The organism is Catenibacterium mitsuokai, assembly GCF_025148785.1.
GTDB lineage: Bacteria > Bacillota_I > Bacilli_A > Erysipelotrichales > Coprobacillaceae > Catenibacterium > Catenibacterium mitsuoka.
The window spans coordinates 57,672-115,342 of the sequence record NZ_CP102271.1 but is presented as its reverse complement, the minus strand read 5'-3'; the positions used below and the strand labels follow the sequence as shown (position 1 = coordinate 115,342).

General features: G+C 33.9%; 60 protein-coding genes, 1 tRNA gene and 2 other annotated features (2 of these 63 cut by a window edge). Of the genes, 9 read left to right on the top strand and 52 right to left on the bottom strand.

Going from position 1 to position 57,671, the window contains the following annotated elements; all coding sequences use genetic code 11:
- A protein-coding gene (locus NQ499_RS00585) for an ABC transporter ATP-binding protein (protein ID WP_006504840.1) crosses the window boundary here: on the top strand, window positions 1–645 show its end. 1,005 nt of this gene lie to the left of the window's left edge; only the last 645 of its 1,650 coding nucleotides appear in the window; the start codon falls outside the window, past its left edge; its stop codon occupies window positions 643–645.
- 170 nt (window positions 646–815) lie between these two features.
- Here the strand turns inward: NQ499_RS00585 and NQ499_RS00580 are convergent, their stop codons facing one another.
- Window positions 816–2,108, bottom strand: a complete 1,293-nt coding sequence (locus NQ499_RS00580; RefSeq protein WP_006504659.1) for an IS110 family RNA-guided transposase — start codon at window positions 2,106–2,108, stop codon at window positions 816–818.
- A 317-nt stretch (window positions 2,109–2,425) separates the two neighbouring features.
- Here NQ499_RS00580 and NQ499_RS00575 point away from each other — a divergent pair, with 317 nt between their 5' ends.
- From NQ499_RS00575 to NQ499_RS00555, 5 genes are all read left to right on the top strand, one after another.
- Window positions 2,426–2,668 carry a hypothetical protein gene (locus tag NQ499_RS00575; protein WP_259848565.1) on the top strand — a complete coding sequence of 81 codons (243 nt, stop codon included), beginning with the start codon at window positions 2,426–2,428 and terminating at the stop codon, window positions 2,666–2,668.
- Window positions 2,669–2,806: 138 nt separating this feature from the next.
- A complete protein-coding gene (locus tag NQ499_RS00570; protein WP_006506242.1) occupies window positions 2,807–4,606 on the top strand; it encodes an ATP-binding cassette domain-containing protein in 1,800 nt (599 codons plus the stop codon).
- Between the two features lies 1 nt (window position 4,607).
- Window positions 4,608–6,713 (top strand): ATP-binding cassette domain-containing protein, encoded by a 2,106-nt coding sequence (locus tag NQ499_RS00565; protein ID WP_040390029.1) that lies wholly within the window; start codon window positions 4,608–4,610, stop codon window positions 6,711–6,713.
- A gap of 124 nt (window positions 6,714–6,837) precedes the next feature.
- Window positions 6,838–7,236: a hypothetical protein gene (locus NQ499_RS00560; RefSeq protein WP_006506240.1), complete on the top strand. Its 399-nt coding sequence runs from the start codon at window positions 6,838–6,840 to the stop codon at window positions 7,234–7,236.
- A 48-nt stretch (window positions 7,237–7,284) separates the two neighbouring features.
- Window positions 7,285–7,360: transfer RNA gene (locus NQ499_RS00555), tRNA-Glu, on the top strand.
- Between the two features lie 62 nt (window positions 7,361–7,422).
- Here NQ499_RS00555 and NQ499_RS00550 read toward each other — a convergent pair.
- The 4 genes from NQ499_RS00550 to NQ499_RS00535 all read right to left on the bottom strand — a co-directional run bounded on the left by NQ499_RS00550 (window position 7,423) and on the right by NQ499_RS00535 (window position 10,528).
- The gene (locus NQ499_RS00550) at window positions 7,423–7,971 is read right to left on the bottom strand and encodes a DJ-1 family glyoxalase III (RefSeq protein ID WP_006506239.1); all 549 of its coding nucleotides are present in this window, start codon (window positions 7,969–7,971) and stop codon (window positions 7,423–7,425) included.
- Between the two features lie 4 nt (window positions 7,972–7,975).
- The gene (locus tag NQ499_RS00545) at window positions 7,976–8,659 is read right to left on the bottom strand and encodes a tRNA threonylcarbamoyladenosine dehydratase (protein WP_006506238.1); all 684 of its coding nucleotides are present in this window, start codon (window positions 8,657–8,659) and stop codon (window positions 7,976–7,978) included.
- Window positions 8,659–9,498 carry a tRNA 2-thiocytidine biosynthesis TtcA family protein gene (locus NQ499_RS00540; RefSeq protein ID WP_040390032.1) on the bottom strand — a complete coding sequence of 280 codons (840 nt, stop codon included), beginning with the start codon at window positions 9,496–9,498 and terminating at the stop codon, window positions 8,659–8,661. Before NQ499_RS00540 ends, NQ499_RS00545 begins: the two co-directional genes overlap by 1 nt.
- A gap of 118 nt (window positions 9,499–9,616) precedes the next feature.
- Window positions 9,617–10,528, bottom strand: coding sequence for an N-acetylmuramoyl-L-alanine amidase (locus NQ499_RS00535; RefSeq protein WP_040390028.1), 912 nt, complete (start codon window positions 10,526–10,528; stop codon window positions 9,617–9,619).
- Window positions 10,529–10,754: 226 nt separating this feature from the next.
- Between NQ499_RS00535 and NQ499_RS00530 the strand changes: the two genes are divergently transcribed.
- On the top strand, window positions 10,755–12,086 hold the full coding sequence (locus NQ499_RS00530) for an ISL3 family transposase (protein WP_155812836.1): 1,332 nt from the start codon (window positions 10,755–10,757) through the stop codon (window positions 12,084–12,086).
- 166 nt (window positions 12,087–12,252) lie between these two features.
- On the opposite strand, the gene argB is transcribed toward NQ499_RS00530, so the two are convergent.
- The 6 genes from argB to NQ499_RS00500 form a co-directional block, all read right to left on the bottom strand.
- Window positions 12,253–13,107 (bottom strand): acetylglutamate kinase, encoded by an 855-nt coding sequence (gene argB / locus NQ499_RS00525; protein ID WP_006506234.1) that lies wholly within the window; start codon window positions 13,105–13,107, stop codon window positions 12,253–12,255.
- A complete protein-coding gene (gene argJ, locus NQ499_RS00520) occupies window positions 13,107–14,321 on the bottom strand; it encodes a bifunctional glutamate N-acetyltransferase/amino-acid acetyltransferase ArgJ (RefSeq protein ID WP_006506233.1) in 1,215 nt (404 codons plus the stop codon). The genes argB and argJ overlap by 1 nt, the downstream gene beginning before the upstream one ends.
- A 10-nt stretch (window positions 14,322–14,331) precedes the next feature.
- Window positions 14,332–15,360, bottom strand: coding sequence for an N-acetyl-gamma-glutamyl-phosphate reductase (gene argC, locus NQ499_RS00515; RefSeq protein ID WP_040390030.1), 1,029 nt, complete (start codon window positions 15,358–15,360; stop codon window positions 14,332–14,334).
- Window positions 15,353–16,735: an argininosuccinate lyase gene (argH, locus tag NQ499_RS00510; RefSeq protein ID WP_006506231.1), complete on the bottom strand. Its 1,383-nt coding sequence runs from the start codon at window positions 16,733–16,735 to the stop codon at window positions 15,353–15,355. Before argH ends, argC begins: the two co-directional genes overlap by 8 nt.
- An 11-nt stretch (window positions 16,736–16,746) precedes the next feature.
- Complete coding sequence (locus NQ499_RS00505; RefSeq protein WP_006506230.1) at window positions 16,747–17,970, bottom strand: argininosuccinate synthase; 1,224 nt, start codon at window positions 17,968–17,970, stop codon at window positions 16,747–16,749.
- A gap of 115 nt (window positions 17,971–18,085) precedes the next feature.
- Window positions 18,086–18,291, bottom strand: a binding site (T-box leader).
- A gap of 98 nt (window positions 18,292–18,389) precedes the next feature.
- Window positions 18,390–18,818 carry a hypothetical protein gene (locus NQ499_RS00500; RefSeq protein WP_040390027.1) on the bottom strand — a complete coding sequence of 143 codons (429 nt, stop codon included), beginning with the start codon at window positions 18,816–18,818 and terminating at the stop codon, window positions 18,390–18,392.
- Between the two features lie 242 nt (window positions 18,819–19,060).
- On the opposite strand from NQ499_RS00500, the gene NQ499_RS00495 reads away from it, so the two are divergent.
- A complete protein-coding gene (locus NQ499_RS00495) occupies window positions 19,061–19,432 on the top strand; it encodes a hypothetical protein (protein WP_006507025.1) in 372 nt (123 codons plus the stop codon).
- On the opposite strand, the gene NQ499_RS00490 is transcribed toward NQ499_RS00495, so the two are convergent.
- From NQ499_RS00490 to NQ499_RS00455, 8 genes are all read right to left on the bottom strand, one after another.
- The gene (locus tag NQ499_RS00490) at window positions 19,382–20,416 is read right to left on the bottom strand and encodes an IS3 family transposase (protein WP_006507026.1); all 1,035 of its coding nucleotides are present in this window, start codon (window positions 20,414–20,416) and stop codon (window positions 19,382–19,384) included. The two genes, NQ499_RS00495 and NQ499_RS00490, sit on opposite strands and share 51 nt — an antisense overlap.
- Before the next feature lie 14 nt (window positions 20,417–20,430).
- Window positions 20,431–20,859, bottom strand: coding sequence for an HTH domain-containing protein (locus NQ499_RS00485; RefSeq protein ID WP_259848564.1), 429 nt, complete (start codon window positions 20,857–20,859; stop codon window positions 20,431–20,433).
- A 156-nt stretch (window positions 20,860–21,015) separates the two neighbouring features.
- Window positions 21,016–21,132, bottom strand: coding sequence for a rubredoxin-like domain-containing protein (locus NQ499_RS00480; RefSeq protein ID WP_006505523.1), 117 nt, complete (start codon window positions 21,130–21,132; stop codon window positions 21,016–21,018).
- A gap of 102 nt (window positions 21,133–21,234) precedes the next feature.
- Window positions 21,235–21,426 (bottom strand): FeoB-associated Cys-rich membrane protein, encoded by a 192-nt coding sequence (locus NQ499_RS00475; protein WP_006505524.1) that lies wholly within the window; start codon window positions 21,424–21,426, stop codon window positions 21,235–21,237.
- Between the two features lie 29 nt (window positions 21,427–21,455).
- Entirely contained in the window at window positions 21,456–21,803 is a 348-nt protein-coding gene (locus tag NQ499_RS00470; RefSeq protein WP_006505525.1) for a heavy-metal-associated domain-containing protein, read from the bottom strand.
- A gap of 6 nt (window positions 21,804–21,809) precedes the next feature.
- Entirely contained in the window at window positions 21,810–23,933 is a 2,124-nt protein-coding gene (gene feoB, locus NQ499_RS00465; RefSeq protein WP_006505526.1) for a ferrous iron transport protein B, read from the bottom strand.
- Window positions 23,934–23,935: 2 nt separating this feature from the next.
- Window positions 23,936–24,157: a FeoA family protein gene (locus tag NQ499_RS00460; protein ID WP_006505527.1), complete on the bottom strand. Its 222-nt coding sequence runs from the start codon at window positions 24,155–24,157 to the stop codon at window positions 23,936–23,938.
- Between the two features lie 12 nt (window positions 24,158–24,169).
- Window positions 24,170–24,379: a FeoA family protein gene (locus NQ499_RS00455; protein WP_006505528.1), complete on the bottom strand. Its 210-nt coding sequence runs from the start codon at window positions 24,377–24,379 to the stop codon at window positions 24,170–24,172.
- 163 nt (window positions 24,380–24,542) lie between these two features.
- Between NQ499_RS00455 and NQ499_RS00450 the strand changes: the two genes are divergently transcribed.
- On the top strand, window positions 24,543–24,905 hold the full coding sequence (locus tag NQ499_RS00450; RefSeq protein WP_006505529.1) for a metal-dependent transcriptional regulator: 363 nt from the start codon (window positions 24,543–24,545) through the stop codon (window positions 24,903–24,905).
- A 182-nt stretch (window positions 24,906–25,087) separates the two neighbouring features.
- Here the strand turns inward: NQ499_RS00450 and NQ499_RS00445 are convergent, their stop codons facing one another.
- From NQ499_RS00445 to NQ499_RS00285, 33 genes are all read right to left on the bottom strand, one after another.
- Window positions 25,088–27,667 (bottom strand): cation-translocating P-type ATPase, encoded by a 2,580-nt coding sequence (locus NQ499_RS00445; RefSeq protein ID WP_040389834.1) that lies wholly within the window; start codon window positions 27,665–27,667, stop codon window positions 25,088–25,090.
- Between the two features lie 261 nt (window positions 27,668–27,928).
- The gene (locus NQ499_RS00440) at window positions 27,929–28,423 is read right to left on the bottom strand and encodes a COG2426 family protein (protein ID WP_006505531.1); all 495 of its coding nucleotides are present in this window, start codon (window positions 28,421–28,423) and stop codon (window positions 27,929–27,931) included.
- A 44-nt stretch (window positions 28,424–28,467) separates the two neighbouring features.
- Complete coding sequence (locus NQ499_RS00435) at window positions 28,468–28,944, bottom strand: DNA-deoxyinosine glycosylase (protein WP_006505532.1); 477 nt, start codon at window positions 28,942–28,944, stop codon at window positions 28,468–28,470.
- The gene (locus tag NQ499_RS00430; protein WP_006505533.1) at window positions 28,941–29,723 is read right to left on the bottom strand and encodes an SDR family NAD(P)-dependent oxidoreductase; all 783 of its coding nucleotides are present in this window, start codon (window positions 29,721–29,723) and stop codon (window positions 28,941–28,943) included. The genes NQ499_RS00435 and NQ499_RS00430 overlap by 4 nt, the downstream gene beginning before the upstream one ends.
- A 28-nt stretch (window positions 29,724–29,751) precedes the next feature.
- Entirely contained in the window at window positions 29,752–30,657 is a 906-nt protein-coding gene (locus NQ499_RS00425) for a hypothetical protein (protein ID WP_006505534.1), read from the bottom strand.
- A gap of 53 nt (window positions 30,658–30,710) precedes the next feature.
- Window positions 30,711–31,658 carry an Ig-like domain-containing protein gene (locus tag NQ499_RS00420; protein ID WP_006505535.1) on the bottom strand — a complete coding sequence of 316 codons (948 nt, stop codon included), beginning with the start codon at window positions 31,656–31,658 and terminating at the stop codon, window positions 30,711–30,713.
- Window positions 31,659–31,722: 64 nt separating this feature from the next.
- Entirely contained in the window at window positions 31,723–32,487 is a 765-nt protein-coding gene (locus NQ499_RS00415; RefSeq protein WP_006505536.1) for a ZIP family metal transporter, read from the bottom strand.
- Between the two features lie 179 nt (window positions 32,488–32,666).
- Window positions 32,667–33,107 carry a hypothetical protein gene (locus NQ499_RS00410; RefSeq protein WP_006505537.1) on the bottom strand — a complete coding sequence of 147 codons (441 nt, stop codon included), beginning with the start codon at window positions 33,105–33,107 and terminating at the stop codon, window positions 32,667–32,669.
- Between the two features lie 81 nt (window positions 33,108–33,188).
- Entirely contained in the window at window positions 33,189–35,534 is a 2,346-nt protein-coding gene (gene feoB, locus NQ499_RS00405) for a ferrous iron transport protein B (protein WP_040389837.1), read from the bottom strand.
- A 51-nt stretch (window positions 35,535–35,585) separates the two neighbouring features.
- A complete protein-coding gene (locus tag NQ499_RS00400; RefSeq protein ID WP_006505539.1) occupies window positions 35,586–36,104 on the bottom strand; it encodes an RNA 2'-phosphotransferase in 519 nt (172 codons plus the stop codon).
- Window positions 36,080–36,541 (bottom strand): GAF domain-containing protein, encoded by a 462-nt coding sequence (locus NQ499_RS00395; protein WP_006505540.1) that lies wholly within the window; start codon window positions 36,539–36,541, stop codon window positions 36,080–36,082. The genes NQ499_RS00400 and NQ499_RS00395 overlap by 25 nt, the downstream gene beginning before the upstream one ends.
- A 2-nt stretch (window positions 36,542–36,543) precedes the next feature.
- Window positions 36,544–37,071 carry a nitroreductase family protein gene (locus NQ499_RS00390; RefSeq protein ID WP_006505541.1) on the bottom strand — a complete coding sequence of 176 codons (528 nt, stop codon included), beginning with the start codon at window positions 37,069–37,071 and terminating at the stop codon, window positions 36,544–36,546.
- 84 nt (window positions 37,072–37,155) lie between these two features.
- A complete protein-coding gene (locus tag NQ499_RS00385; protein ID WP_006505542.1) occupies window positions 37,156–37,977 on the bottom strand; it encodes a MetQ/NlpA family ABC transporter substrate-binding protein in 822 nt (273 codons plus the stop codon).
- A 25-nt stretch (window positions 37,978–38,002) separates the two neighbouring features.
- Window positions 38,003–38,674 carry a methionine ABC transporter permease gene (locus NQ499_RS00380; RefSeq protein WP_006505543.1) on the bottom strand — a complete coding sequence of 224 codons (672 nt, stop codon included), beginning with the start codon at window positions 38,672–38,674 and terminating at the stop codon, window positions 38,003–38,005.
- The gene (locus tag NQ499_RS00375) at window positions 38,664–39,701 is read right to left on the bottom strand and encodes a methionine ABC transporter ATP-binding protein (RefSeq protein WP_006505544.1); all 1,038 of its coding nucleotides are present in this window, start codon (window positions 39,699–39,701) and stop codon (window positions 38,664–38,666) included. The genes NQ499_RS00380 and NQ499_RS00375 overlap by 11 nt, the downstream gene beginning before the upstream one ends.
- 42 nt (window positions 39,702–39,743) lie before the next feature.
- Window positions 39,744–39,979, bottom strand: a binding site (T-box leader).
- A gap of 146 nt (window positions 39,980–40,125) precedes the next feature.
- Entirely contained in the window at window positions 40,126–40,635 is a 510-nt protein-coding gene (locus NQ499_RS00370; protein ID WP_006505545.1) for an NUDIX domain-containing protein, read from the bottom strand.
- Window positions 40,635–41,849, bottom strand: coding sequence for an iron-containing alcohol dehydrogenase (locus NQ499_RS00365; RefSeq protein WP_006505546.1), 1,215 nt, complete (start codon window positions 41,847–41,849; stop codon window positions 40,635–40,637). The genes NQ499_RS00370 and NQ499_RS00365 overlap by 1 nt, the downstream gene beginning before the upstream one ends.
- A 183-nt stretch (window positions 41,850–42,032) precedes the next feature.
- Window positions 42,033–42,818, bottom strand: coding sequence for a Cof-type HAD-IIB family hydrolase (locus tag NQ499_RS00360; protein ID WP_006505547.1), 786 nt, complete (start codon window positions 42,816–42,818; stop codon window positions 42,033–42,035).
- 58 nt (window positions 42,819–42,876) lie between these two features.
- Window positions 42,877–43,995 carry an aldo/keto reductase gene (locus tag NQ499_RS00355; RefSeq protein WP_081455809.1) on the bottom strand — a complete coding sequence of 373 codons (1,119 nt, stop codon included), beginning with the start codon at window positions 43,993–43,995 and terminating at the stop codon, window positions 42,877–42,879.
- 90 nt (window positions 43,996–44,085) lie between these two features.
- Window positions 44,086–46,179 (bottom strand): ATP-binding cassette domain-containing protein, encoded by a 2,094-nt coding sequence (locus NQ499_RS00350; protein WP_040389838.1) that lies wholly within the window; start codon window positions 46,177–46,179, stop codon window positions 44,086–44,088.
- A 1-nt stretch (window position 46,180) separates the two neighbouring features.
- A complete protein-coding gene (locus tag NQ499_RS00345; protein ID WP_155812635.1) occupies window positions 46,181–47,980 on the bottom strand; it encodes an ATP-binding cassette domain-containing protein in 1,800 nt (599 codons plus the stop codon).
- A 185-nt stretch (window positions 47,981–48,165) separates the two neighbouring features.
- Entirely contained in the window at window positions 48,166–48,531 is a 366-nt protein-coding gene (locus NQ499_RS00340; RefSeq protein WP_006505551.1) for a helix-turn-helix domain-containing protein, read from the bottom strand.
- Between the two features lie 404 nt (window positions 48,532–48,935).
- Window positions 48,936–49,580: a pyroglutamyl-peptidase I gene (pcp, locus tag NQ499_RS00335; RefSeq protein ID WP_006505552.1), complete on the bottom strand. Its 645-nt coding sequence runs from the start codon at window positions 49,578–49,580 to the stop codon at window positions 48,936–48,938.
- Between the two features lie 12 nt (window positions 49,581–49,592).
- Entirely contained in the window at window positions 49,593–50,531 is a 939-nt protein-coding gene (locus tag NQ499_RS00330; RefSeq protein WP_006505553.1) for a DUF979 domain-containing protein, read from the bottom strand.
- Between the two features lie 2 nt (window positions 50,532–50,533).
- Window positions 50,534–51,235 (bottom strand): DUF969 domain-containing protein, encoded by a 702-nt coding sequence (locus NQ499_RS00325; RefSeq protein ID WP_006505554.1) that lies wholly within the window; start codon window positions 51,233–51,235, stop codon window positions 50,534–50,536.
- A 146-nt stretch (window positions 51,236–51,381) separates the two neighbouring features.
- Window positions 51,382–52,374, bottom strand: coding sequence for a M29 family metallopeptidase (locus NQ499_RS00320; protein ID WP_006505555.1), 993 nt, complete (start codon window positions 52,372–52,374; stop codon window positions 51,382–51,384).
- Window positions 52,375–52,664: 290 nt separating this feature from the next.
- Window positions 52,665–54,146 (bottom strand): glycoside hydrolase family 1 protein, encoded by a 1,482-nt coding sequence (locus NQ499_RS00315; protein ID WP_040389839.1) that lies wholly within the window; start codon window positions 54,144–54,146, stop codon window positions 52,665–52,667.
- A 128-nt stretch (window positions 54,147–54,274) separates the two neighbouring features.
- On the bottom strand, window positions 54,275–54,706 hold the full coding sequence (locus NQ499_RS00310) for an SIS domain-containing protein (protein ID WP_259848563.1): 432 nt from the start codon (window positions 54,704–54,706) through the stop codon (window positions 54,275–54,277).
- A gap of 156 nt (window positions 54,707–54,862) precedes the next feature.
- On the bottom strand, window positions 54,863–55,909 hold the full coding sequence (locus NQ499_RS00305; protein ID WP_040389582.1) for an IS1/IS1595 family N-terminal zinc-binding domain-containing protein: 1,047 nt from the start codon (window positions 55,907–55,909) through the stop codon (window positions 54,863–54,865).
- A gap of 123 nt (window positions 55,910–56,032) precedes the next feature.
- Window positions 56,033–56,260 (bottom strand): MurR/RpiR family transcriptional regulator, encoded by a 228-nt coding sequence (locus tag NQ499_RS00300; protein WP_259848562.1) that lies wholly within the window; start codon window positions 56,258–56,260, stop codon window positions 56,033–56,035.
- On the bottom strand, window positions 56,260–57,015 hold the full coding sequence (locus NQ499_RS00295; protein WP_006504852.1) for a MurR/RpiR family transcriptional regulator: 756 nt from the start codon (window positions 57,013–57,015) through the stop codon (window positions 56,260–56,262). Before NQ499_RS00295 ends, NQ499_RS00300 begins: the two co-directional genes overlap by 1 nt.
- Window positions 57,016–57,137: 122 nt before the next feature.
- Window positions 57,138–57,575: a PTS sugar transporter subunit IIA gene (locus NQ499_RS00290; RefSeq protein WP_006504853.1), complete on the bottom strand. Its 438-nt coding sequence runs from the start codon at window positions 57,573–57,575 to the stop codon at window positions 57,138–57,140.
- Between the two features lie 46 nt (window positions 57,576–57,621).
- Window positions 57,622–57,671, bottom strand: partial view of a 6-phospho-alpha-glucosidase gene (locus tag NQ499_RS00285; RefSeq protein ID WP_006504854.1) — the final stretch only. It continues 1,282 nt past the right edge of the window; the window shows 50 of its 1,332 coding nt (coding positions 1,283–1,332); its start codon lies beyond the right edge, outside the window; its stop codon occupies window positions 57,622–57,624.

The following is a 57,671-nucleotide window of genomic DNA, read 5'->3' as shown; positions in this document are numbered from 1 at the left end:
AAAGCATCTCGTACAATCAAGAATTTAGGTAAAGACATCACCATCAATAATCATACTTTTCATGTTTCATCCTACATAAACAAAAAGAATACTATTTCTTCTCAAGGAGATGATGTACTCTATCTTCCTGAAGCTATATATAAGAAATACTTTGAGATTGATGATATAAAGATGTTACTTGTGAGAGTGGATGATGCACAATATATATCTAGTATTCTTTCACAAATCAATGATATAGATTCTCACTTAACAGTATATTCTAATGTGAATCTTAATCACCTCACTCAGATTAATTCTAGAATGATGAATAGTTTACTGATGCTGATATGTGCGATATTTATTATCATGTTGATTATTCTAATCTATCATCGTCAAAAGACGATTGATTCCAACAAGGATGAATACTTCTTCCTATATGAGAATGGATTAAGTCTTAAGGAGTTAAAATCTCTTGCACGATACGATTATGTTTACTACTACGTATTCTATTTAATCATACTACTAATCATAAGTATCTTTATGAGTTTCATGATGCATATACCTATTATTCTCTATGCATGCTTATTATGGTTCTTCAGCATTCTACTAGAAGAATTGATTACTACACTATGCATTCATAAGATTGGAAGACTTAAGGGCAGTTAACTGCCCTTTTAGTATTTCTTATAATATAGTATTGTATTTTCTTCCATAAGGTATATACTGTAGTTAGTTTAAACTAATTCGCTAAGGGGATATAATCTGAATAAAAATTGAAAGAGAAAACAAATTTTACCCTAAAAAAGTGCATAAAGCCCCTTTCCCCAAATGGAAGGCTATTCTATTTGAGGTGAGTTCTTAGATTCTTTTCTGATGAGTTGTAGAATCTCTGCTTCAGACAAGCCTGTGCGGCTGAGTTGATTGAAGGCATTTCGTAAATTATTTTTAACGTATTCAATTCGTTGCTTCTTTGTTGTTTCAACATCTGCCATGTCTGTTGGATTAAATGCTTCACCTGTTTTTAAAAGATGATAGACAGCAATAAGTATTTTTCTCGCAATCGCAATGATAGCTCGTTTCTTACCGCGTCTTTTAGATATCTTGTTGAATTTGTCTGCATAGTATTCGCATTCCTTATCTTTTACGGCAGCATGTGCAACCTGAACAAGACAAGGCTTAAGATAAACGCCAGCTTTTGAAACTTTAACCGATTTCTTTTTGCCAGCTGATTCATTACATCCAGGAGCTAATCCAGCCCATGCAGCAAGTTTGCGATGAGAGGACCATTGAGACATATCAGTGCCGATTTCAGAGATAATGGTAATAGCAGATTTTCTATTGATTCCTGGTATTGTACAAAGAAGCTGTATGTAGTCTTCGTAGTTGGCAACCATCAAGTTGATATGGTGCTGTATTTCATCAAGAAGAGAATCCAGATAGTCCATATGTTTCTGAACGATTTTAATTCTAGCCTTTTGAAACTGATTTAGCTGAATACCATCAACAGCACTCAGGATGTCTTCATGAGATGCTTTACAACCGGCATGAACTTTAGAAAGAATATCTTCACTTGTATATGGATCATTTGATAAAATAGTATTGACAATAGCGGAAGCAGATTTACCAAAGATATCAGAAAAAACAATATCAAGTTTACAGTTTCCAGTAGTCAAAGCATTTTGGAAACGATTCTTTTCAGAAGAACGCATATTGATAAGTTTATACTGATAGCGGGTAAATTCCCTGAGGACGCGGATATCCTTTTCAGGGATATAGCTGGATCTGACAATACCGAATTTAAAGAGGTCGGCAATCCATTTGGCATCCTTATTGTCATCCTTCTCACCTTTGATAGCCTTGACCCATTTAGGATTGGCAACAACGACATTAGAAATATGGCCTTCTAATGCATTGTATACAGGGATATAGTACTTGCCGGTTGATTCCATGCATACATTTTGACAGTTGTTTTCAATAAGCCAATCCCTGAATTGAATGAGCTGGTTATTGAAGGTTGAGAATCTTTTTTTAATGTACTTGGGTTTGACGGATTCAGAGATGCAGATAACAGCAACAATGAAAGATTTGTGCACGTCAACACCACAAGATCTAGGGTAAACAATCTCCATAAATAAAAGGCTCCTTATAAGAATATAGAGAAGGAGCTCAGTGACTGACTGATCAACACTAAAAGATTAAACTCAAGTCAATGATTAATCTGCAGACTTAAAAGACATACTCATGTGTGCTTGAAAAGATCAGCCTTGCACTGGTTATTATACTGTTTTGACTTGAACGAGTTGCAAGAATCTACAACTCACCTCGCCGTGCTTTGTAGTGTAAGACTCCTTCAATTAAAATATAAAATAAGATGCCTGCACAAACAAGAATTATTCATTTCTATGTGTGCCTTGGAGCCGCAGGCGGAAAGGAATGTGAGGTTATTATGAAAGAAAAGTATATTAAAAATTTGCCATCTACATGCACTAGTTTGTTTTTAATTATATTGATGTATTGTACAAGATTCTTAAGTATAAGCATCCGTTTTCCGGGTATTATTCTTATTACCCTTCTATTTATTGTACCTGTTCAGATGGATAAGTTTTCATCTAAAAAAAGCAAGAAAGGATGGACAATCGCATATATTGTGTTTGCAATAATTGAATTAATTATTGCGATTATTTTATAAGACCTTCATAGGTCTTTTTTTTATGATTTCAATGTAAGGGTATACATTTTTTTATAAATTGCTATTATTATATATAGGATCATTAAACATTATGACTTCCAGTTCCACTGGAAGTCTTATTTGGAAAGGAACGCTAATATGATTGAACTTAAAGATGTAACCATCGCCTATGATAGAGTTATTCTAGATCATGCATCGATCAGTATTCCTGCTCATTCTATCACTCTTCTAAGAGGTAAAAGTGGTTCAGGAAAAACTGCACTTCTTTATTGTATTGCCCTCATAGATAATAAAAGCAGTTATAAGTATTTCTATGATGGAAAACTCATAGAAGGAAAAATGAGAGACGAATATAGAAGAAGCCGTATAAGTTATGTTTTACAGGAAAGTAGTCTTCTTCCTCATCTTGATGTAACAGGTACACTTCAATATTTTGCGCGTATTCATAATAAAGTATTAACGGATGATGATATAGATGAATGCCTTGATAGAATGCATTTAGATGTTTCTCCTTCACAAAATGTTATGACGCTTTCTCTTGGTGAGCGACAAAGACTTTCTATTGCTTGTGCTCTTATTAGTCATCCACAGGTTCTTATCCTTGATGAACCAACCGCTTCTCTAGATCATGATAATGAAATTCAAATATATGAAATCCTAAAAGAATTGAGTCATGATATGACTATTGTTATGGCATCACACTCTGATTGTGCAATAGAATATGCTGATGTTACCTATATGATTAAAGATGGTACGCTTTCATCTTCTGACTTCTCACCATCTGTTGATCAAAGTGGTGAAGGGACAGCCCCTTCTATTAATCAAAATTTCTGTATTGAATATGTTAAAACATATATGAAACATTATAGATTCATGTATGTTCTTTTATTGATGGTTTTTGTTTTAAGTCTTGTTTCATGTCAGGTTATGACTGGAATTATTCATAACTCCAAAAAACAGGCAATGCAGATGCTAGTAGGACAATTAGAAAACAAAGCCATTATCACGAAAGATGAACATTCTTATGTAGATCAGGATTATAGTAAACTGATTACATTAAATGATAAGAATGCATATCCTTTATATAAGATGTGTACGGATATAAATGGTGAAGAAGTTTATATTGTGCCTTATTTCAAAGAAGATGATTTATCCAAGTATATAGATAGAGCTATACAGGATAAACAAAATGGTATCTATATGGATGAATCTACCTTCTATATTCTCAATCAGAAATCCAAGAACAATAAAATAAATCTTGATATAACCATTAAAGATAGAGAAGGAATGCATCAAACTGAACATAGTTTTGATATGAATGGTGTATTTAAAAATTCTAAAAAAGTCCATTATGTAGTAAAAAGTCAAAGATATATCTATATGCCTTATTCATTAATGAAATCCATTTATGAAAAGAACAGTAAAGATAAACAATATATAGGATACGTAATCTGCTATGATACATACGATGAATTAGAAACAGCTCTAAAAGGCTATGAAAAGAGTGATTATACAATTAATGATTCATTTACAGATAGAGAATCGATGGATAGCTTAAACAACTATTATCAAATGCTAATGTTTACATTTGCAGGTATTATTATTCTTGTGGCTATGATTATTGATATTGTTCTTGAATCACATTTATTAATGCAAAGAAAGAGCGAACTTGTTTTATTAAGAATTTCTGGCTTAAGAGAAAAAGATTTGATTCATATATCTCTTACCGAAAGCATTATTGGGCTTTGTGCTGTTTTAGTAATTAGTACAATTATATCTATTATCATGTTGCTTTTAACAGGCATATTCTCACTTGTAGCACCTCTTATATCTACTATTGTCTTTACAATCACTCTTCTTTTAGAAAGAGTGATAACGCAATCTAGATTCATTAAGAAAATAGATATTGTTACAGAACTAAGAAATGAGGTGGTTTAATATGCTTGAAATTAAACAACTTAATGTGTCTTTTGGAAAAAAGACTCTATTTAAAGATGCTTCATTCTGCGCTGAATGTGGACATTTAACTGTTATCAAAGGAAGAAGCGGATCAGGAAAATCCACATTTCTTAAAGCCTTCCAATTTGCTTATGACTGTATTTATCTTTATGAAGGTGAAAGAATAGATACTCTTGATGAAGAAAATAAACAAAAGTTTATTTATAATCATCTCGCAAATGTTCATCAGATCCCTTTATTTATAGAAGGAATGACTATTGGCAGTCATATTAAACAGCTAGAAAAATTAGGATGTAAAAGAATTCCTGATTATGAAGAACAATTAGGTATAAAACCTCTTGAAAATAAGTATCCTAAAAGCTTATCTGGAGGAGAAAAAACACGTGCTGCTGTTTATTTAGCCTTAATGAGACAGCCTGAAATACTTATCTTAGATGAACCTACTGCTGCGCTTGATGCAGGTTATGCACAAATAATGATTAATATCCTCAAAGAATATGCAGATAAAGGTCATTATGTTATTAGTGCATCACATGATAGTAGAATGATTCAAGCAGCTGATACGCTTTATAAAGTGGAGGGTGCATTAATCATAGATAGAGATCTATCCAAAGAAAAGAATCTAATAAAAGCACCTATCCTAAAAGATAAAAACATGGATATTCGTTTTTCGCATCGTACTTTCAGAACAGTAATGAATATACTTATTGCTTTCACAATGATTATATGTGCTTATAGTTATAATATTTATGGAACATATAGTGCTTCTTATGAAGACAAAATTAATTCTGTTGCTTCTAGAGACCTTGTTGTCTACAAAGAAAAATATAAGAATGATTATTATACATACTATTCTGGAGAAACACCTCTGAGTCAACAGGATTACAATAAGATTAAAAGTGTCAGTCACATAGAACGCCTTACATGGAGATATGATGTTCACTATAGCACCTTCTCAGAATGGACGGATGATATGAATGGTGCAACAGAAAATAACTATGATCAGATATCACTATCTGATGGTCATATTAATGGTCGTTCATCTATCTTTATGCTTCAAACTTATGATAGTAGGGATGATTATACAAACATCACTATTAAACATGCTGATAATAAAGGTGTCTATTTAAGCAACGAAAAAATGGAAGCTTTCTTAGAAGAAAATAACCTTAGACTAGAGGATATTAATATCAAGAAGTTAAAAATAGGATTATGGGTTCCAATACCTGTCTATAATGCTTCTGGTATTTCTCAAATGGGAACATCAACTGATGGTGATGAGTGGATCGATATCAACACACCTTGTGTAAAACTTGTTTATATGACCCTGCCTGTACGAGGAATTTTAAAATCAGGAACAGCTATAAGCACAAATAGTGTTGGCACAGGAGATGCGTATGTTTACATTCCTAGAGACTGTATTACACCATATATGGAAGCTTTTAAAGCCAAAGAAAGTGTTGTTATTTATAATATAGAGGATCCTCATAGTGAAAAAGGTTATGTAAAAATTGAAAATGTTCTTCCTGAAAATTATACTATGAATGATGTAGATGATATCATCATGAAAACACCATGGCGTCCAGATGCTTATACATTAAGAGTAGATAGTCTTAAGAATATCAATCAAGTAAAGAATGAATTAGAAAGATTAGGTTTTAAAGTAGAGGGTGCATTTGTAGATAATGATGCAATCAATTCTCTTATCAATAACAATCAGAAAGTATTGATAGAATTCATTGCAGTTGTCTTTATATTATTGTATGGTTTCTATTTTTACCTTAAGTATCTCATTTTAAGAGAAGAAAAACAGACAAGAGATTATCTCTATAACATGGGATTAACAGTTAAGAGAATAGATCACAGCTTCTATCGCACATACTTGAAAAACGCATTAATATTAGGTACATTTGTATGGATTCTTCTAGAAGTAATTATGATTTTTACAATAAAGATGATGATTATCCCATTAATCATGCCTATCACAAAAATTCATATCGTATCATTCTATGCTTCTTCATTTGTAATAGAATGCATTATACCTATATTCATCCAAAAGATGATATCAAAACACCACATCCGTTAAAGACTTCAAATGAAGTCTTTTTTCTTTGACATTTCTTTACTCTGCTAAACAGTAGTTACTCCCTGTCAAACTTCTCTTGCAATTTCTTATTAAAGTTCTAATATAAAGACAAGGAGGTATACATATGAAGAAGATACTATTATTACTATGTCTCTTATTATGTGCATGTAGTGCTCAAACTGATATAAAAGACTATACAATCATTTATAAAAATAAAGAGCTCTATCCTGGTGTGAGTGCATCAAAGATGTCAGATGCTTTATTTGATTCTAATATTCAATATTCAGAAAAGGATGGAAAAATCCAAACAATCACTCTCTTTACTAAGAAGTATAAACTTAAGAATAATATTACTGTTGGAACTGATTATTCTAGAGTAAAGCATACTTATTCTTCTCCTACTTCTGACCATTACAATAACGGAAAAGGTACAATAACCTATAAATATAAAGAGAAGAATATACAAATTAAATTTACTTTTAAAGACAAAAAAATTTCAGCATTTTCCTTATCAAAATATTAAAATAACTATTGACGTATTCGTTTCTCCTATGATATACTCAATTCCGCTGGCCGGTTGGAGAAACGGTTAACTCACATGCCTTTCACGCATGCATTCACGGGTTCGAATCCCGTACCGGTCACCATATTAAATACTACGATCCTTCGGGATCGTTTTTTTTCGCATTAAAAAAAGATAGCACAAAGGCTATCTGTATAAATCATATAACATTCCATGCTTAAGGCTTGATGAATCAATACCTAATACATCTAAAAGCTTATAAGCAAACGCAAATGCTGTGGCTGGTCCTCTACTTGTAATAATATGACCATCTACAACCACTTCTTCTTCAACATATTTACCTGCTTTTAAATAGCTTTCAATTTCTTCTCCTGGATAAGAAGTGACTTTCTTATTAGTGATTACACCTGCTTTACCTAAAGCCATAGGTCCTGCACATATAGCGGCAATATATCTTTCTTCATGATCATATTTCTTAATGAGTGAAATAATACGATCATCATCTCTTAAGGTCCATGCACCTGCTCCTCCAGGAATCACAATCATATCATAATAATCCATGTCTGTAAGTGTCTTATCGGCACGTACAGGAATGTTTCTAGAAGAAATGACAACCTGCTCCTCTTTAATAGAAACAGTGTCTACATCCACCTCTGCACGTCTTAAGATATCTACTACACCTAAGGCTTCTACTTCTTCAAAACCATCTGCCATTAAAACTGCAACTTTAGCCATACTATTATCCTCCTATCAATGATTGAAACACATATCCTGCAATCATTAATCCTGCACTCGCTGGCACAAATACACTACTACCTGGTGTTCTCTGTCCTGTCTTTGCAGGAATCTCATCTGAATAAGCAACTAAACACTTTTTAATTCTTCTTGCTTTTAATTCTCTTCTCATGACTTTCGCAAGAGGATCAATCTTTGTCTTATAGATATCAGTAATCTGTAAGTGAGAAGGATCAAGTTTATTTCCTGTACCCATAGAAGAAATAATAGGTACATTCAATTCTGTACATCTCTTAATCAATTCTATCTTTGCAGTTACTGTATCAATTGCATCAATTACATAATCATATTGAGATAAATCTATTGTATCAGCATTCTCTGGTAAATAAAATGTATCAAACGTATTTATATTTAAATTTGGATTAATATCTAACATACGTTCTTTAATAATATCTACTTTTTTCTTACCTACTGTAGAATGTAAGGCAATTATCTGTCTATTGAGATTTGTGATATCCACTGTATCATGATCAAATACATCAATTGTTCCTATACCAGAGCGAACCAACCCTTCAATGACATAGCCTCCAACACCACCACAACCAAACACTGCAACATGTTTAGTCTTCATGATATCAATAGACTCATTACCTGCCACCCATCTTAATCTTGTAAACTGATCATCCATTAGTCCTGCTCCTTATAGAAATCTAAGAAACTCTTCTTTGATTCATCCCAGTCAGTATAGGCAATAATTGTTTTAAGATTGACATTCTCTACACTCTTAAAGATATTCTGTTCTACTTTAGGATTGATTTCTCTTAGTTTCTTAATCAACATCTTAGTTTCTGCACGTTTAGATGTATGTTCAATTTCTCCACGCGCTTCAGATTCTTCTGTAAAACGACATGCACACTGTAAGAACTTTAAATTAAACTTCTCAGCCCAGGCAATAATATCTTCTTCATGAATCAAATACATAGGGCGAATTAATTCCATACCTTTAAAGTTCTTACTATGAAGTTTAGGCATCATAGTCTGGATCTGAGCCCCATACATCATACCCATTAATATTGTTTCTATGACATCAGAATAATGATGTCCTAACGCAATCTTATTACATCCTAATTCCTGTGCTCTATTATATAAGAACCCTCTGCGCATTCTTGCACATAAATAACATGGATTCTTTTCTATTCCATGTACGACATTGAATATATCTGACTCATAGAACTGAATAGGAATACCTAGCTTTTCTGCATTCTCTTCAATCAGTTTTCTATTGGCAGGATTATAGCCTGGATCCATACAGATGAACTCTAAATCAAAATGAAACTTACCATGTCTCTGTAATTCCTGTAATAACTTTGCAAGAAGCATTGAATCCTTTCCACCTGAAATACATACCGCAATCTTATCACCAGGTTCAATCAATTCATAATCCTGAATACCCTTAATAAATCTACGCCATAAAGGTTTTCTAAAGTTTGTAATAATACTACGTTCTATCGCTTTAATGTTATCCATTGTTTCACCTCTAGTTCCTACTAAATGCATAGGAATATACTCTAAAATTCAAGGTTATCCTCTAAGGATAACCTTATCAAGAGACATTATAAACAGTTAATAGGCATAAATGCAATTATTATCGACCAAAATATGCATCAATACCATTCGCAATACCTTCCGCAATTCTCTGTTGGAAATCACTGTTGTTTAACTTTCTGTCTTCATCACCATTAGAAATGAATCCCATTTCAAGTAAGCATACAGGTGTCTTACACCAGTTGATTCCACTTAAGTCATTACGTGCAGCCATTCCTCTATTTCTAATACCTGTAGTACTGCAATAGTGATTAAGTACTGTTCTTCCTAAAGATTGTGAAGCAGACACATTACCTGCACTCATATAAGGATTTCCATTAGCTGGTTCCTGTACACTTGCACCAGTCACACCGCTATTACCAATACCATCACAATGTAATCTAATAAAAGCACCTGCTCCTGCGTTATTAGCCATTTCAGCTCTTTCTCTATTAGAGATATTCACATTATTGGTTGTACGGATCATAACAACCTTATACCCTCTAGACTGTAATACATTTCTTAGTTTTAAGCTAACATTAAGCGTTGTCTGGTATTCAGGAATACGTGTCGCAGTACCTGTTGCTCCTCCTGCAACCTTAGCCTTTTGTGTTGAAGCACCAGGACCAATCGGTTCCAATTGTGAATTACCTCTTGCTTGATGTCCTGCATCAATGGCTACCACATTATTATTTGTCGCAACAGATGCCTGTTGTCTTTTTAATTCTTCCTGTCTTTTAGCTTCCTCAGCTTTCTTCTGTTCCTCTAGTTTTTTCTGTTCTTCTAACTTCTTCTGTTCTTCTAGTTTCTTAGCTTCTTCTTCCTTTTTCTTTTGTTCCTCTAACTTCTTATTTTCCTCTTTCTTTTTCTTTTGCTTCTCTACCACTGCCGTGTCTTTCTTTTTTGTCTCTTTTGTAGTACCGCATGCCACAAACAATATACTACATAATAATAAGCATAATAATCTTTTCATCGTCTTACCCTTCCTTATCTTTAATAATATACTATTTTAGAGGGTCTTTAATTTTTGTGGGGGTCAGACCATCGCTCTAAATATTTGGGGGTCTTGGAAACAGCACCTTTAAATCTGTGGGGGTCACCTAAGGCTCCCACTTTTTTAGGTATTTTTGTGTAATTAAAAACCTTTCGCTGTATCATTAATTTGCTCATATTAAATCAAAGCGAAAGGAGATCACAAATTGAATAATGATCTAAAAATTATTTTAGGGGATTATGAATCCTTTGTACAGTCTCATACGATTGAAATTAATAAAAAAGAAGTGATTTATTGTATCACGCTTAAGAGAACCATTATCTCCTGTCCAGAATGCGGCAGCAGAATGAATATTAAGGACTATAGAAAATGTAAAGTCATGCATAACATGATAAGAGGCAAGAACACTTCTCTAATACTTAAAAAGAGAAGATTAGTATGTCCCCAATGTAATAAGGTAGTGACAGAAGGAAATCCATTTACAGAAAAAAGTCATAGTAGATTATCTCAAACATCAGAACTGGAAATCATGAATAAACTTAAAGAACCTACAACTACTTTTTCACTGGTTGCTAGATTTTTTAACACAAGTCCTACTAAAGTCGTTGAAATATTCGATAAGTATGGCCAGATACGTAGACAACCTTTACCTGAGATTATATGCATTGATGAGAAGCACTGGAGACATAAAGGACAAAACAAATATATGTGTGTTATTCTTAATTTTAAGACCATGGAAATTGTAGATATCATTGATGGAAGAACCAAGAAGGCATGGTCAAGTTATACTCAGATAATCGATAAAAAAGAACTCGCTAAAGTCAAATATATCTCTATTGATATGTATGAGACGTACAGATTTGTAAGAAATCAATACTTTCCTGGGGCAGTATTGTTATGCGATTCATTTCATGTCATAAAAAATATCAACAAAATATTAGATGATATCAGAATTAAAGTAGGCAAAAGATACCAAAAAGACAGTACTGAATATTATCTTCTCAAAAAGTTTCACTTCCTTATATTGAAAAACTACAATGATATTCCGTTCAACAAGGCAAGATACAACAAAAAGCTTAAAAGATATATAGACTATCATCAACTGCTTGAAATAATCCTGGGCATAGATGATGAACTAACAGAAGCATATAATCTAAAGGAACAGTATATAGCCTTTAATCATTATGCAACATCTGGCAACTGCAGAGAATGGCTTTCAAGAATAATTCAAGAATATGCATCATCAGGAATTACTGGCTACATATCATTATCTGGAACGCTTATAAACTGGTTCGATGAAATATGCGCATCATTTAATTTAGTATATGGTCGAAGAATATCTAATGGACCAGTAGAAGGAATCAACTCCAGAATAGATAAGATACTTTCAAATGCATGTGGATATCAGAACTTTGCAAGAATGAGAAATAGACTAATGTACTCTCTTAATAAATCCTCTAATCCTTCCTCTTACGCTATTGATGAAACAATCAAAAGAGAAGGAAAAAAGAGAGGATCTTATAAGAAAAAGAACTAATAAAACATTTAAATAGAAGTAATATGAGCGCACTAAAGGGCAGTCATTTCTGACTGCCCTTTACAAGTGGAAACCCCCAAATATTTAAAGCGAGTTTTTTATTGACCCCCCTTAAAAATTAAAGGTTCATTTTAGAGGTAAAAAAAAGATAACAGATGTAACTCTGTTATCTTGTGAATAGTGTACCACTACCATCCTTAGATAATATTTCAATAAGAATAGAATGTGGAATACGACCATCAATAATGACTGCTTTTGACATATTGCCTTTTAATGCATGAGTAATACAATCCACTTTAGGAATCATACCTCCTGCAATAATACCTTCTGCTTTTAAGTTTTCTACATCCTGGATAGATACCTCTGGAATCAATGTCTTTTCATCATGAGGATCTCTTAATAAACCAGGAATATCACTAACTACAATCAAGTTTTCTGCTTCTAGACTATCCGCAATAGCTGCTGCTGCATAATCTGCATTCACATTATAACTATTACCTTCATCATCCATTGCGATAGATGCAATAACTGGAATATAACCACTCTTGATTGCATCCTTAATGATTTCATTGTTCACCTGTGTAACAGTGCCTACATAACCTAATTCGTCTTTAATCTTCTTCGCCTCTAATAACTTATTATCAATACCACAAAGACCTACTGCACGGCCTCCCCCATTCATAATCAGCTTTACAAGATTTTTATTGACTTTACCGGCCAATACTTCTTGTACAATATCAATTGTTTCTTCATCAGTATAACGTAACCCATTAATAAACTTTGATTCTATACCAGAACGTTTTAATGCCTTATTGATTTCAGGGCCCCCACCATGAACCAATACCACATTAATACCAACTAAAGTCATTAGACATATATCAGAAATGACATTGTTCATCAATTCTTCATTGATCATCGCATTTCCACCATATTTTACTACTACTGTCTTACCATTGTATTCCTGTAAATAAGGAACAGCTTCAGATAAGATTTTTGCTCGATATATTTCTCTTTCTTCCATTATGTTCTATATTCCCCATTAATCTTCACATAATCATAAGTAAGATCACAGCCCCATGCTGTTGCATCCCACATACCATCATTCAAGTCAATATTAATATCAATCTCATCTTCAGATAAGACCTTTAATGCTTTCTCTTCATCAAAGATAACACCCATGCCCTTCTCACAAACATGAATATCTCCTGCAGATGAAGCCAATGTCACGGATACTTTATTGATGTCTAAATCAGCATCAGAATAACCAATAGCACATAAGATACGACCCCAATTCGCATCTCTACCAAACATCGCTGCTTTAAATAAAGTAGAAGTGATGACACTCTTTGCAACAATCTTGGCATCCTGTAATGTCTTCGCATTCTTGACATTACATGTAAGAAGCTTAGTTGCTCCTTCACCATCTTTCGCAATACCACGAGATAATTGTTCACAGATATGATATAGCGCATCCTTCATAATATTATAAGACTGATCCTTCAAGACAATCTTATTATTCTGTGCCATACCATTTGATAATACACATAACATATCATTAGTAGATGTATCCCCATCAACACTGACCATATTAAATGTATCATCTACAACTTCATGTACCATTGCTTCTAGACATTCTTTAGAAATAGCTACATCACTTGTTACAAAGGCAAGCATTGTTGCCATATTTGGATGAATCATACCAGAGCCCTTTGCGATAGCCCCAATATGACACTTTGCATTCCCTAATTTAAATTCTACTGCGTATTCTTTAGGCTGTGTATCAGTTGTCATGATTCCATAACATGCATCATGAGACCCATCTACATTTAATCCCTTTACAAGTTCTTTCATATGATCTTTAAAAGGATCAATAGACATAGGCTGACCAATAACACCAGTAGAAGCGACAATAATATCATCTTCCTTTAAACCTAATTCCTTTGCAGTTAAAGCACATACTTCATTCGCAAGCTCAATACCATTTGAATTACATGTATTCGCATTACCTGAGTTACAGATAATTGCTCTTGCACGACCATTCTTTAAATGCTGCTTTGTAACTGTCAAAGGCGCACCTTTTACTTTATTTTGTGTATATGTTGCAGCTGCTGTACATAACTCCTCACTCACAATGAGAGATAAATCCTTCTTAGATTTATTCTTTCTCATTCCTGCATGAATACCATTTGCGCTAAATCCTATTGGTGCACATACACCACCAAGTATATCTTTCATGATTTCCTCCTTAGAATGATGGAGCGACAAGATTTAAACCTGTATTCTCATCGAATCCATACATAATATTCATATTCTGTACTGCCTGACCAGCAGAACCTTTCACCATATTATCAATTGTAGACACTACAATTAATGTATGATCACGTTCATCCATATGTAATGAAATATCACAATAGTTAGATGCTTTCACAAACTTTAAGTCTGCGACCTGTCCAAGAGGTAATACTCTCACAAACTGTTCATCCTTATATGCTTCTACATATGTTTCATAGATTTCTTCTAAAGACTTATCTACAGGAACATAAATAGTAGAAACAATACCACGATCTACAGGAAGTAAATGAGGGACAAATGTGATATGTACATCTTTTTCATTCATCTTACTTAATTCCTGTTCAATTTCTGGTGTATGTCTATGGACACCTACTTTATAAGGATGGAACGATTCATTACATCTTGGGAAATGCATACCATCGCTTAAGTTCTTACCAGCACCTGTTGTACCTGATGCTGAATCAATAATGATCTTTTGTGATACATTAAGTTTATTCTTTAATAATGGATAAAGACCTAATGTAATAGTTGTAGGATAACAACCAGGATTTCCAATAATAGTGGCATCCTTGATCTTATCTCTATTGACTTCAGGTAAACCATACACCTGATTCTTATGAAGTTCTGGTAGGTTATAATCTAAACCATACCATTTTTGATAATCTTCTTCTTTATCAAGTCTGAAGTCAGCCCCTAAATCAATAAACTTCTTACCCTTTTCTACACATGTCTTGGCATACTTTTCAGATAAGCCATGAGGAAGAGATGCAAAAATAATATCTGCTTTCTCAATGACTTCTGTATCTTCAATAAACTCTAAATCACATACCTGATAGAAGTTAGGATAAAGATCATAAATCTTCTTACCAGTATAACTATGTGAAGAAATAGCTGTTACTTCTGCTTCAGGATGCATTAATAAGATTCTTAATAGTTCACATCCTGCATAACCACTTGCACCAATAATACCTGCTTTAATCACAATATCCACTCACTTTCTGATTGATTCTATGAATATTCTCCATCTCAATTTTAGGAGAAGGTCCACCAACAACTGCTCTGTTGTTAAGACATGTTTCTAATGAAATAGCCTGATAAACATCTTCACCAAACATATCTGTATAACCTGTATAAACATCTAGAGAAAGTGTTTCTAATGTTTCTCCATGTTCAATACAGTATCTTACAAGTTCCCCAGTAATCTTATAAGCATCTCTAAATGGCATACCCTTCTTAGTGAGATAATCTGCACAATCTGTTGCATTAATAAATCCTCTTGCAGCAGCATCTCTCATCTTATCTTTATGAACAGTAATAGTTGCCATCATATCTGTAAAGACTGGAAGACAAAGCTTGACTTCATCAATTGCATCAAATAAAGCTTCTTTATCTTCCTGCATGTCTTTATTGTAAGCAAGAGGGAGTCCCTTCATCATTGTAAGTAATGTATTCACATCACCAATGACTCTTGCACTCTTACCTCTTACTAATTCTGCAATATCTGGATTCTTCTTCTGAGGCATAATAGAAGAACCTGTTGCATAGGCATCATCAAGATCAATGAATTTGAATTCCCATGAACACCATAGAATCACTTCTTCTGAGAATCTTGATAAATGCATCATGATTGTGGCTAAGGCACTTGATAACTCAATCGCATAATCACGATCACTCACACCGTCCAAAGAGTTATACATAATATCATACATACCTAATTCTTCTGCCACAAATGGTCTATCTAATGGATAAGTTGTTGTTGCAAGTGCACCACTTCCTAGAGGCGATACATAAAGTCTCTTATCAACATCTTCTAAACGATCAATATCTCTTAAAAACATTGATGCATAAGCCATTAAATGATGGGCAAAAGTAATAGGCTGTGCTCTTTGTAAGTGTGTATATCCTGGCATGATTGTATCAAGGTTATGTTCAGCTAAATCTGTTAATGTATGAATCAGGTTCACTAACATCTTCTTGATTTCTAGAATTTCATCATGTGCATATAAACGAAGATCTAATGCAACCTGATCATTTCTAGAACGTCCTGTATGTAGTTTTTTACCAGCCACTGGATAACGTTTTGTGAGTTCACTTTCCACAAACATATGAATATCTTCAGCTTCAGGATCAAAGAGAAGTGTACCCTCTTCAATCTCTTTTAAAATTGCATTTAAACCTTCTACAATCTCTTCATAATCTTTCTCTTCAATAATACTTTGTTTACATAACATCTTTGCATGAGCAAGAGATCCTCTGATATCCTGCTTATACATACGATGATCGAATGAAAGAGATGAATTGAATGCATTGACTTCATGATTTAATTCTTTAGAAAATCTACCTTTCCACAATACCATATCTTAAACTCCTATTTCTTTTTCTTCTGATCTAACTTAGCTTTTACCTTGATTGGTAAACCGTATAATGTGATGAATCCTTTAGCATCATACTGATCATAATCATCATCTTCATCAAATGATGCTGTCTGTAAATCATGTAATGTATCTGGAGATGTTACACCAGCACCTACGATATTACCCTTATATAATTTAAGTTTAACATCACCATTTACGTTTTCCTGAGTCTTATCTACAAATGCAAGTAATGCTTCAGTAAGAGGTGTATACCACTGACCGTTATAGATATTATCTGCAAGCTTTAAGCTTACCTGCTGTTTGAAGTGCTGTGTTTCTTTATCTACAGTAATTTCTTCTAGGTTCTGATGTGCTGCATATAAAATAGTTCCACCTGGTGTTTCATATACACCTCTTGATTTCATACCAACAAGTCTGTTTTCAACCATATCGGCGATACCAACACCGTTTGCACCACCGATTTCATTTAACTTAGCTAACATTTCTACTGGTTCAAGCTTTTCACCATTTAATGCTACAGCTTCACCCTTTTCAAAAGTTAAAGTGATATATGTTGGAACATCTGGTGCCTTTTCTGGTGAAACACCCATTTCTAGGATTTCATCATACTTAGGTTCATTAGCTGGATCTTCAAGATCTAAACCTTCATGAGATAAATGCCATAAGTTCTTATCTTTAGAGTAGTTTGTTTCTCTGTTGATCTTTAGAGGAATCTTTCTTGCTTCCGCATATTCGATTTCTTCTTCTCTTGATTTAATATCCCATTCTCTCCAAGGAGCGATAATAGGCATATCTGGTGCAAATGCTTTAATAGCTAATTCAAATCTTACCTGGTCATTACCTTTACCAGTACATCCATGACAGATTGCATCTGCACCTTCTTCTAAAGCGATATCTACTAACTTCTTCGCAATAATTGGTCTTGCAAGAGAAGTACCTAACATATATTTACCTTCATATAATGCATTGGCTTTAACTGCTTCAAAACAGAAATCCTTAACAAATTCAGGTTTACAATCTACACAAATATATTTAGAAGCACCTGTCTTTGCAGCCTTTTCATCAAGACCATCAAGTTCTCCAGCACCCTGTCCCACATCAGCAGCAACTGCAATAACTTCACAGCCATAATTTTCCTTTAACCAAGAAATAATAATTGAAGTATCTAATCCTCCACTATAAGCTAATACAACTTTCTTAAATGTTTTCTTTTCCATAATTTTCTTCTCCTTTAATGTTTGATGTTTTATTTTAATGCCCCACTACTTAACTAGATCGTCGTTCCTTCATATCAAACACCCCTTTAATAAACAAAAAACGCCTCTGGATTAATCCAGAGACGTATATAAACGCGGTACCACTCTAGTTGCTTGTATCATACAAACCACCTCTTCATTAACGCAGATTCACGTTCTGTTATACTCAATTCCAACAGACTCTCCCGAGTGCGTTTCTCTTATATCTTCCTGATGACCTTCCACTCTATGTCATCTCGCTGTAGGTGATTGTAAGATACTCTTCTCGTTCATCGATTTGTTTATTTAACTTGGGTCTATAATACAATCACTTTTTTACTTTGTCAATAATTTTTCTTTAAATATAAACAAAATTATTTATTTTCTGTTTTTCGTAAATTTTAGCTCTTCTTTGTGATTTTTTTCATTTTCGCAATATATACAGGTTTACCATCATATTGATCATAGCTAGAAATATAAACAGTTTCTTCACCTAAGTAAACCGCAATACCTAACTGTTTTTCACCTTCATAAAGGTTGTATTTGATAAGTGCTTCAGGAACTTTTTCTTTCTCATCTTTTGATAGTTCAACCTTCTTATACTGGATATTCTGATACTTTAAATCACTTTCAAATGTACATGCATCTTTATTGATTTCATAAACAAGATACGCATTATAAGCATCCTTCTTCTTTATGTAATCCTTCTTATTCGCATATACGATTTTCTCTTGTTTGTATTGTCCATAGCTGTCTTTGAGTGACATAGGTTCTGCAGGTGAGCAGGCACATAACATCATTGTCACTAATAAAATTAATATTTTCTTCATATTCACCTCTCCATTCCACACTACTATATCATATCAAACAACTAAATAAATCAAACCTAATCAAAATACACAACACTTACATAATGATTAAAAAACTAGGAGTATTCCCTGCCAGATTAAAAGGCTGTAACGAATAGATAGATAATGTGGACCCCGAGTCAAGGACATTAAATAAAAAGGCGCTTAAAAATGATTAGAAATAAAGATATCCTCTAGGTGTAATTAACCAGGAGGATATTTTTATGTGTAAACTATGTAAATATGTAATTATTAAAGATGGAGTTTTATGTGTATTGGAAACAGATAGAATGAAGGAAGTCATAAGAAATGAACTTGGTGTATTTGACTACCGAGATTATATATTTGATGATGATCCATCAGTCTATCTTCTTGTAAAGGATTTAAGTGTATATGATACTGGTCATACTATTGTTTACAGATCATTTCCAGATGATGCTGACGGTTATTTTAATGGCACTGTTATATTCACTAAGATGGATGATTTTGGCTTTGCATCATTAAGTAATAATGATATAGATATAATCAGAAGTCATTTACGCAGACTACCTGATGGACTGTTTGAAATGAGTTATTCTTTGAAGGATAGCTACTAATTTCTCGAGCGTTGAGTTTCTATCAAGATTATTTCTTATCTGTCTGAATTTTTCCTTATATTCATCAGGCTCCTTTGCGACATGAATTAGTGGGTATTCACCAGTTATATAATATTCAAAATATTCATTTGGTGAAAGTTTGGCCAGATTGTACTGATAACGATCATTGTTGTAATAAACCATATAGGAATCTATTATTTCCTTTAGTTCTTCATATGAGCAGGCATTCTCTGTATATCTACCTATCTCATCTTTCATATGTCCGAAGAAGGATTCCTGGGGAGCGTTGTCCCAGCAGTTTCCTCTTCTTGACATTGACTGTCTGATTTCCAGGCTCTTGAGTAAGTCAATAAACTTGACACTTGTATAATGCACACCCTGATCACTGTGTATCAAAGCATCAGTGTGAATATTATGCTTATGTTTACTGTAAAGCTGATTGATTGTCTCCAGGACAAAGTCTACTTCTAAAGACGGTGATAATACATATGCAAGAATCTGCTTTGTAAATCCATCCTTTATCACCGATAGATAGGCTTTAGATCTTTTGTGACCGTAGAATAGATAAGTAATATCTGTTTCAAGCACATATCCAGGACCATATTCCTCGAAGTGTCTGTTTAGAATATTATCTGCATAATTTGATGTTTTCATTGCCTTAGCCATTCTTCTTGCAGGATTGGCTTTTCTTATTGGACAGAATAGTCCGTATTTCTTCATCAGTCTTGAAATCTTTTTATGGTTCATCACAATGCCCATGTGAAGAAGACGCATATGAATACCACGTCTGCCCTTGTCATATCCTTTGAACCTGTATGCTTCTAAAATCAGTTCAAAATCCTTACGGTCTTGTTCTTCTTTTTCGCTTATGGAACCTTTTCGTTTCTTCCATGAATAGAACCCACTTCTTGAAACACCTGCAGTATCACATAATGCTGAGACACTCAGATTATTACTAGGTGATTCAAGAGTTCTATCTATCATTTTATATTTTTCTCTTATTGTTTGCCCTTCTGCAGTTTTAATATTTGCTTTCTGTTGATAAATCTCACTCTTTTTAAAAAATCGTTCTCCTGCTGGAGAATTTTATTTTTCTGCTTAAGCCTTTCTAGCTGTTCCTCAATGGTAAGATTCTTTGTAGAAGGTCTTCCGGATTTTGTGCCTCTGGTATCCTTGAATCCTTCTTCCCTTGCTGCTTCTTTCCTTACACGATCTGTGAACTTGGGAGTTCGACTAGATCCTAACATATGAGGATCAAATCCATACTTTCTAAATATGTTTCCAGGCATCATGCCTTTCTGTAAATCAATCCAGAAGAGTTCTTTGAATTTTTCTGAATAGGTTATGCTTTTGATAGATACTTTCTTTACATATGGATTCTTTTCGAGTTCCTTTACTTGTTCATCACTAAAATAGTTTACTCCCATAATAACACCACCATTCTATAATCATTATACTATGCAAAATAAAAACCCTGTAAAACAGGGTCACGAAATAAATATCCTTTTTTATCGTGTCCTTTTTACAGGGTCCATTTTAAACCTTAAACGTTACAGCCTTTTTTGCTTTGAAAAATGATTATATTATTCTTCTACTTTTTCAAATTCTTCTGGTCCTACACCACATACTGGACATACATAATCTTCAGGTAATTCATCACCTTCATACACATATCCACATACTTTACATACCCATTTCATATTATGATCCTCCTTTAGTATATAGTAATTATTACTACTTATACTATAGTCCTTTTGAGATATAATTCAATGAATATGCTCAAACTAAAAAAAAGAAGAACACTAAGCGTGCCCTTCTTTACGCATCTCTTCACGATACATTTTATAGAGATCAGCATGACATAGATCATTTGTGCCACATGTATTACAATTATGTCCACATACACCTATGCCTTTTTTCTTATTTTTATATATAGTTCTAAGGACAAGACAAATCCAGATAACTAATAAAATACTTACTATAATTGTACCCATACTATCTCCTCCTTGCTTCTATTATACATTTATCTTGGAGTATAACCAAGTTTGATGATCATCTGTTTATATATTTCTAGATCAGGTTGATTCATAGAAAGAATAGTGATTTCTTTCTTATTCATGTTTACTGATGCTAGATATTCTTTATGTTGATTAAATGCGTTTTCTATTGTTGCTGCACAGTTCTTGCAGAACATATCGTCAATATGAAGAGTAGTACGATAGGGATAAAGATTTTTATCCTTATCCCCCGTACCTATTTTCTTTATTTGATCGTGTTCACCACAACATCCTGACTGTAATGTCTTCTTGTAGTGAAGAACACCTATAATGAGCAACACAACAATAATAGCCGCAACTATGATGTTACCCATAATTGATTAAGCTCTCTGTGTCTTTAATTCTGGTTTAGGTGCTGGTCTTACAATGAAGTAGATCATTACTAAAATACATACGATTGATAGAATCTGACCTAATCCGAATGTTGCACCATAGAATAACCATGAACCCAACTGATAAGTGATCATAGCTAATACATAACCTAATACCATCTGATATAATACGGCGAACCATCCCCAGAACTTAGAACCCATTTCTCTCATGATTGTACCAATAGCGGCAATGCATGGTGGATCGAATAAGTTCAAGATCATGAATGAGAAACCACCCATTGCAGAGAAAGTATTCACCATAGCATGAATTGCCTTCGCACCTGAATCTGCATCACCCATGTGATTTAAGATAGAGATAGTAGAAATAGCCTGTTCCTTAGCAGCTAATGCTGAAATAACAGCTACTGAACCTTTCCAGTTTTCAATACCTACTGGTGCGAATAAAGTTGCAAATACATGACCAATAGATGCTAACATTGAGTTTTCAACTTCAACCATCTGGAATGAGAAGTTAAATGTAGATAATAACCATACTATGATACAAATACTAAAGATAATAGTACCTGCTTTAATCATGAATGCTTTTGCACGTTCCCAAACATGGATGAATACACCTCTTAATGTAGGAATATGGTATGCTGGTAATTCCATTACGAATGGTGCTGGATCACCTGCAAAGAAACGAGTCTTCTTTAATGCGATACCTGATAAGATAATAACTAAAATACCTAAGAAATACATTGCTGGCGCAATCCAAATGTTGCCTGGGAAGAATGCTGAAGTGATCATACCAATAATAACAGTCTTCGCACCACAAGGAATAAATGTACATAACATAATAGTCATTCTTCTATCTGATTCATTTTCAATAGTACGTGTACCCATAACGGCTGGAACACCACATCCTGTACCAATTAAGATAGGGATAAATGATTTACCAGATAAACCGAATTTACGTAATAGTCTATCCATAATGAATGCAATTCTTGCCATATATCCTGAATCTTCAAGAATAGCTAAGAATAAGAAGATAAGTGCCATCTGTGGTACGAAACCTAATACTGTACCAACACCAGCAATAATACCATCATTGATTAAGCTGATTAATGGAGCTGCACAACCAATTGATTTAAGGAAAGTTTCTACTGCAGGTGGAATGATTTCAGTAAATAATACATCATTCACCCAGCTAGTCATCCAGTCACCTACTGTAGATACTGAGATGTAATAAACAAACCACATAATTAATACAAAGATTGGTAAAGCTAAGAATCTGTTAGTGACAATCTTATCAATCTTATCTGATGTAGATAATGTCTGATGTGGATTCTTCTTTGTAAGAACCTTATTAATAGAATTCTTAATAAAAGTATATCTCTGGTTTGTGATAATAGATTCTGAATCATCATCCATTTCATTTTCACAATCCGCAATATGACCTTCGATTTCATTTAATACTGCCTGATCTAATTTAAGTTCAGCCAATACCTTTTCATCTCTTTCAAATACCTTAACCGCAAACCATCTTAACTTAGATGCATCTACTTTGTTTTCAATTGATTCTTCAATATGTGCTAAAGCATGTTCTACAGAACCCTCAAATACATGAGGATGTTCTGATACCTTATGGTTATGTGCAAGTTTAATTGCTTCTTCAGCCACTTCCTGAGTACCTTTATCCTTTAATGCTGATAAAGTCATTGCTTTACAACCAAATAACTGACCTAACTGATCTAAGTCAATCTTATCACCCTTCTTTTCAATGATATCATACATGTTGACAGCTAAAACCATAGGAATACCTAATTCAGCTAACTGAGTTGTTAAATATAGGTTTCTTTCTAGGTTAGTTCCATCAATGATATTAATGATTGCATCAGGTGTTTCATTAATCAAATATCTTCTTGTAACAACTTCTTCAAGTGTATAAGGAGATAATGAATAAATACCAGGTAAATCCTGGATAGTCACATCTTTATGACCTTTTAGTTTCCCATCTTTCTTTTCAACTGTAACCCCTGGCCAGTTACCAACATACTGAGTACTACCAGTCAGTGCATTGAATAACGTTGTTTTACCAGAGTTAGGGTTACCCGCTAACGCTATCTTCATAACTATTCCTCCACTTCAATCATCTGCGCATCTGCTTTACGCAAAGATAATTCATAACCACGTACTGTAATTTCTACTGGATCTCCTAAAGGTGCAACTTTTCTTACATAAACATTCTGTCCTTTAGTTAAACCCATATCCATAATTCTTCTTTTTACTGGACCTGTACCAGTTACTTTTTTAATAGTTACTGTTTCGCCCACTTTTACTTCTTTTAAGTTCATGATACTCCTCCCTTAAAACAATATACGATTCGCCATCTGTTCAGAAAGCGCAATCCTACTACCTTTCACATTACAAATAATTCCGTTATCCACTTTACTGATAATAGTCACTTCACCATCTACCACAAAACCAAGTTCTGCTAGATGATTCTTTACTTTATCAGTTCCTGTAATACGTCTAATAATGACTGTATCTCCAGGATTTGCCATACTAATTGGCATATACTCCGCCTCCTCAGATGATTAGACTAAACTAATTAGCCTTTTCTAACTTCATTGTTAGTATAGCCTTACTATTTTTATATGTCAACAAAAATATTAGTAAAGCCTAACTTTTTCATTATTTGAATTTTTATGCTATAATGATGAAAATGAGGTGAATAAAATGAGTGAATCAACAGAGATGTACTTAGAAACTATATTAGTTATTCAGAAAAAGAAAGGACATGTGCGTTCCATTGATATCGCCCGTGAAATGAATTTCTCTAAACCTACTATTTCACAACAGATGAAAAGATTAAAAGAGAAGGAACTCATCAACATGGATGAAGATGGTGCCATCACATTAACAGAAGCTGGTGCTAAGATTGCGAATATGATATTTGAAAGACATACTGAATTAAGAAATATCCTAGTTCATATTGGAGTCAGTGAGTCTACTGCTTCACAGGATGCATGTCGTATCGAACATTATATTTCACCAGAAACTTTTGAAGCATTAAAAGCTTATTTTAAAAATAAGATCTAAATAAAAAAATCACAGGTGTGTGCCGTCCTGTGATTTTTTTATGTCCTCTGTTTTAAGGAACTGAGAATATGAAAGGATATGTTGTGTTTAGTAAAGGAGGTTAGCCTTTACTAACTAAATAATACTACTCTCATTAGATAAATGCAATAGAAATAGTAAAAAAAACACCTGCAATGCAGGTGTTAACGTTTATCGAAACGTTTAGAGATTTCTACGATTGGGATAACTGAGAATGCAAGTAATGCTGCAATCGCGAAATGAGATGGATCAAGAGGCACTAAACTAAATAAATGAGAAAGAGGTGTAAAGATGATGGCTAACTGTAATACAAGACCTAAAGCTGTTGCACCCCATAAATATTTATTGTTGAATACCTGCTTATTAAATACTGAATGATGACTCTTCACGTTAAAAGCATGACATAATTCAGCGCCTGACATTGTGATAAATGCCATAGTCATCGCATATTCATGATTACTGAAATACTGACCAATTGAATAAGAAACTAAAGTAAGTAAACCTACCATAACACCCTGCCAGATGACTTTCACCATTAAGCCATTCGCAAAGAAACCTTCATCCTTTTCTCTTGGTTTTCTATCCATGATATCATCTTCAACGGGTTCTAAACCAATCGCAAAGGCTGGTAAAGCATCTGTGATTAGGTTAATCCATAATAAATGAATAGGTAATAGTGGAACACCAAATCCCCATGAAGGGTTAATTAACGCAATAATAGAAGCCAAGAAGATTGCAAGTACTTCACCAATATTACTTGATAATAAGAACTGTACATCCTTCTGGATATTATCAAAAATACCACGACCCTGTTTAATAGACTGAATAATAGTCGCAAAGTTGTCATCTGTTAGGATCATAGTAGCAGCATTCTTCGCTACATCTGTACCTGTAATACCCATAGCGCAGCCAATATCTGCAGTCTTTAAGGCTGGTGCATCATTGACACCATCCCCTGTCATAGCGACAATCTTATTCTTTGATTTCCATGCTTTGACGATATTTACTTTATGTTCAGGAGCCACACGTGCATAAACACTATATTTTTCTACATTCTTTTCTAGTTCTTCCTGAGACATCTGAGATAATTCTTCACCAGAAATAACTTCCTGTCCCTCACTTAAAATACCTAAATCCTTCGCAATGGCAGTGGCTGTTGTCTTATGGTCACCAGTGATCATAATCGTACGCACACCTGCATGCTTAGCAACTCTAATGGCTTCTTTGGCTTCTGGACGAGCTGGGTCAATCATACCTACAAACCCAATAAAGTCCATATCATTTTCTATTTCTTCTACTGTAATGTGAGTAGGCATTGTATCATATATCTTCACTGCCACAGCTAAAACTCTTAATGCATCTTTAGCCATTTCATCATTGGCAGTCATAGCCTGGTCACTATCTACATCACGACATCTATTTAAGATCACATCAGGTCCACCTTTAGTAATAGACACATAACGATCTCCATCCTTCACAATAACACTCATCATCTTACGATCAGAATCAAAAGCTAATTCTCCTACACGTGGACACTTTTCCATGAGTGCTTTCTTTTCAAAGTTCATCTTCTTACTTGCTTCTACGAGTGCGACTTCAGTAGGATCACCTAGTACCTTGCCATCATCAATAGAAGCATCAGAACATAGAGTAAATGCATTCAACATATCAATAGTCTTAGAATCTGCTTCTTCTAAATCTTTTACTTCGTCACCATCTAAGTAAGTCTTTAAGATAGTCATCTTATTTTGTGTTAATGTACCTGTCTTATCAGAACATACAATAGAAGTACTACCCAATGTTTCTACTGCAGGTAATTTACGAATAATGGCATGCTGTTTAACCATCTTAGTCACGCTGACAGCTAAGACAATAGTAACAGTAGCTGCAAGTCCTTCTGGTACAGCTGCAACAGCTAAGGCAACAGCTGTCTTAAATGATTCTAACCAGCTAATACCGCTAATAGATTCAAGAATAAATACAATCACACAGATTACAATACAAAGTAATCCAATTGTTTTACCAATTTCATTTAATTTAACCTGTAAAGGTGTTAATTCCTTTTCACTCGCATTCAACATGCCAGCAATCTTACCTACTTCATTCTTCATACCAGTAGATGTCACTATTGCTTTACCACGACCATAAGTGACTACTGTAGAAGAGAAGACCATATTTGTCTGGTCGCCAATCACAACATCCTGACTAATAGGATCAGTTGTCTTTTCTACAGGAACAGATTCACCTGTTAAGGCTGATTCATCCACCTTTAAGTTATAAGCTTCAATTAAACGTGCATCACTAGGAATCATATCCCCTGTTTCAAGAATAATAATATCACCAGGCACTAATTCCTTAGAGGCTATAGTCTGTTTCACACCATCTCTTAATACCTTTGATTGTGGTGCAGATAATTCCTGTAATGATTCAAGACTCTTTTCTGCATGACTCTCTAATACAACACCAAGAATCGCATTCATCATAACAACTATTACAATAATTAGAGAATCAATCCAGTCTCCTGGTTCTACAACAATAGATATCACTGCTGCAATAATTAAAATAATAATCATTGCATCCTTGAATTGATCTAGAAAACGTAAAAGAAGAGACCTTTTCTGTGGCTTTTCTAGTTCATTGGTACCATATATGCCTTGTCTCTTCTTTGCTTCAGAAGAAGTTAGTCCCTTTTCAATATTTGTATCTAAAGAGTTTACTACTTCTTCAATTGTTTTTTTATACATTTGTATTCCTCCTTTAATAAAAACAATCGTTTTATTAAAGGTCTCGCTGATCATAAATGACCAAAACAATCCGGTTATGTTGAACATAACGTGTTGACGAACGGTTCTGTAAGAGCTACTCCCCTTTAATTAATTTCATTCTACCAAATTCATATCGCTTGTCAATCATAGAAGGTTATTTGAAAATGAATTATGTTTAGGTTGTAAAAAAGGATTAGTGAAAGTGCAGAAATATAAAAAGAGAGATGATTAGTCTCTCTTTTAGAATGCAGCTAATAAGCCATATGATAATGAACCAACAATAAGTGTCGCAAGTAAGATACCTAAGAAGATAGCTGTAATAGCCTTCTTGAAGTCCATATCAAGTAATGCAGCCACTAAAGAACCTGTCCATGCACCAGTACCTGGTAATGGGATTCCTACAAATAATAAGAGTCCTAAGAATTCACCATTACTCATACCCTTACTCTTATTCATAGCACGGTTTTCTAGTTTTTCAATTAATGGTCTAGAGAAGTTAAACTTCTTAAGCCATTTAAATATACGTTTAATAAATAACAAAATAAATGGAATTGGTAAGATATTTCCTAGAATACATATAGGAACTGCATAACGAATATCTACTTTTAATAATGCAGATGCAATTAATCCTCCACGACATTCAAGAATAGGAACTAAAGAAACTATAAATACTGCAATCTTAGGTGAAATATATTTACCTAATGTTCCTGCAAACCATAATGCGATTGATTCCATATTTATCCTCCTTGATTAACATGATTAATCATACATAAAGGATTTTATAAAGTCAATTTCTTCTTCCATATATCAACTAAATCACATAATCGATAACGGGCATTGGCAGGAGAAGAGGAAGGTAGAAGTATCGCTTTGATTCCTGTTTCTTTTTCCTGATATTTCTTATAAAGTTTTAATGATGTGCCTCCATTACAATATATTCTTTTGATATTTGTACCTTGTATTAATGTCTTAATATCATTGGGTACTACATCCTTAATAGAGGCATCACTGCTTCCAATAATCGTACATGAGTGGATAATATCCCATATCGCAATATGATGTTCCAGTAACATCTTTTTCTTATCTTCTATTGTTTCATAGTCTGTTTGTGTGATCGTACCAATAATCTTCCAGAATCTATTTTGAGGATGTCCATAATAGAAAGAAATTTCCCTTGATTTAACTGAAGGGAAACTCCCTAGTATCAATACTTCACATTGTTCATCTATGATTGGTTCTAATGGATGTTCAATCATACTTTTCTCTTTCCATTCACAAATCCTGTACATGAACTCAAAAATGAACGTGGTAAGAGTCTTGCGGCAAGATTTAATAAGTGTCCTGATAAACCAGTAAACTGAACCAAATGATTATCAAACAATCCTTGAATACCTATTTCAGCCACTGCTTCTGCAGACTGTGGTTTAAATAATTTAAACATCGGAGACTGACCTAAGTTAGCTACATCCATAAATCCTGTTTTAGTAGGACCAGGACATAAACATGATACTTCTACATTATAATCCTTTAACTCATACGCAATGGATTCACTAAAAGACAATACAAAAGCTTTCGTTGCATAATAGGTAGACATATAAGGTCCTGCACAAAGTCCTGCAATAGAAGCCACATTCAATATACGGCCTTTCTTTCTCAATTTCATTGACTGACCAAATACATAAGTCATCTGCATTAAAGCCATTATATTCAATAAAACCATCTTTTTCTGTTTTTCCCACGATGAATCATGGAATGCACCATGATCTCCAAAACCTGCATTATTTACTAGAATATCAATACTTATATCATCAAGAACTAAGTTATTATATAAATCCACAGCAGCATCTTCTCCTGTAAGATCCATCGCAACCACTTTAATATTTACATCATATTCTGATAATTCTGCTTTTACTGCTTCTAGTTTTTCTCTATGACGTGCTACAAGTACAAGATCATAACCTTTTCTCGCAAACACACGTGCACAAGCTTTCCCTATTCCATTAGAAGCACCTGTAATCAATACTGTTTGTGACATCTATTTCACCCCTTTCTACCATCATACTTTATCTTGATAGATTGTCAAATAAACTGTCTTTACTTATACTCTCCATACCTAACATGACCTCATCAATAAAATCATCAATATATATCAAGTGTGGCATATCATTCATTTTAAAGATCTTTAATAATTCTTCTTCTACATAATGTTGATCAATACCTTGAGCACATATCACAATGGCTTCAGGATTCAACATACCAATAATATTCTGTAGTTCTATGACAAGTGATTGGCTTCTGCCTTTCATAGAACGTCTATTCTTATTTTCTATCAAAGGCATATAACGAATCTGTCCAGCAATAGAACTCTTTCCTTCTACAAGATGTCCATGTACCACTATTCCTAAACGTGAATTGACTTTTGAATCTAATAAGACTATAGAATCATACTGCATATGCTTAATATAAGCGCCTATAACTCCCATATACACATCATTCTTTACGAATACTCGTTGTTTATAACGATGATTTATATCTATATCACAATCAGGTAAAGAAAGGCATATTGTATGCACCTGTTCATTCAACATCTCATCTATAAAAGAACACAATACATCACAATCTAACTTAGGTATATCCCTTCTCTTTTCTTCCATCATCTCACTATAAAGATTATAAAGACGTCCTATAACTGTTATTGTCTTATCATGCTTATATGCATAAATACATAAAGTCTGTGAAAATTCTCCATTCACCTTATAAGACATGCTTGGTCTTCCACCTGTTGATTCTCTATAGCCTGCCTTAATCACTCGATTACTTTTCAACATTTCTTCTAAAAGACTATCAATCGTAGACAAAGATAAACCTGTATAAAATACTAATTCATTCTTAGTACAACCACCTTGTTTCACTAATGATTGAATAATCTTCATCACATTCTTTTTTCTAACACCCCTTATTTCATTCATATCCTACCCTCCAGCAAGCGCTTACTATGTAAATAAAAATAGAAAGAGAATCCTTAACGATTCTCTTGAATTCTAATCTTTCTTTTAATAAAAGAAATTAATGTAATAAACCCAAACACAAAAGCCATAAATACAGCTAATGCCATCACATAAGAAAACGATGATTTCTCTTCTTTTTGAACCTTCTTCTTTTTCTCTGTCTTTGTCTTTTTTACAGGTTGTTTCTGTTCTGGTGTTTGTGTATTATCTTCATTTTTCTTCACTTCTACACGAATAGATACCTTATGTGTAGAATGAGATAGTTTTCCATAAACTGTATATTTACCTGGTTCATTAAAAACTTGATTATCCCAGATGATTTTTACTTTCTTACTTGTTTTATTGGAATATCTGACTGTCGCATATTGTGGTAATTCTGCTTCTACACCCGCTGTAGTAGAAACAACTGCAGGAACACTCACACTTGTAACAGATGCATCCTTCACATGAACCGTCTGTATAATTGTACTGTTATACACATAGCCCTTTAATGAAAAAGTATGCACATACTTCAATGCATTCCCATCATAGTTATCCCATTTAATCACTTCATTTGTGTGATCTCCATTAGACCAAGTCACAGAAGCTGTTGCAGGTAAAGAAAGTGCACTTCCTATAATCACTGTTTTATTAGACAATTCATCGATATGCGTTATTTTAGCCGCTTCTACATTCACTATACAATTTGTAGTAAGCTGCAAGTCTGAAATAGAACCTGTGACAGTAAATTGACTTGCATTTCTTGTCTTATATAAGCTTTCATCATATGTATTCCAGTCGATATTATAATCCTTCTCACTCCCATCATAGAAAGTAATCCTTGCCTTGAGTGGAAGTGATGGTGCTGTTCCAGAAGCCGTTGTTACTTCACCATCATAACTTACATTGACTACATGATTATCTGCATAAACTGGGCTTATAAAAAACAAAGACATCAATAAAACTATGAGTATCTTTCGCATTTATTTCACCTCTTATCTCTATCTTATGCTTAATTCAAATAATAGTAAAGATGAATACTACGAATTAACCTAATGCCACATCTAGAACCATCATCAAAGTAAAACCTACTGAAAAAAACAAGACACCTAGGTGTGAATGTTCTCCCTGACTCATCTCAGGAATTAATTCTTCTACTACCACATACATCATTGCGCCTGCCGCAAAACTAAGTAGATAAGGCATCACTGAGATAATATAACGTGCAAGTAAGATTGTAATAAGACCTCCTATGGGTTCTACAATACCTGATAATGTGCCATACATAAAAGACTTCAATCGAGACGCCCCTGTACTTCTTAAAGGCATGGATACAATAGCACCTTCAGGAAAATTCTGTATTGCGATACCTAGTGATAATGCGAGTGCACCCATAGCCGTAATTGTAGGATTTCCTGATAAGTTAGAAGCATAAACAATACCGACTGCCATTCCTTCAGGAATGTTATGAATCGTGACTGCAAGTACAAGCTTGATTGTTTGAGATAAGTGACTACGCGGTCCTTCCTGACTATGATCTAAATGCATATGAGGAATCAAATGATCAAGTAATAATAAGAATAGAATACCTAACCAAAATCCAATAAGGGTAGGAATAAAGGTAGATGCCTGCTCAAGTGAAGGAATAATTAAACTCCAAATAGAGGCAGCAACCATTACACCTGCTGCAAATCCAGTGAGTGCTTTTTGTATATTCATACTTAATTCTTTTTTCATAAAGAACACACAAGCTGCACCTAATGTTGTTCCAATAAAGGGTATAATTAAAACCATATAAATACCTCCTGTCATTCATACTACATAAACTAGTTAGTAAACACAAACTATATGATAAAGAAAAAAGATAAGCATGGGGAACACTTATCTTCTTTCTTGTATTTACACTTGTACTTTGTAGCCTAACGAAGGGAAGGGATTGTTTGACTACGATATATATAATACTTAATGATTGTGTTAAGATTATAATTCGATTATGTCAAATTATGTGAATCCTTTTTCCCAAACAAGTACATATCATCTATAGGAATAATATTCCTCATATATTGTGTCATATCAATTTCTTTAAGAATAACATCTCCTACGACAGATACATTATAGTTGTATTCATGTCCATCTTCATCAATTAACTGAATACGCCACCAGTCACGATTTGTAGAGGATGGATGATTAGATGTTTCAAGAAAGAATTCTCTTAATAGCTCTAAGAGTGTTTCTGCTTTTTCCTGACCTATATTCACTCTTTTACGTCTAATGATTCTTCTAGAGTTAAATCCATCTCCATAATCATATCCAGTAAACCAGATGTGTCCATCACGCATGATTGTTAAACGCTGACTGACTTCTACGCAAGCATCCGGTTTTACTCCACGTCCTTTCGCATCTGAATAAAGTATGATTTTAGATAATCTCATGACGAACACCTCCTTCAATACTTTTATTATAATTAATCACAATAAATGTATCAAACATTACAACTATTTTTAAAAAAATAATTATATGAAGAGTAATCCAATAGTATGTACGATAAAGGCACAAATCCAGGCAATAACACACTGGAAGATAACTATCTTCACAGCCCATGTAGCGCCTAGTTCTCTTCTAATAGAAGCGATAGCTGCCACGCAAGGTGTATATAATAAACAGAATATTAAGAGTGATAATGCACCGAGAGGTGTAAGTATTGTCATTAAAGATTCTGTTCCTTTAAATAATACTGAGAGTGTAGAAACAACACTTTCTTTTGCCATAAATCCTGCAATAAGTGATGTAGAAATTCTCCAATCACCAAAACCTAAAGGTTTGAAGATTGGCGCAATAAATCCTGCCACCATTGCAAGAATACTATCCTGTGAATTAGAGACTAAATCTAATCTTAAATTAAAGCTCTGTAAGAACCAAATGACAATAGAAGCGATAAAGATAATACCAAAGGCTCTTTGTAAGAAATCCTTGGCTTTTTCCCATAATAACTGGAAAGTAGTTTTTGCGCTAGGCATACGATAGTTAGGGAGTTCCATCACAAATGGAACAGCTTCACCTTTGAATAAGAAACGCTTAGAAATGAGGGCTGTAATAATACCCATCACAATACCAAAGATATATAATCCAACCATGACCAGTCCAGCCTGTTTTGGGAAGAATGCAGCTGCAAAGAATGCATAGATTGGAAGCTTTGCAGTACAGCTCATAAATGGTGTCAACATGATTGTCATCTTACGGTCACGTTCTGAAGGGAGTGTACGGCTGGCCATAACACTTGGTACAGAACATCCAAATCCAATCAACATTGGCACAATACTTCTTCCTGATAAACCGATTTTTCTGAGTAGTTTATCACTTACAAAAGCGACACGAGCCATATATCCTGTATCTTCTAATAATGATAAGAAGAAGAATAAAATAACAATAATAGGTAAGAAACTAATAATAGAACCAACACCCTGGAATACACCATCAATGACTAATGAATGAAGGACTGGGTTAATATCCCAAGCAGTGAGTCCTTTATCTACAACTTGAGTCAAAGCATCAACGCCTATTTCCATAAGTGACTGTCCCCAGGCACCAAGTACATTAAATGTTAAAAAGAATACGAGTCCCATAATAATGATAAAAGCAGGAAGACCAGTGTATTTACCTGTTAAGACTTCATCAATCTTACGGCTGCTTTCTCTTTCTTTACTTTCATGTGGTTTAACCACTGTTTCTTTAACTAATTTATTAATAAAGGTAAAACGCATATCCGCAATAGCAGCAGTACGGTCTAATCCTCTTTCTTCTTCCATCTGTGAAATGATATGTTCAATCATTTCTTTTTCATTTGTATCAAGGTCTAAGGCTGCTTCTACTCTTGCATCACCTTCTACTAATTTATTAGCCGCAAAACGTAATGGAATACCAGCTCGCTTTGCATGGTCTTCAATTAAATGCATGATGGCATGTAAGCATCTATGCACTGCTCCACCTTCATCATTTTCATCACAAAAGTCCTGTCTTAAAGGTGCTTCTTGATATTTCGCTACATGGATGGCATGATTCACTAGTTCATCAATACCTTCATTCTTAGCAGCAGAAATAGGAACAACTGGGATACCCAATAGTTCTTCCATCTTATTTAGATGAACATAACCACCATTACCTCTTACTTCATCCATCATATTCAGTGCTAGAACCATTGGTACATCTAGTTCCATTAACTGCATAGTGAGATATAGGTTTCTTTCTATATTTGTTGCATCTACGATGTTGATGATTCCTTTAGGTTTTTCATCTAAGATATACTGTCTAGATACTAATTCTTCACTTGTATAAGGAGATAAAGAATAAATACCTGGTAAATCAGTTACAAGTGTTTCTGGATGTCCTTTAATAGACCCACTCTTTCTATCAACAGTCACACCAGGGAAGTTCCCTACATGTTGATTAGAACCTGTTAATTGATTAAATAATGTCGTTTTACCACAGTTCTGGTTACCTGCTAACGCAAAGGTAATCTGTGTTCCTTCTGATAAAGGATTTTCAGTCTCTTTATCATGATATTTACCACCTTCACCGAGTCCTGGATGAATATGGTGTTGAATAGGTGGAATAGGTGTATGATTCTCTACACCTTTAGTTGTCATATCTATTCCAATCTTTTTTGCATCATCTAAACGTAATGTTAGCTCATAGCCATGAATACGTAATTCCATTGGATCACCCATTGGGGCGAATTTTTCCAATGTTACAACAGAACCTGGTATTAAACCCATATCTAGGAAATGTTGTCTTAATGACCCAGAGCCCCCTACATAAGTCACTGTAGCACTTTCACCAATCTTTAACTCATCTAGAGTCATAAAACCCCCTCCTTCATATTCTCTCAACAAGTATAGCACAAAAAAGCTTCCTTAAGTGGAAGCCTTCAAGTATTTTGCAGGTATAATCTTTGTAAGATAGATATTGTTTTCTGAAAGATAGAACTTGTATCCATCTTCATACATCTGTTTAGTATCAATAGTAAAGACATATGGTTCCCCGTGTCTTGAACCAACCGTCATTGCGGTTTCTATATCTTGAGATAAGTGAACATATATACGTGTCTGACTTAATATACCTTCTTCTAGAATAGAAGGTACAAAACGAGTCGCTGTTCCATGATAAAGAATATCATGTGGTTGTACTTCTTTTAAATCCACATTCACAGGAATAGAATGTCCTTGATTTGCACGTATTCTTGTATGATCTCCATTATATGAATAGCGCTGTTTCTCATCTTCTCTCACAATCATATCTAAGTCTTCTATTGTGATATTTAACGCTTCTAATATCTTATTAACATCACCATATCCATGATCATCTAGTTCAAGATCAATACTTTCTGGACAATGTCTGAGAATATAACTTAAACGTCTGCTTTTTCGCTCCATAATGATTTCTCCAATACTTTTCCAAGAGCCTCAAATAACTCCTGTTCCTTGTCTCCAAAACGACCTAAACTATTCGAATCAACATCCAATACCGCAATCACTTTACCTTCTTCATCATGTAAAGGGACTACAATTTCAGACTTTGCTTCTGCATCACAGGCAATATAGCCAGGGAATGTCGTCACATCTTCAATAAGAATTGTCTGATCTCCCTGTACACATACACCGCAGGCCCCTTTACCTACTTTAATATGTGTACATGCCACTTTACCCTGGAAAGGACCTAAGACAAGTTCCCCTGCTCTCATCATATAAAATCCTACCCAGCTTAAATCATCAATCGCATCCACGAGTAACGCACTTGCATTAGACAAGTTAGTCACAAACCATTCATTTGGTGAAATAAGTTCTTCTAATTGTTTTATTAATAACTCCATTATTATTCCCCCTGTGTATATTCCTCATACGAGACAATCTCATTGAGTGGTTTTCTCTTATCATGCATTGGTCCAGGTACACAATCCTCTCTTGGATAACCAATAGGTAAGATCATCACTGGTACATAATTTTCAGGAATATTAAACTGTTTGATTAACTCCTTATAATCAAAAGAACCTACATAAGTAGACCCTAATCCTAAATCAAAGAGTTTAAGCATCATATATGTAGCCATAATAGACACATCTACTTCACCACATTCTCTATTATGCATATCTTTCCATGATACAGTCTTGTCATAACATAAGATCATTGCGAGAGGCGCATGGAAATGATATCTAGTACATTCCTTTAGTTTTGCAAGATTATCTGGATCTTCTACTACAAGTATTCTTTGTGGCTGATAGTTTACAGCTGTAGGTGCTATTCTTGCAGCTTCTAATATTTTATCTATTTTTTCTTTTTCTACCTTCTGATTAGAAAACTTTCTAACAGAATATCTTTCTTTTAATAACTGATCAAATTCCATAAAGATTGACCTCCTTATAGAACTATTATATAAGAAATACTCTTCTAGATAAATAAAAAGCGGTCAATTGACCGCCTCAATTCATTATTCTGCAGGTTTTACAGATACTCCGAATTTCTTTTCAATCCATTTCTTAGTGCTATCGCTCTTTAAGATTTCAACAAGTTTCTTAATTGCTTTATTGTTTTTGTTTGATTCTTTTACAGCGATGATATTCTGGTAAGTCTTTGCTGCTTCAGAATTTGAATCTTCAGAAGTGATGATCTTATCAGTTACTTTTGCATCTAAAGCATAGTTACCATTAATAATACCGAAATCAACATCAGGTAATTTAGAAGCTACCTGTGCAGCATCTACTTCTACTAATTCAACTTTTTTGTTGTAAGATACAACATCCTTCTTAGTTGCAGTTACACCTGCATCTTTCTTTAATGTAAGAACACCATTATCTGCAAGTAATAATAAAGCTCTTGCTTCATTTGTTGCATCATTAGGAATTGCAATCTTAGCACCATCTTTAATATCAGATACTGCTTTATATTTAGTTGAATATAATCCTAAAGGTTCAAAGTGGATTGCACCAACGGATACTAGATATCCATCATCACCCTTCTTATAACCTTTATCCTTGTTGTAAGAAGTTAAGTATGGCTGATGCTGGAAGAAGTTTGCATCTAATGAACCATCTGAAGTAGATGGGTTGATATTAGGATAATCTGAGAATTCCTTAATCTTTAATGTATATCCTGCTTTTTCAAATTCTGGCTGGACATGCTTTAAGATAATAGCATGTGGTGAAGTTGTTGCACCGACTGTAATAGTTTTAGAATCTGACTTACTTCCACATCCTGCTAATGAGAAAGCTAAAAGACCTGCTGTAAATACTTTTAAAATGTTTTTGTTCATAATATTCTCCTCCAATGTATATAAATTAATGTGTTGTTTTTTCTACAAGTTTGTCACCAATTGCCTGAACAATTGAAATTAAAATAAGAATTAAGATAATAACGACGAATGTGATATCTCCCATTGATCTCTGTAGACCATATCTGATTGCCATATCACCAAGTCCACCTGCGCCAACAGAACCAACAATCGCAATCTGTCCGACTAACGCAATAAATGAAATTGTAAGACCTCTAATCATCCCTGGAATGTTTTCTCTTAGATAAACATCAAAGATGATTTCTTTTGTACTGAGTCCCATCGCAATACTTGCTTCAATGATTCCTGGATCAATTTCCATAATGGCTGATTCCATCTGTCTTGCGACAAATGGTGCTGTTCCTATAACTAGAGGAACAAGTGCACCTTCGATACCAATTGTTGTACCAAATAAGGCACGAGAGAGTACAGCTACAGTAGGAATTAAGATAATGAATGGGATAGATCTAAATAAGTTAATAATCTTATCTAAGATCCAGAAAACGGGTTCATTTTCTTTTAAGCCATCTTTTCTAGTGACTACTACAATAACTGCTAAGAAGATTCCAATAACCACTGAGATTAAACCACTGATTACCAACATTAATAATGTATCAATAATAGCTTGTGGGAAATCTGAAGCAAACTCTATAACGTTTGGAAATAGCTTAGTTACCACGTTTAATCACCTCCACTTTAACTCCCTGTTGTTTTGTGAATTCTAATGCTTTCTTGATATCTGCATCTTCGCCAGTAAAGATTGTAATAAGTGTACCAATTGGCTGTCCCTGAATAATTTCTACATTCCCAAAGATAATAGAACAATCAACACCGTAATCTCTTGATAATACTGAAATTAATGCGACATCTGTATTAGAACTCTGATACTGTAATTTCACCATCTGCTGGTTTTCATTTAACTGTGTAATACGATGATTGTCTTTGATCAATTCATCAATCTTATTAAGATTGTTTGTAGTAGCGATAAAGTTCTTAGTAATCTGATGCTGTGGATTAGAGAAGATATCAACAATACTGCCCTGTTCTACCACACGGCCATCTTCCATGACTGCTACCTTATCACATACTTCCTTCACTACAGCCATTTCATGAGTAATTAAAATAACTGTTAAGCCAAGTTCTTTATTTACTTTCTTAATAAGCTGAAGAATACTTTGTGTTGTCTGAGGGTCTAAAGCACTTGTGGCTTCATCACATAGAAGTACTTTAGGATTGTTGGCAAGCGCTCTTGCGATTGCGACTCTTTGTTTCTGTCCTCCAGATAACTGACTTGGATAAGAATCTTTTCTTTCTACCAAATCGATAAGTTCGAGTAATTCTAAGACTCTCTTATTGATCTTATCCTTACTCCAGCCTAGATGTTTTAATGGAAAAGCGATATTGTCGTAAATAGTACGACTGTTGTAAAGATTAAAGTGCTGGAAGATCATTCCAATCTTTTCTCTTTCTTTTCTTAAATCTGCATCGGATAGTTTTAATAAATCTTTATCCCCAAATACAACAGCACCGCTATCAGGTTTTTCTAATAAGTTGATACATCTTACTAATGTAGATTTACCAGCCCCTGAGAAACCAATAATACCGTAGATTTCACCTTCTTCAATATTCAGACTGACATCCTTGACAGCATGGACATCGCCATCTTTAGTCTTAAAAGTCTTTGTAACATGTTCTAAGTGGATCATGTTCTCTCTCCTTCCCTTAAATAAAAAACGTTCTCATCCATATAATAGGACGAGAACGTATCGTTTCGTGTTACCACCTAAATTCATTATTAAGTCACCTTAATAACCTCTTCGAGTACATGCATACTCTATCGCTGTAACGGGCGCTCCCGTCATGACTTACATTTCAGCCATGCAACTCCAAGACCATCTTCCTATAACTTCCCTTCATTCCTTCTCAGCTAACGGAACTCTCTGTATAAGTTTCATTACAGTACTCTTCTTTTCACTGTCTTTTCTTGATGTGGTTTCATCTTAGCACCACAAATTTAGTGCGTCAACACAAAACACGATAATATCTACTATTTTAGTAGGATTATAGTTTTATAAAATAGGGTACCATAGTTTTAAACTATATCAGTGTGTAAAAAAAGGATCTGTATTTCTACAGACCCTTATCTATAGCATCATGAATAATATCAGCATGATCAAAGGCAAGATCATTCATACCTATATTGATATCACCACATCTTAAATGTGTTTCATCGACAATAGTGAACCATTTCGCTTCTTTGGCATCATCACCAGCTTCTGGATGAATACTATTCTTATCTACATCTGCATAAAATGCGGTAGATACAACCCATCCACGAGGATCTCTTCCCGGCTGACTATAAACACCTACAAGCTTCATAGACACACCTTCTATACCTGTCTCTTCTTTAAGTTCTCTTGAAGCCGTCTTTTCAATCGGTTCATTCTTATTAGCGAAGCCACCAGGCAGTGCCCATTGACCTATATAAGGATGTCCACCACGTTTAACCAATAGAATCTCTGTCACATCAGAATGAGCAAAGATACAAATATCAGCTGTCAGTGAAGGTTTAGGATATTTATCAGGATTATAGCTTTTTAAAAATTCTTCTTCTGTAAGACCGTTCTTATCTCTACACATTAGAAATCAACTTCTGTATCGTAGTAGCACGCCTTTAATAAGTTTTCCATTTCTTCCTGAGTTGGAATACGTGGGTTAGAACCTGTACATGCATCAGCAATAGCGTTCTTAGCGATTTCTGGTAATCTTTCTAAGAATACATCTTCAGGTACAAATCCAACTTCAGCTGGTAAACCATCAGCACCATAGTGGTTGATACTATGTGGGATATTTAATGCATCGTTCATACCTCTTAAGTATTTAATTAATAATGCAACCTTTTCATCATCATTTTCTCCACCCAAGTGCATGTAATCAGCAATGACACCATAACGTTTCTTAGCTGTTTCATCTTTAGCGTTATAAGCAATAACCTTTGGTAAGTACATAGCATTAGCTGCACCATGGATAATATGTCCACCCTGGTCTACGAAAGCAGCACCAGTCTTATGAGCCATTGAATGTACGATACCTAATAATGCGTTAGAGAATGCCATACCTGCTAAGCACTGTGCATCATGCATATCATCTCTGCAGCTCATATCACCATTATATGATTTAACTAAGTTAGCCTGGATCATTTCAATTGCATGAATAGCAAGTGGATCAGTGTAGTTACAGTTTGCAGTAGATACATATGCTTCAATTGCATGAGTCATAGCATCCATACCTGTATGAGCAACTAATTTAACTGGCATAGTTTCAGCTAAGTCAGGATCTACGATAGCAACATCTGGAGTGATTTCAAAGTCAGCGATTGGATATTTAATACCTTTATCATAATCAGTAATGATTGAGAAAGCTGTAACTTCAGTTGCAGTACCACTTGTAGATGGGATGGCACAGAAATGCGCTTTCTTTCTTAACTTTGGAATACCAAATACTTTACACATTTCTTCGAATGTGATTTCTGGATATTCATATTTAATCCACATAGCTTTAGCAGCATCGATAGGTGAACCTCCACCCATAGCTACAATCCAGTCAGGCTTGAATTCTTCCATAACTGCAGCACCTTTCATAACTGTAGTTACTGATGGATCTGGTTCGATACCTTCATATAATTTAACTTCCATACCAGCTTCTTCAAGATATTTAACAGCTTTATCTAGGAAGCCATTTCTCTTCATGCTTCCGCCACCTACACAGACAATAGCTTTCTTACCTTCTAAGTTCTTAAGGTTTTCTAAGGCACCTTTGCCATGATATAAATCTCTTGGTAATGTAAATCTCATATTATATTCCTCCTATACAATACCTTTGATGAGCTCCTTTTCATCTAGTGAAAATTTTATCATAAACGCTTACATTAGTCAATGTTACAAAGGTTCTTACAGTTTAAAAAATACAATACTTATCTTCACTTTTTGCGATATTTAAGCCATTTTTTAGACTTCAAAATTTTTTTAAAAAACAATTCATTTTTTTCTTTGATTTATATACTGAGGCACACTTATATGAATAACTTCATCTGCACATTTAATAAGTTCAGGAGCAGCATTCTCTACAGCACAGCTATAATCAGCTTCTTCAAACATTTCTATATCATTCTTGCCATCACCAAATACAACCACTTCATCACATTGTAGTTTCTGTTTTAAGTATTTAATCGCATTTGCTTTAGAAGCATCTGGTGACATCACTTCTAGCCACCAATCATGTGAATACATTTCTTGATCAAAGACAGTATAATAATCTTCCTTAAACAAATCATAAAGAGGCTTTAATTTATCATAATCATCGATCAATAATAAATAGAAGATATCCCCCTCATAGAGATCTTCATAAGTATTCACAGGATGATTTCTAGGATCATCTAAATGATCATCCACAAAAGCTTTTACTCCTGCACTCGTCTTATCCTTAATATAAGAGAAGTAATTCTTCTTTCCTATTTGAGAATAAACAATAGGTGAGATATCATAATCCCTTACAGTGTCTAGTATAGAATCTCCTAAATAGTTTCCTAGGATCATATCTCCTTTAGGTGATAATATAAATGTCCCATTCTGGACAATTACAGGAAGCTTAAAGTTTATATCACCTATCACCTGTTTTGTGGTAGTAAGAGAACGTGCAGTCGCATAGGTGATATTCACATCTTCATCTATGAGCTGATTAATGAGTTTTAAGTTATCTGGTTTTATTGATTTATCAGGTTCAAGTAATGTCCCATCTAAATCTGTTACATAGAGCGTCTTCATAAATTCCTCCTATAAAAAAACATCATGATACTATTCTACCATGATGTTTAAGAAAAAGTTATTTTTCAAAGTATTCTGCGACTTTCTGCAAGTTCTCAATAATTGGAAGATGTTGTGGACATGTCGCTTCACACTGACCACATCCAATACATTCACTTGCTTTACCAAATGTATGTGTTAAACGTGTATAGTATTCTCCCTGAGGTCTCCATGATTTAGTCGCTACTTCCTGTTTATCAGCATTATAGAGTGAGAAGTATTTTGGAATCGCAATATGCATTGGACAACCTTCTGTACAATAAGAACAGCCAGTACAAGGAATTTCAATACTACTATTAATAATATCAACAGCCTTCTTAATCAGTGCCTGTTCTTCCTCATTTAAAGGCTTAAAATCTTCCATATAACCTGTATTATCTAATAGCTGTTCCATATTACTCATACCAGATAAGACAACCTGGACATTATCTAAACTTGCTGCAAAACGAATCGCCCAAGATGGAATAGACATGTCTGGATGATAAGACTTGAATGTCTCTTCTACTTCATCAGGTACATTGGCAAGAGTACCACCCTTCACTGGTTCCATTACAAATACAGGAACATGATGTCTTACTGCCGTTTCATAACATTTACGAGACTGTACACCTTCACTATCCCAGTCTAGATAATTTAACTGAAGCTGTACAAATTCTACTTCTGGATGTTCAGATAAGACACGTTCTAATAAGTCTGCATTATCATGGAAAGAGAAACCAATATGTTTTACTAATCCTTTTTCTTTCTTATCCTTTAACCATGTAAAACAATCTAATTCTGTATATTTCTTATAATGATCTGTTCCTACATCGTGTAAGAGATAATAATCAAAGTATTCTGCACCTGTTTTTCTTAACTGTTCATTGAAGATTCTATCCCTATCTTCTTTTGTTTCAATAAAGCCTGCATGAAGCTTATCAGCTAGTGTAAAAGAATCTCTTGGATGTCTTTCTACTAAAGCTGTCTTAGTCGCTTCCTCACTCTTAAAGGCACAATACATCCAGGCTGTATCAAAATAAGTAAATCCTTTTTCTAGAAATGTATCCACCATTCTTTTAGTTTCTTCAATATCGATACTGCCTGCATCATTTTGATCGAGTAATGGTAGACGCATTAAACCAAATCCTAATTTCTTCATATACATATCCTCCTTACATTCATTTTAACCCTAAAGTAAGGTTTAAGGGCAAGAAAAAAAGAGCTGTAACGCTCAAGATAGTAATAAATACTACCTATTCATTACAGTCCCTTTTGATTTTTTCATAATCATTTGAATAAGTGTAGGAATAAAGAATTCTATAATGAATGCTGCCATAAAGAATAATAATATCAGCATTTTAGTTACAGGTATAATCAAACTATATATATGTATCCTTATAACAAACTCTATAAAGACTTCTAGTAATACTACTCCCAAAACAGCTAACATAAGAGAATTCTTGATATAGGTAAGATTAAAACTGTTATTTATTCTCTTAGTAGTAAAACCTAAGTTATAGAGAAAATCTCTTGTCTGTTTTTCCTCTTTAAGAATCAGATACTTGAGATAGAAATAGAATCCATACAACAATACAAATACTATAATCATGAATTGCATTAATACTTGTTTATTGTTGGAAAGAAGCTTATTGATTGCACTATTATCTACAAAAGCACCTTCTACATTAAAACCTAGTTTTTCTAGTTGTTTTGTGACTTGATCAATATTCTTCAAACTATCTACTCTTACAGTATAAGCACCTGGTTTCCAAGGTGTTTCTACAACGACCTGATCCACATCACTCATTGTATAAGTAGAAGGTAATGATCCTTCATAGTATTTATAATCAGTCCCTTCCGCTCCAGGCACACCATATAATACTTTTGATTGTGTTGCATGATATGTCTTTCTATATTGATTTACAACACTTCGTGGGACATAGATACTGCCAGTACCACTATATGAATTTGAACTTATTTCTGTTCCTTCCTTTAATATACCTCTTACAGGTAATTCTACCTCTACGAGATCCACGAGGACAGTATTAACATCCACATAGTCACTACCTTCTGAATCAATACCCATCTGTGTTATACCAGATGCATCATACATAGTAACAGGTAAATAGAACTTTAATTTAAGATCATCCATATTGATTGAATCAACTGAAATATCCTGATTAGATAATAACTGATTACTTATATATACACCTTTATTATCATTATGCTTTACAGTTAAATTTGTATAATCATCTTCATTATCATATACCTGCATACTCACTAGATTTATTGTTTGATTACATTTCTTTCCTGTAAGTTTTGCTTCTTGATATTTCAATTGAGTTTCAGAATCTAATCCAAGTCTCATAACATCATCGTATTCTTTTTCATAACGCCATTTAACACTCTCAATATTCTTTACAGATTTAATCTTTTTATAATCTGATTGTGTCATAGGAAATTCTGAACCATTATATGAATAATAGTCATTACTCATCTTTTCCTTATATACAGTTAAATCTCTCGAAGCAATCGTATTGATTTTTTGTTCATAAGATGCATTATAATGTCCATAAACATTATAGCTATATGCACATATAATCATTGTGAAAGCAACAAGTATGTTCATAACTATTCTAAACGTACGATGAGAAAAACGTAGAGTAAATAATTTATGATTATGTGGTATCTGTGATATAAGAGATGTTTCCCTCTTATTTTCTTTTTCTAGAATAAGTGTTTGATCAACCTTATAGAGTACATCTGCTTCTTCAATCATCCTTTGATCATGAGTTGCCACAATCACATAATGTCCCTCTTCAGCATACTCTTTTAGATACTTAATCATTTCTATCGCATAGGATGCATCCAAAGCGGCTGTAGGCTCATCAAGTATCAATATTTCTGGCTGACTCATAATAGCTAAACAGATAGCGACTCTTGTCTTTTCACCACCTGATAAGTTTCTAGGATATTTTTTCTTTAGAGAAGCTATACCAAACTTTTCTTCATATGTATCATTTCTTTGATAACCTAGTTTAACTAATTGTTTAATATGTTCCTCTATAGTCATTCCCTCAACAAACAAAGGAATCTGTGGGACATTGATCATATGATCATAAATGAACTGTTGTCTACTATCTGGATCTAACTCATCTATTCTCTGTCCTTCATAAATATATTCACACTCATATGCGAATTGAAAGGCTTTTAAGAAAGTAGACTTACCAGAACCACTCTTTCCCCTAATAATAGTCAATACACCTGGAGAAGTATGAAATGATGCATTGTTTAAGATTACTTTGTCACCAAATGATATATTTAAATTTTTGATTTCAATCACCTTAATGCACCTCATTTCTTAATTCATCTACTATATTCAGCTTATTAATGAATTTATTTTGAAGAACCATTCTTTCTATCAATAAGATAATTATGAATAAGACAGTCATACTAGAAAGTGTCACCATATTAAAAGTACCTAATATAAGAGACATGATTGAGGAGATTAGAGTAGAACTCACTACAACTATAGATATACTTCCCAAAGTTTCTACCATGGATATTCTTTGAAGATCCTTTTTTAATAATCCTGATATCAAAAGAAGTACAAGTTCTTTTTTTCTTTGCATAAGAAGATGAGATTCCAATACAATATCAATAAGTACACTAATAACTAGAATCACACCCGCAAATGTAAACATCATATTCTTATAGTAAGAATCAAGACTATTCATAGCCTCTCTATCAGTGAATGAATCATTAATTCTATATCCCTTTGATTCATAATAGTCTATCAATTCATTCAATTCGTTATAGGTATTAGTCTTAATAATATAACCTATATAACGTGGTGTACATCCTGATTGTTTATAGATATCCTGAAGAATTGCATACGGAACATAGATATATCTCTGACTCTTTGATACATAATGAACCTTTTTATTATTCCTAAATACACCATTGATATCAAATGTATGGGTTGTCTGATGCATTCCTTTTTGATCAGTGATATAAAGATCTAAATTCACTCTATTATCAGATAATCCCTGATTCAACAGATAATAACTCTCATTATCCATATAGATTCCTGTCTTTGTTTCTTGAATATTTCTATCTATATATTTAGAAAGATCATCATCCTTGAAATAAGGCACAAGATAGACATCTTCTCCTTCTATTTGAGTATATATTTTATATAGAGGAAACGTATTCTTGTCATCTATTTTTATGAAATGAGAATAATCTTGATCCACATAACTATGCTTATCCTTAGTAATAATAGCCTTATTTTCTAATTGTCCTATCAGCATCTGCATACCTTGTTCTCTTGAATGATTGATAATACCAAGAATCATCTGTCCAGATACAAGAGACAAAATAAACACCATCATCATCAAAACATACATGAACCTATAATGTTTCACATAGTCCTTTACATACTCTTTATAGAACTTATGATCAACCTGAGAGATAACACCCTCTCCACATGGATCATCTGATATCATTGAAGAATTCACACTCAACTGATTATTTTCTAAAGTATAGACAACATCTGCATACTTCATACTTTCTTCTGAATGAGAAGCTAAAACTATTGTCATATGTGTACTTAGTTCTTTTAAGATATTGTATATTTCTATTTCATTTTCATGATCCAATGAAGCTGTAGGTTCATCTAAGACAAGTACTTGTGGATTACTTACAAGCGCTGTTGCGATAGAAAGTCTCTGTCTTTCCCCTAAAGATAGCGTCATGACATTTTGATTCAAAGTCACATCAAGATGCATCTTATCAAGATAATCCTGTATATCTTTATCAGATAAATGTTTATTATGAATATGTGCAAAATACTGTAATGTTCCTCTGACATCTAGATGAGCCAATAAATCATTTTCCTGTAATACATAGCTGATACATTCTTTTCTGATATTATTTCTATCTTTTTCTCCTATGAGACGATGATCATAATAGTATTGATACTTGCTTTTTGTATCCATAAGCGAAATACAATAGAGAAGAGCTGTCTTACCTGAACCACTCTTCCCTCTTATAAGAGTAATAGAATGTGCAGGAATAGAAATAGAGGCATGATCAAGAATAACCCTATCATATTCTATACAAATGTCCTTTAATTCAATCATATTATCATTCCCTTTCATATATATATTACACTTCTAATTATTTTTTTGTAAAGGCTTTCATTGTAATCAAAAAAACGAGCTGTAACGCTCAAAATAGTAATACATTCACACCGCACGATAGACTTAAAGCCATCATTAAAATTAACGCTACTATTCTTTTTATAAGAACCTCCTAATTTAAAATACTACATAGCAGCAAAATTAATTACGCATAAGAAAACAAAAAAAAGCAACAATATGATAAGAAAAATCAAAACGCATTTTAAAACCTTTTTTGAACGACGATTTCTACTTGCCAACTGTTCTACCACTCTCGCCAGTTCAACTGCTATCATATCTTCATTTTTCTCATCGGCAACATCTGATCCTATTAGTTTGCTCACAGACACATCTAATATTTCTGCCAATTTTATTAACATGTCGGCATCTGGAACTGATATTCCCTTTTCCCACTTCGAAATAGTTTGCCTCACAACGTTCAAGGCTTCTGCAACGTTTTCTTGCGTTAGGCCTTTTCGTTTTCTAAATATTTTCAAATTCTTGCTTAACATTTTATGGCTCCTCCTTCATTTGTTCACTCTATATATATCGTAAATAGTTGCGTTGCACAAGCAACACATATTAACATAGCGTAATTTTATCGTATAGTAGATTCTTTTTTGCAACAAAGCAATATTTTCACTCAATCTTCGGCACCTTTCAAATACATAGATTTCGCCATGGTGGAACCAGTAGTACTAGGCACTATTAACAAATACTTATCCCATCTCCTTATTAATCAATCATTAAAGGAATCGTAGATAAATATTTGAAGATCCACCTTGTCGCAACGGGGCATAACATCAGGAGATACCAGAAACTGAAGAAGAGAATCAAAGAAACAGAAAAAAAACAGATAAAACAAATCAAGGAAAGGTTTAAGGGCAAGAAAAAAACTCTGTATTAAATACAGAGTTTAGTGAGTCTGACCTTCAGCAGTCTTGATATCTTCCTGGTTTTCACCAATAGCTTTAACAGCTGCTTCAATACCAGTCACAATCTGTTCAAGACTTAATGATGGAGCAATTGGCTTACGATTAATAACCTGGCTAGTGATGAATGGAACATGCATGAATCCACCACGAACATCTGGATATTTATTTGCAAGTGTATAAAGTACACCATACATTAAATGGTTACATACATAAGTACCGGCAGTATTAGAAACACTTGCAGGAACACCTGCTTTACGAATTTCTTCAGCCATTGCCTTAATTGGTAATGTAGCGAAATAAGCAGTTTCTCCATCTTCGAATACTGGACCATCTAAAGGCTGATTTCCTTCATTATCAGGAATACGTGCATCATTGACATTGATTGCAACACGTTCTGGGTTTAAATCAAAACGTCCCCCAGCCTGTCCAATACATAATACAGCATCTGGTTTTTCTTTTTCGATTGCAGCAGCTACTGTATCGATAGATTTGTAGAATACTGTAGGAACCATAAGTTTTACAACTTCTACATCTCCTACCTGATCAGAAACTCTTTTAACAGCTTCCCAGGCAGGATTGATTGGTTCGCCACCAAATGGGTCGAAACCTGTTAATAATAATTTCATTTAAAAGCCTCCTTAAAATGCTAAAACGTACATTAAGATAATATGAATTACTAACATAATTAATGCAACTGGAACCTGAGTCATAATAATTCTGTATTTATTCTTAGTTTCCAGCAATGCAGCAGGCATGATATTGAAGTTTGCAGCCATAGGAGTCATTAATGTACCACAGTAACCTGCAGTTAAACCTAAAGCACCAACAACAATAGCATTTGCACCCTGTGCAATTAAGAATGGATAACCGATACCTACTGTAATAACAGCGAAAGCAGCGAAACCATTACCCATGATCATTGTAAATAATGCCATACCTACACAATAGAAGATAACCGCAATTAAGTGATTTCCTTCAGGGATAAGTGCACCTACACCAGCAGCGATAACAGCACCTACACCAGCTGCAGTAAATAATGAACCTAATGCAGATAATACCTGAGGTAAGATACCTGTAGAGCCAACATTATCATTTAATCTGACACCATCTTTGAAAGGTGTAGATAGTTTTGGTTTAAAGATAATATACGCAACGATTAATGCAGCAGCAGCACTAATACCAATCGCATTGTTTGCACCAAGATTTGGTAAGAAAGTTGCAACTAATACGGCCACAAGAGCTAAGCATACTGGTGGGATAAATGATTTATATCCATATTTGTCTGCATTATCACGAGTTTCCTTAGCAGTTGGGATATGTCTTGCAGCTGGTTTTACTAAACCTAAACCAGATAATACAGCAAGAAGAACAACGATTAAACCAGTAATCCAAGTTGGAATATATGGTCCAACCATAAATGTAACAGCAATTAAGAACCAGAAAATAGCAGTAGTCACTGGCTTTTCACAGTCTTTATTAGTTAAGGCATTAAACCCTGTTGCAGCAAAGATTGCACCAATGACGCAGTAGAATACTTCTGCGATAATAGTGGCTGTATTCCATTCAATTTGTAACATTGTTATTTGCCTCCTTTTCCATATTTCTTATTAAGTTTCTTATCGAACCATAAAGCATAAGCTCCACCAACAAAAACAGAAATAACTGCAATTGGAATAGACCATAATGCAATCTGGTTAGCAGTAACAACCTGGCTCACACCATGTGACTTAAATAATTCGTTTAAAGTTGAAACAATAAGTAATGTTCCTGAAGCACCCATGAAACAGTTCTGAGCAAAGAAGTTACCATAGTTTTCAGTAGCTGCAGCCATACCTTTGATCTGATCTTCTGTATCTTCATCAATATCACCATATTTCGCAATCGCAGCAGCCTGAGCCATTGGATTGATTAATGGACGGATGAACTGTGGATGACCACCAATTCTTAATGAGAATGCAGATGCAACAGTACGCACACCTTCCCAGATCACTAATAAGCGACCTGTAGTAGCATTCTTAATACCCTTAATCAAGTCTACCGCTTTATCACGTAAACCCATACGTTCACATAGACCTACAACTGGTAAAGTTAAAATAAATAAAGTTGCTGTACGGTTAGTTAAAAAGGCTGTACCTAGTGTATTTAAAATGTCCATGATAGACATACCACTGATTAAACCTGTTACTAAACCAGCAACAACAACTGTTGCAAGAGTATCGAATTTCATTACGAACCCAATAACGACAATTACGATACCGATAAGTTTAATAGCATCATTCATATGTTTTTCCTCTTTCTTCGTAATATGATAGAATAATTATACCAATAAATGTCGCTATATGCAAATTGATAAAGACAATATTTCATTAAAATACAAATTGAGTGCCCTTACATTTTACGATATTTGAACAAATAAAAAGAGGAGTACTATAATACTCCCCATTCAATCGGCTGGATAGCCTTGGCATGTCCATCTTTCATGATGACCTTATCATCTACAATAATAGTTGGATTATGTGTCACTAAATCAAAATGTCCACGGGCATTATGACTGCCTCCTAAGGCAAGATTTCTACCAAAACCAATATGGAATGTGCCAAAAGCTGATTCATCTTCAATATAGCTGGCTCCACGACACTTAGATATTGTATTTAAACCTATTCCAAATTCTGCGGCACAATACATTTCTAAATCATCAAATGATTCTAAGTATTCTTTCAGTTTACGTCCATCTTCTGTATCTTCGATATAAGTGATATAACCATTCTCTATTTTTATTTCTACAGGTTTATCCACTATTCCTATATATCCCATTGATCCATCTAATATAAGTGTCCCATTTGTATGATATTCTACTGGTGGTATATAGATTTCAAAGCTGGATGATGAACATTTTCCTACTTCCCATAATGAACCATGGAAGATACCTGGAAAACGATCTGTGATATCAAAGGTGAGGTCTGTACCACGTTTAGTCGTGACATGTATTGTTTTCGCATCACGTAATTCCCAGAACATTGGCATTCCAAGCATTGTGGCTTCATCAGGATCCATTTTTAAGAATTCCTGTTCAAATAATGATTCACCATTATTTGTAGACATTGGCATGGATAAGAACTGTGCGCCACGTGAAAGTGCATAGTTCACAGCATCTGTTGTAATAAATGAATAATTCGTTGCACCTACTATCGCATCTGCTTTAGCCATTTCCCATTTTAAATCATCTATACTTTTACCATTTTGTATTTCATGTGATTTTAACTGGACAACCTTACAATTAGCACCAATATGATTACATGCTTTTAAGAAGGCATCTGCTTCTTTAAGTTTTGTTTCATCTGTTACAAAATATACTAAATTATCTTTTGTAAGATGGAGCCAGTCTTCCACAACTATTCTTGCTCCTTCATTTATATTCATGTAAAATCAACCTCCGATAATCATTATATATAAAATCAAGATTTCTTGCGATACATATGATTGAAAACTACTCAACAACTTGTATTGCAGCTCAAACAGATACGACTCCTTCTGTTCTTATCTGTATCGCAAAGAAGCTAAGTTATTCAGTAAGTTTAGAAGACTTGGTGTAGATGCAAGAACCTATACAAATGGACACCTATTACCAGAAGTACTCAATAATAAGAGAAAAGTCTTATAAGAAAAACTGGCGCAATTAACAGAATTCCGCCAGTTCAATAATACTATTCTTAAGAATGAAGAATAGAGTCTCCATTTGTTTCAATGATTTCTTTATATTCTTCATAAGAATCTTTTAGTTTTCTTTCAAGTGTTCCATGTCCATCATTAAAACGATCAACATAGACAAAACCATAACGCTTCTTCATTTCTCCAGTACCTGCAGAAACAACATCAATAGGTCCCCAATATAAGTAACCCATACATTCAACACCATCTAGAATGGCTTCATGAACATATTTTAAATGTTCCTTGATATAGTACATTCTATATTCATCATGAATATGTCCTGTTTCATCTAAATTTTCATCTAATCCAATACCATTTTCTACAATAAAGAGTGGTAAATGATAACGATCATAGAGGATATTCATAACATAACGGATACCTTTTGGATCAACTGGCCAGCACCAAGGTTCTGGTGAACATTCCTTTACAAATGGATTAGCACGTCCTTTTAATCCACCTGTATTACCATCCATAACAACAGACTGATCATATGTACTAGAACGATAATAACTAAATGAGAAGAATGCGACTGTATTTTCTTTTATTAACTGTAATTCATCTTCTCTCATTTCAGGTGCACAGTCATGTTCTCTCCATACACGTTTTACATAACCAGGAATTTCTCCTAAACAGAAGACATCACCAAAATAGAAATTATTTAATCTTACTGTATTATATGCCCCAAAGACATTATCAGGATTACAGTCATATGGATATGTTGCAACAGATGAACATGTTAACATACATCCTACTTGTGCATCTTTATCAATTTCACGGCATAGTTTAACTGTCCAAGCATTGGCTACACAGATATTATAGTAAGCAAGCCACTTATCTTTTTCAGTTGTTGAACCAATAGGATCACTTGGATCTTTTGGATTATCAATAGTCAATACTCCACCTGCCACTAGTGGGTTGATCATCATATTATTGACTTCATTAAATGTTAGCCAGTATTTTACTTTACCCTTGTATCTATTGAATACTGTAGTTACGTAACGTTTCCAGAAGTCAATGAGTTTACGATTACTCCATCCACCATATTCTGTAATAAGATGTAGAGGTGTTTCATAATGACTTAATGTGATCACTGGTTCCATACCCAATTCCAACATTGTTTCAAACATATCATCATAGAAAGCTAAACCTTTTTCATTAGGTGTTTCTTCATCCCCGTTAGGGAAGATTCTACCCCAGGCAATAGATGTTCTAAAGCAGTTAAAGCCCATACCAGACATTAATTGTAAGTCTTCTTTATATCTATGATAGAAGTCAATGGCTTCATGACTTAAGTATGCTTTATTAGGATCTAAGCACATTTCATATTTCTTTGTTTCTTCATTCCATTTAATACCAGGATCCTTAGAACCAATACCCACCATTACATCAGTGACATTAGGTTGTTTACCATCTTCTAGCCAGGCTCCTTCACATTGATTGGCAGCAACAGCGCCACCCCATAAAAAATTCTTTGGAAAACTCATATTCTTTTCCCTCCTATACATTTCTATTCTAATCTAAAATAAGAAAAGATATGTTGTTCTTTCCATTTGTGAAAAACGTTTCCAGATATAGAAAAATCATAACCCTTTCAAAAGAAAGTGTTATGATTTTATTTTGATTCATTTAAATATTCTAAATATTTCAAGAAGAGAAAATCCGCAACAAGAAAGAATTGAGCTGTACATCCATAAAGTTTATCTGTCATACCTAAATGAAATGTATAATACTTAAAAGTGATCATCTCATCACAATATTTAGATAATAAACAGTTGTTAGTTTTTGCCAAACCAACCCTAGGTACTTTCATTCCTTTTAATATACGTGCTAAAGTCACCGCATCTTCATTATCTCCCGAAAGAGAAATAATAATAAGCATATCACGTTCAGTCACATTACTTATAAGCGTATCTAATTCCGTCCCATGACCTGCAATATGCAATACTTTATTAGAATAAAGAAACTGTCTTCTTAATTCATTGGCTATATTATTTTGTAAAACACCTGTTCCATATACGAAAATACGTTCAGCGTGATGAATCATACTACAAACATGAGTAAAATCATGATTCTTCAATTCATCAATTGTTTTAACAAAACCATCACATGCCTCATCAATAATCTGAGGTGTGAATTCTGATTTTTGTGATAAATCCCATTTAATACGCTCAATTTAAGAAAATTGTTGCTTTGAGTAATCTTATTCAGCGAATATACCATAACGATATTCGTAATATGCTTCCTTAAGTGAAATAGGCATAGGTGTAGCTCTTACCATTTCATTACTGAAAGCCTCAGTATCCATCATCATTCTTAGAATCTCAGATGCCATTTCCTTTCTCTTGAATGTATACTTAGCCTGCTTCTTAAGAAGCAGGAAATCTAGATAACCTTGTATGTATCTGGTGCCAACGCCTCTTGTTGTCTGTATCATTGAGCTTACTTCTGTCATCATCTCATTGACAGCTCCTAATGATTTACCATCATCAGTAAGATATCTCTTCTCTAAAGGAGATGTCTTTATCTTATTGTTTACTGCTTCAAGATAGTTGGCAAACTGCTGTATGCTTGCCTTTGAATCTGATATGAACTCTTCCACATCCTTAAAGTAGTCTTTATTCGCTTTATATTTATCGAATGACTCACTTCCAAGACCTGATACCTGCATCATCATATGATCATTTTCATCTGTAGCACAGACAATGGCAACCTTGTGATGAGATATTCCTCTATATGCAGCCTGTTTACCTCTTTTCTTTGAGTATCTAGGCATATTTTGAGGACGTGTTCCCTTTAGGTTTATACTTTTATACTGTGTATCTATTTCAACTTCACCAGATAATTTCTGATGACCCATGATTTCAGATGCTGCATGATAAAGTTTATGACGCATATAGAAGCAGGTCGTCTTGCTTGTCTCTAAGACTTGAGCCTCACCCTCTAGAGGCATTTTATATAGTTCCAGTTCAATGAAGTGAAGCCACTGGTCCAAAGTAAAATGAGACCAGTAGAATAAGGTGTTGGTTCTATCACTAAAAGACTTGTGACAGTCAAGACAGATATATCTCTGATGTCTGTTCTTATCTTTTCCATTCTTCTTGAAATGGACTGAACCACATATAGGGCATGCCTTATGAGATGGATCAATGTCTTCATCATCCTGTTCATATAATGATTCGATAAGTTTATTTACATAATCCTTATCCTTAGATCTTAAATAGTTTTTTACCTGGTTTTCAGTTATCATAGCACTCACCTGACCTTTTAAGATCATTTTACAACTGTTCGAGAAATGATGATTTGAGTTAGGTGGCTATAAAGTAGAAAAATAGGCGTTAAGTTAAATTTAATGATCTAGTAGCAACATTTTTCATAAACTTAGCGATTTAATATAAAACTTTAGTTCACTAAAACCATCTAGCCCCAATTTCTTGGTAAAACGCAATATACTTGTATGTGATACATTGCATTCATGTGCCAATTCATGAATAGAAATCTTTTGACATTCTCTTTTATGATGCAATATATATTGCCAGATATAGAGATCAATTTCATTTAATTGAGCATAGTTGCTTTCTACTAATTTATCTAAAGACATTACTGCTCACCTCGTCTTTTTACATATTCCATATAATAAGCAACAAGAAAATCAATTAATATAAAGTAGTTTCCTGCCAGATCTTCCATTCTATCCCTATGAGTCATAATGGAAAATAATTTTACATGTAGATTATAATCAGCAAGATGCGATAATGTACTTTCTTTATTCACTGTAAGAGCCACAATAATAACACCATTTAGCTTCAATTGATTAATATAATCTAATAAGTGCCTATTTTCGCCTGAATAAGAAATTGCGATAAAAATATCACCTCTTTCAAGCAAATCTGTATAAGCACTAAAATCTGCAAATGCATCTATATCAAGAAATAGTTTTCCTGCAGAAGAAAATGCACGCTTCAAATGATTTGCAGCATGATTTTGAATAGTCCCTGTACCATGAACATATAAGTTCTTCGCATTATAAATACTTTCTACAATACCACGATAATTATACTCTCTATACTGTTTCAAAGTATCTACATAAAAGTTATACATATTATCTGCAATAGCACTTTTATCAGCCATCTGATTATCAATGCGTAAAAAGACCTTTAATTCCGCATAGCCTTTTAATCCTAAACGTTTAGAAAAGCGTAATATCGTACTACGTGATACATTACATTTTGAAGCCAGATCATCTATGGATAAACGTTCACATTCTTTTCTATGACGAATGATATAATTCCATATATAAAGATCATTTTCATTAAGCGATTGATAGTTCTTATTTACTAGTTCTTCTAATCTCATACACTACCTCTAAAATTATATCTTTACGTTATTTTACACCATTAGCGTTAATATTAAAATAGGATGTACTTTTAAGTACATCCTACAAGTATTGATATTGTCACATATGCCCACTGTGTGACTTATTCGTATTCAATTAAGGGAGTGTCAACTATACGAACATCTTTATCAGTATGGTAATTCACTATTTTATGATCACCAGGTTTTACAATAACCAGCATTGTAATATCATTGATTCCTTCTTTTTCTAACTTATCTTTATCATAAGAAATCAACAATTCGCCTGTTTCTACCTGATTGCCAGTAGTAACATGCGTTTCAAAACCTTCACCAAGTAAATTAACTGTATCTAACCCTACATGGATCAGCATCTCTAACCCGTCTTCAGTCTTAATTCCTAAAGCATGCTTTGTATTATCCATCACCATAGATATTGTACCATTACATGGTGCATAAATTTTTCCTTCATCAGGAATTACAGCAATGCCATCGCCCATCATCTTTGTTGCAAACACTTCATCAGGTACATCTTCAATGGCAACGCTTCTGCCGTTTGCCATTGAATAAAGTACCTTGTTTTTTTTCTTTTTAAATAAGTTAAACATCTTATTTTAATTCAGGCCAGAAGTCTTTGTTTGCTTCAATTAAATCATCAA

Bases quoted from the DNA above. Each gene is read 5' to 3' on its own strand.
- NQ499_RS00325 (WP_006505554.1), bottom strand. From the start codon at position 51,235: ATGAATGATGCTATTAAACTTATCGGTATCGTAATTGTCGTTATTGGG.
- NQ499_RS00470 (WP_006505525.1), bottom strand. From the start codon at position 21,803: ATGGGTAACATCATAGTTGCGGCTATTATTGTTGTGTTGCTCATTATA.
- NQ499_RS00485 (WP_259848564.1), bottom strand. From the start codon at position 20,859: ATGGGAGTAAACTATTTTAGTGATGAACAAGTAAAGGAACTCGAAAAG.
- NQ499_RS00330 (WP_006505553.1), bottom strand. From the start codon at position 50,531: ATGTTACAAATTGAATGGAATACAGCCACTATTATCGCAGAAGTATTC.
- feoB (WP_006505526.1), bottom strand. From the start codon at position 23,933: ATGAAGATAGCGTTAGCGGGTAACCCTAACTCTGGTAAAACAACGTTA.
- argJ (WP_006506233.1), bottom strand. From the start codon at position 14,321: ATGAAAGATATACTTGGTGGTGTATGTGCACCAATAGGATTTAGCGCA.
- NQ499_RS00320 (WP_006505555.1), bottom strand. From the start codon at position 52,374: ATGAATATAAATGAAGGAGCAAGAATAGTTGTGGAAGACTGGCTCCAT.
- NQ499_RS00390 (WP_006505541.1), bottom strand. From the start codon at position 37,071: ATGGAATTTGATCAGTTATTAAAAGAAAGATATTCTGTTAGAAAGTTT.
- argB (WP_006506234.1), bottom strand. From the start codon at position 13,107: ATGGAAGAAAGAGAAATATATCGAGCAAAAATCTTATCTGAAGCTGTT.
- NQ499_RS00565 (WP_040390029.1), top strand. From the start codon at position 4,608: ATGCTTGAAATTAAACAACTTAATGTGTCTTTTGGAAAAAAGACTCTA.
- NQ499_RS00480 (WP_006505523.1), bottom strand. From the start codon at position 21,132: ATGAAATGGGTATGTAAAGTATGTGGATATGTGTATGAAGGTGATGAA.
- NQ499_RS00425 (WP_006505534.1), bottom strand. From the start codon at position 30,657: ATGAATGAAATAAGGGGTGTTAGAAAAAAGAATGTGATGAAGATTATT.
- NQ499_RS00290 (WP_006504853.1), bottom strand. From the start codon at position 57,575: ATGGCAAACGGCAGAAGCGTTGCCATTGAAGATGTACCTGATGAAGTG.
- NQ499_RS00395 (WP_006505540.1), bottom strand. From the start codon at position 36,541: ATGGAGTTATTAATAAAACAATTAGAAGAACTTATTTCACCAAATGAA.
- NQ499_RS00310 (WP_259848563.1), bottom strand. From the start codon at position 54,706: ATGATTCATCACGCTGAACGTATTTTCGTATATGGAACAGGTGTTTTA.
- NQ499_RS00495 (WP_006507025.1), top strand. From the start codon at position 19,061: ATGTGTAAACTATGTAAATATGTAATTATTAAAGATGGAGTTTTATGT.
- NQ499_RS00400 (WP_006505539.1), bottom strand. From the start codon at position 36,104: ATGGAGCGAAAAAGCAGACGTTTAAGTTATATTCTCAGACATTGTCCA.
- NQ499_RS00560 (WP_006506240.1), top strand. From the start codon at position 6,838: ATGAAGAAGATACTATTATTACTATGTCTCTTATTATGTGCATGTAGT.
- NQ499_RS00575 (WP_259848565.1), top strand. From the start codon at position 2,426: ATGAAAGAAAAGTATATTAAAAATTTGCCATCTACATGCACTAGTTTG.
- NQ499_RS00450 (WP_006505529.1), top strand. From the start codon at position 24,543: ATGAGTGAATCAACAGAGATGTACTTAGAAACTATATTAGTTATTCAG.
- NQ499_RS00445 (WP_040389834.1), bottom strand. From the start codon at position 27,667: ATGTATAAAAAAACAATTGAAGAAGTAGTAAACTCTTTAGATACAAAT.
- NQ499_RS00315 (WP_040389839.1), bottom strand. From the start codon at position 54,146: ATGAGTTTTCCAAAGAATTTTTTATGGGGTGGCGCTGTTGCTGCCAAT.
- NQ499_RS00535 (WP_040390028.1), bottom strand. From the start codon at position 10,528: ATGAAAAGATTATTATGCTTATTATTATGTAGTATATTGTTTGTGGCA.
- NQ499_RS00355 (WP_081455809.1), bottom strand. From the start codon at position 43,995: ATGAAGAAATTAGGATTTGGTTTAATGCGTCTACCATTACTCGATCAA.
- NQ499_RS00420 (WP_006505535.1), bottom strand. From the start codon at position 31,658: ATGCGAAAGATACTCATAGTTTTATTGATGTCTTTGTTTTTTATAAGC.
- NQ499_RS00360 (WP_006505547.1), bottom strand. From the start codon at position 42,818: ATGAAGACGCTCTATGTAACAGATTTAGATGGGACATTACTTGAACCT.
- NQ499_RS00455 (WP_006505528.1), bottom strand. From the start codon at position 24,379: ATGCCAATTAGTATGGCAAATCCTGGAGATACAGTCATTATTAGACGT.
- NQ499_RS00570 (WP_006506242.1), top strand. From the start codon at position 2,807: ATGATTGAACTTAAAGATGTAACCATCGCCTATGATAGAGTTATTCTA.
- NQ499_RS00365 (WP_006505546.1), bottom strand. From the start codon at position 41,849: ATGAGATTTACATTACCAAGAGATTTATATCATGGCAAAGGTGCCTTA.
- NQ499_RS00370 (WP_006505545.1), bottom strand. From the start codon at position 40,635: ATGTGTAGAGATAAGAACGGTCTTACAGAAGAAGAATTTTTAAAAAGC.
- NQ499_RS00340 (WP_006505551.1), bottom strand. From the start codon at position 48,531: ATGTTAAGCAAGAATTTGAAAATATTTAGAAAACGAAAAGGCCTAACG.
- NQ499_RS00435 (WP_006505532.1), bottom strand. From the start codon at position 28,944: ATGATTGAACATCCATTAGAACCAATCATAGATGAACAATGTGAAGTA.
- NQ499_RS00415 (WP_006505536.1), bottom strand. From the start codon at position 32,487: ATGACAGGAGGTATTTATATGGTTTTAATTATACCCTTTATTGGAACA.
- NQ499_RS00540 (WP_040390032.1), bottom strand. From the start codon at position 9,498: ATGGATAACATTAAAGCGATAGAACGTAGTATTATTACAAACTTTAGA.
- NQ499_RS00550 (WP_006506239.1), bottom strand. From the start codon at position 7,971: ATGGCTAAAGTTGCAGTTTTAATGGCAGATGGTTTTGAAGAAGTAGAA.
- feoB (WP_040389837.1), bottom strand. From the start codon at position 35,534: ATGACTCTAGATGAGTTAAAGATTGGTGAAAGTGCTACAGTGACTTAT.
- NQ499_RS00440 (WP_006505531.1), bottom strand. From the start codon at position 28,423: ATGGAATCAATCGCATTATGGTTTGCAGGAACATTAGGTAAATATATT.
- argH (WP_006506231.1), bottom strand. From the start codon at position 16,735: ATGGTATTGTGGAAAGGTAGATTTTCTAAAGAATTAAATCATGAAGTC.
- NQ499_RS00375 (WP_006505544.1), bottom strand. From the start codon at position 39,701: ATGATCCACTTAGAACATGTTACAAAGACTTTTAAGACTAAAGATGGC.
- NQ499_RS00580 (WP_006504659.1), bottom strand. From the start codon at position 2,108: ATGGAGATTGTTTACCCTAGATCTTGTGGTGTTGACGTGCACAAATCT.
- NQ499_RS00490 (WP_006507026.1), bottom strand. From the start codon at position 20,416: ATGATAGATAGAACTCTTGAATCACCTAGTAATAATCTGAGTGTCTCA.
- NQ499_RS00295 (WP_006504852.1), bottom strand. From the start codon at position 57,015: ATGAGATTAGAAGAACTAGTAAATAAGAACTATCAATCGCTTAATGAA.
- NQ499_RS00345 (WP_155812635.1), bottom strand. From the start codon at position 47,980: ATGATTGAATTAAAGGACATTTGTATAGAATATGATAGGGTTATTCTT.
- NQ499_RS00475 (WP_006505524.1), bottom strand. From the start codon at position 21,426: ATGGGTACAATTATAGTAAGTATTTTATTAGTTATCTGGATTTGTCTT.
- NQ499_RS00460 (WP_006505527.1), bottom strand. From the start codon at position 24,157: ATGAACTTAAAAGAAGTAAAAGTGGGCGAAACAGTAACTATTAAAAAA.
- NQ499_RS00300 (WP_259848562.1), bottom strand. From the start codon at position 56,260: ATGTCTTTAGATAAATTAGTAGAAAGCAACTATGCTCAATTAAATGAA.
- pcp (WP_006505552.1), bottom strand. From the start codon at position 49,580: ATGAAATTATTATTAACAGGTTTCGACCCATTTGGTGGCGAACCAATC.
- NQ499_RS00385 (WP_006505542.1), bottom strand. From the start codon at position 37,977: ATGAACAAAAACATTTTAAAAGTATTTACAGCAGGTCTTTTAGCTTTC.
- NQ499_RS00500 (WP_040390027.1), bottom strand. From the start codon at position 18,818: ATGAAGAAAATATTAATTTTATTAGTGACAATGATGTTATGTGCCTGC.
- NQ499_RS00545 (WP_006506238.1), bottom strand. From the start codon at position 8,659: ATGGATGATCAGTTTACAAGATTAAGATGGGTGGCAGGTAATGAGTCT.
- NQ499_RS00410 (WP_006505537.1), bottom strand. From the start codon at position 33,107: ATGAGATTATCTAAAATCATACTTTATTCAGATGCGAAAGGACGTGGA.
- NQ499_RS00430 (WP_006505533.1), bottom strand. From the start codon at position 29,723: ATGTCACAAACAGTATTGATTACAGGTGCTTCTAATGGAATAGGGAAA.
- NQ499_RS00505 (WP_006506230.1), bottom strand. From the start codon at position 17,970: ATGGAAAAGAAAACATTTAAGAAAGTTGTATTAGCTTATAGTGGAGGA.
- NQ499_RS00305 (WP_040389582.1), bottom strand. From the start codon at position 55,909: ATGATAACTGAAAACCAGGTAAAAAACTATTTAAGATCTAAGGATAAG.